The sequence below is a fragment of the Rhodococcus sp. NPDC056960 genome (assembly GCF_042674125.1).
Lineage (GTDB): Bacteria > Actinomycetota > Actinomycetes > Mycobacteriales > Mycobacteriaceae > Rhodococcus_F.
In genome coordinates this window covers 515,772-572,175 of sequence record NZ_JBHURF010000001.1, presented here as the reverse complement: position 1 = coordinate 572,175, position 56,404 = coordinate 515,772, and the positions used below count along the sequence as shown (strand labels likewise).

58 protein-coding genes and 2 pseudogenes (2 of these 60 only partly in view) are annotated in these 56,404 nt (G+C 67.7%); 28 read left to right on the top strand and 32 right to left on the bottom strand.

Annotation, left to right across the window (positions count from 1 at the left end; all coding sequences use genetic code 11):
- The 7 genes from ACFTWF_RS02750 to ACFTWF_RS02720 form a co-directional block, all read right to left on the bottom strand.
- A protein-coding gene (locus ACFTWF_RS02750) for an MFS transporter (RefSeq protein WP_378459726.1) crosses the window boundary here: on the bottom strand, positions 1-1,009 show its 5' portion. It extends 317 nt beyond the left edge of the window; only the first 1,009 of its 1,326 coding nucleotides appear in the window; its start codon is at positions 1,007-1,009; the stop codon falls past the left edge of the window.
- A 53-nt stretch (positions 1,010-1,062) separates the two neighbouring features.
- Positions 1,063-2,523 (bottom strand): benzaldehyde dehydrogenase, encoded by a 1,461-nt coding sequence (locus ACFTWF_RS02745; RefSeq protein ID WP_378459725.1) that lies wholly within the window; start codon positions 2,521-2,523, stop codon positions 1,063-1,065.
- 238 nt (positions 2,524-2,761) lie between these two features.
- Complete coding sequence (locus ACFTWF_RS02740; RefSeq protein WP_378459724.1) at positions 2,762-3,949, bottom strand: CaiB/BaiF CoA transferase family protein; 1,188 nt, start codon at positions 3,947-3,949, stop codon at positions 2,762-2,764.
- A gap of 85 nt (positions 3,950-4,034) precedes the next feature.
- The gene (locus tag ACFTWF_RS02735; protein ID WP_378459723.1) at positions 4,035-5,216 is read right to left on the bottom strand and encodes a mandelate racemase/muconate lactonizing enzyme family protein; all 1,182 of its coding nucleotides are present in this window, start codon (positions 5,214-5,216) and stop codon (positions 4,035-4,037) included.
- Entirely contained in the window at positions 5,213-6,469 is a 1,257-nt protein-coding gene (locus ACFTWF_RS02730; protein WP_378459722.1) for a CaiB/BaiF CoA transferase family protein, read from the bottom strand. Before ACFTWF_RS02730 ends, ACFTWF_RS02735 begins: the two co-directional genes overlap by 4 nt.
- Complete coding sequence (locus ACFTWF_RS02725) at positions 6,466-7,653, bottom strand: acyl-CoA dehydrogenase family protein (RefSeq protein WP_378459721.1); 1,188 nt, start codon at positions 7,651-7,653, stop codon at positions 6,466-6,468. Before ACFTWF_RS02725 ends, ACFTWF_RS02730 begins: the two co-directional genes overlap by 4 nt.
- A 210-nt stretch (positions 7,654-7,863) precedes the next feature.
- Positions 7,864-8,787: a LysR substrate-binding domain-containing protein gene (locus ACFTWF_RS02720; protein ID WP_378459720.1), complete on the bottom strand. Its 924-nt coding sequence runs from the start codon at positions 8,785-8,787 to the stop codon at positions 7,864-7,866.
- Positions 8,788-9,003: 216 nt separating this feature from the next.
- On the opposite strand from ACFTWF_RS02720, the gene ACFTWF_RS02715 reads away from it, so the two are divergent.
- Complete coding sequence (locus ACFTWF_RS02715; RefSeq protein WP_378459719.1) at positions 9,004-9,840, top strand: patatin-like phospholipase family protein; 837 nt, start codon at positions 9,004-9,006, stop codon at positions 9,838-9,840.
- Positions 9,841-9,930: 90 nt separating this feature from the next.
- The gene (locus tag ACFTWF_RS02710; protein ID WP_378459718.1) at positions 9,931-10,173 is read left to right on the top strand and encodes a helix-turn-helix domain-containing protein; all 243 of its coding nucleotides are present in this window, start codon (positions 9,931-9,933) and stop codon (positions 10,171-10,173) included.
- Between the two features lie 583 nt (positions 10,174-10,756).
- Here ACFTWF_RS02710 and tatA read toward each other — a convergent pair.
- The 8 genes and pseudogenes from tatA to ACFTWF_RS02670 form a co-directional block, all read right to left on the bottom strand.
- Entirely contained in the window at positions 10,757-11,023 is a 267-nt protein-coding gene (gene tatA, locus ACFTWF_RS02705; protein WP_378459717.1) for a Sec-independent protein translocase subunit TatA, read from the bottom strand.
- A gap of 657 nt (positions 11,024-11,680) precedes the next feature.
- Positions 11,681-12,046, bottom strand: a pseudogene (locus tag ACFTWF_RS02700) (hypothetical protein); the annotation flags it as partial.
- A gap of 101 nt (positions 12,047-12,147) precedes the next feature.
- On the bottom strand, positions 12,148-13,065 hold the full coding sequence (locus ACFTWF_RS02695) for a metallophosphoesterase family protein (protein ID WP_378459790.1): 918 nt from the start codon (positions 13,063-13,065) through the stop codon (positions 12,148-12,150).
- Positions 13,066-13,109: 44 nt separating this feature from the next.
- Positions 13,110-13,607 (bottom strand): cupredoxin family copper-binding protein, encoded by a 498-nt coding sequence (locus ACFTWF_RS02690; RefSeq protein ID WP_378459716.1) that lies wholly within the window; start codon positions 13,605-13,607, stop codon positions 13,110-13,112.
- 203 nt (positions 13,608-13,810) lie between these two features.
- Positions 13,811-14,017 carry a hypothetical protein gene (locus ACFTWF_RS02685; RefSeq protein ID WP_378459715.1) on the bottom strand — a complete coding sequence of 69 codons (207 nt, stop codon included), beginning with the start codon at positions 14,015-14,017 and terminating at the stop codon, positions 13,811-13,813.
- Between the two features lie 86 nt (positions 14,018-14,103).
- A complete protein-coding gene (locus tag ACFTWF_RS02680; protein ID WP_378459714.1) occupies positions 14,104-14,805 on the bottom strand; it encodes a Rieske (2Fe-2S) protein in 702 nt (233 codons plus the stop codon).
- Positions 14,802-15,380 (bottom strand): RNA polymerase sigma factor, encoded by a 579-nt coding sequence (locus ACFTWF_RS02675; RefSeq protein ID WP_378459713.1) that lies wholly within the window; start codon positions 15,378-15,380, stop codon positions 14,802-14,804. The genes ACFTWF_RS02680 and ACFTWF_RS02675 overlap by 4 nt, the downstream gene beginning before the upstream one ends.
- A gap of 114 nt (positions 15,381-15,494) precedes the next feature.
- Positions 15,495-15,731 (bottom strand): annotated as a pseudogene (locus ACFTWF_RS02670) (Tn3 family transposase); the annotation flags it as partial.
- Positions 15,732-16,138: 407 nt separating this feature from the next.
- On the opposite strand from ACFTWF_RS02670, the gene ACFTWF_RS02665 reads away from it, so the two are divergent.
- Positions 16,139-16,693, top strand: a complete 555-nt coding sequence (locus ACFTWF_RS02665; RefSeq protein WP_378459712.1) for a recombinase family protein — start codon at positions 16,139-16,141, stop codon at positions 16,691-16,693.
- Positions 16,690-16,851, top strand: coding sequence for a hypothetical protein (locus ACFTWF_RS02660; protein ID WP_378459711.1), 162 nt, complete (start codon positions 16,690-16,692; stop codon positions 16,849-16,851). The genes ACFTWF_RS02665 and ACFTWF_RS02660 overlap by 4 nt, the downstream gene beginning before the upstream one ends.
- A 205-nt stretch (positions 16,852-17,056) precedes the next feature.
- Here ACFTWF_RS02660 and ACFTWF_RS02655 read toward each other — a convergent pair whose 3' ends face one another.
- Genes ACFTWF_RS02655 through ACFTWF_RS02645 form a run of 3 tightly spaced genes read right to left on the bottom strand, consistent with a single transcriptional unit; the run spans position 17,057 to position 20,024 of the window.
- The gene (locus tag ACFTWF_RS02655) at positions 17,057-17,854 is read right to left on the bottom strand and encodes a hypothetical protein (RefSeq protein ID WP_378459710.1); all 798 of its coding nucleotides are present in this window, start codon (positions 17,852-17,854) and stop codon (positions 17,057-17,059) included.
- The gene (locus tag ACFTWF_RS02650; RefSeq protein WP_378459709.1) at positions 17,854-19,716 is read right to left on the bottom strand and encodes a hypothetical protein; all 1,863 of its coding nucleotides are present in this window, start codon (positions 19,714-19,716) and stop codon (positions 17,854-17,856) included. Before ACFTWF_RS02650 ends, ACFTWF_RS02655 begins: the two co-directional genes overlap by 1 nt.
- Positions 19,713-20,024: a hypothetical protein gene (locus tag ACFTWF_RS02645; protein WP_378459708.1), complete on the bottom strand. Its 312-nt coding sequence runs from the start codon at positions 20,022-20,024 to the stop codon at positions 19,713-19,715. Before ACFTWF_RS02645 ends, ACFTWF_RS02650 begins: the two co-directional genes overlap by 4 nt.
- 714 nt (positions 20,025-20,738) lie before the next feature.
- Between ACFTWF_RS02645 and ACFTWF_RS02640 the strand changes: the two genes are divergently transcribed.
- The 3 genes from ACFTWF_RS02640 to ACFTWF_RS02630 all read left to right on the top strand — a co-directional run bounded on the left by ACFTWF_RS02640 (position 20,739) and on the right by ACFTWF_RS02630 (position 22,815).
- On the top strand, positions 20,739-20,900 hold the full coding sequence (locus ACFTWF_RS02640) for a hypothetical protein (RefSeq protein ID WP_378459707.1): 162 nt from the start codon (positions 20,739-20,741) through the stop codon (positions 20,898-20,900).
- 451 nt (positions 20,901-21,351) lie between these two features.
- A complete protein-coding gene (locus tag ACFTWF_RS02635; RefSeq protein WP_378459706.1) occupies positions 21,352-21,570 on the top strand; it encodes a hypothetical protein in 219 nt (72 codons plus the stop codon).
- A 300-nt stretch (positions 21,571-21,870) separates the two neighbouring features.
- Positions 21,871-22,815, top strand: coding sequence for a phospholipase D family protein (locus ACFTWF_RS02630; protein ID WP_378459705.1), 945 nt, complete (start codon positions 21,871-21,873; stop codon positions 22,813-22,815).
- Positions 22,816-23,240: 425 nt separating this feature from the next.
- Here ACFTWF_RS02630 and ACFTWF_RS02625 read toward each other — a convergent pair whose 3' ends face one another.
- The 3 genes from ACFTWF_RS02625 to ACFTWF_RS02615 form a co-directional block, all read right to left on the bottom strand.
- Positions 23,241-23,690, bottom strand: a complete 450-nt coding sequence (locus tag ACFTWF_RS02625) for a hypothetical protein (RefSeq protein ID WP_378459704.1) — start codon at positions 23,688-23,690, stop codon at positions 23,241-23,243.
- A gap of 1,545 nt (positions 23,691-25,235) precedes the next feature.
- Positions 25,236-25,553 (bottom strand): hypothetical protein, encoded by a 318-nt coding sequence (locus ACFTWF_RS02620; protein WP_378459703.1) that lies wholly within the window; start codon positions 25,551-25,553, stop codon positions 25,236-25,238.
- A 184-nt stretch (positions 25,554-25,737) separates the two neighbouring features.
- Positions 25,738-26,628 (bottom strand): SGNH/GDSL hydrolase family protein, encoded by an 891-nt coding sequence (locus ACFTWF_RS02615; RefSeq protein ID WP_378459702.1) that lies wholly within the window; start codon positions 26,626-26,628, stop codon positions 25,738-25,740.
- A 228-nt stretch (positions 26,629-26,856) separates the two neighbouring features.
- On the opposite strand from ACFTWF_RS02615, the gene ACFTWF_RS02610 reads away from it, so the two are divergent.
- The 5 genes from ACFTWF_RS02610 (at position 26,857) to ACFTWF_RS02590 (ending at position 31,857) form a co-directional block, all read left to right on the top strand.
- Positions 26,857-27,093, top strand: coding sequence for a hypothetical protein (locus tag ACFTWF_RS02610; protein ID WP_378459701.1), 237 nt, complete (start codon positions 26,857-26,859; stop codon positions 27,091-27,093).
- Positions 27,094-27,315: 222 nt separating this feature from the next.
- Complete coding sequence (locus ACFTWF_RS02605) at positions 27,316-28,119, top strand: Fic family protein (RefSeq protein WP_378459700.1); 804 nt, start codon at positions 27,316-27,318, stop codon at positions 28,117-28,119.
- Between the two features lie 183 nt (positions 28,120-28,302).
- Complete coding sequence (speB, locus tag ACFTWF_RS02600; RefSeq protein WP_378459699.1) at positions 28,303-29,259, top strand: agmatinase; 957 nt, start codon at positions 28,303-28,305, stop codon at positions 29,257-29,259.
- Between the two features lie 129 nt (positions 29,260-29,388).
- Positions 29,389-30,906, top strand: coding sequence for a purine-cytosine permease family protein (locus tag ACFTWF_RS02595; protein WP_378459789.1), 1,518 nt, complete (start codon positions 29,389-29,391; stop codon positions 30,904-30,906).
- Between the two features lie 45 nt (positions 30,907-30,951).
- On the top strand, positions 30,952-31,857 hold the full coding sequence (locus ACFTWF_RS02590) for an amidohydrolase family protein (protein ID WP_378459788.1): 906 nt from the start codon (positions 30,952-30,954) through the stop codon (positions 31,855-31,857).
- 15 nt (positions 31,858-31,872) lie between these two features.
- On the opposite strand, the gene ACFTWF_RS02585 is transcribed toward ACFTWF_RS02590, so the two are convergent.
- From ACFTWF_RS02585 to ACFTWF_RS02565, 5 genes are all read right to left on the bottom strand, one after another.
- Positions 31,873-32,928 carry a MerR family transcriptional regulator gene (locus ACFTWF_RS02585; RefSeq protein ID WP_378459698.1) on the bottom strand — a complete coding sequence of 352 codons (1,056 nt, stop codon included), beginning with the start codon at positions 32,926-32,928 and terminating at the stop codon, positions 31,873-31,875.
- Between the two features lie 14 nt (positions 32,929-32,942).
- A complete protein-coding gene (locus ACFTWF_RS02580; protein WP_378459697.1) occupies positions 32,943-33,608 on the bottom strand; it encodes a HEAT repeat domain-containing protein in 666 nt (221 codons plus the stop codon).
- A 41-nt stretch (positions 33,609-33,649) separates the two neighbouring features.
- Complete coding sequence (locus tag ACFTWF_RS02575) at positions 33,650-34,399, bottom strand: DUF899 family protein (RefSeq protein WP_378459696.1); 750 nt, start codon at positions 34,397-34,399, stop codon at positions 33,650-33,652.
- A gap of 94 nt (positions 34,400-34,493) precedes the next feature.
- Entirely contained in the window at positions 34,494-35,708 is a 1,215-nt protein-coding gene (locus tag ACFTWF_RS02570) for an RNA polymerase sigma factor (RefSeq protein WP_378459695.1), read from the bottom strand.
- On the bottom strand, positions 35,705-36,040 hold the full coding sequence (locus ACFTWF_RS02565; RefSeq protein WP_037239025.1) for a YciI family protein: 336 nt from the start codon (positions 36,038-36,040) through the stop codon (positions 35,705-35,707). Before ACFTWF_RS02565 ends, ACFTWF_RS02570 begins: the two co-directional genes overlap by 4 nt.
- A gap of 52 nt (positions 36,041-36,092) precedes the next feature.
- Between ACFTWF_RS02565 and ACFTWF_RS02560 the strand changes: the two genes are divergently transcribed.
- From ACFTWF_RS02560 to ACFTWF_RS02535, 6 genes are all read left to right on the top strand, one after another.
- Entirely contained in the window at positions 36,093-36,911 is an 819-nt protein-coding gene (locus tag ACFTWF_RS02560) for a DUF899 family protein (protein WP_378459694.1), read from the top strand.
- Positions 36,912-37,021: 110 nt separating this feature from the next.
- Positions 37,022-38,191 carry a serine hydrolase domain-containing protein gene (locus tag ACFTWF_RS02555; RefSeq protein ID WP_378459693.1) on the top strand — a complete coding sequence of 390 codons (1,170 nt, stop codon included), beginning with the start codon at positions 37,022-37,024 and terminating at the stop codon, positions 38,189-38,191.
- 73 nt (positions 38,192-38,264) lie between these two features.
- Positions 38,265-38,951: a DNA alkylation repair protein gene (locus ACFTWF_RS02550; protein WP_378459692.1), complete on the top strand. Its 687-nt coding sequence runs from the start codon at positions 38,265-38,267 to the stop codon at positions 38,949-38,951.
- A 312-nt stretch (positions 38,952-39,263) separates the two neighbouring features.
- Entirely contained in the window at positions 39,264-39,833 is a 570-nt protein-coding gene (locus ACFTWF_RS02545; protein WP_378459691.1) for a helix-turn-helix domain-containing protein, read from the top strand.
- 9 nt (positions 39,834-39,842) lie between these two features.
- Positions 39,843-40,904, top strand: a complete 1,062-nt coding sequence (locus ACFTWF_RS02540; RefSeq protein WP_378459690.1) for a threonine aldolase family protein — start codon at positions 39,843-39,845, stop codon at positions 40,902-40,904.
- 213 nt (positions 40,905-41,117) lie between these two features.
- The gene (locus tag ACFTWF_RS02535; RefSeq protein ID WP_378459689.1) at positions 41,118-41,480 is read left to right on the top strand and encodes a hypothetical protein; all 363 of its coding nucleotides are present in this window, start codon (positions 41,118-41,120) and stop codon (positions 41,478-41,480) included.
- A 12-nt stretch (positions 41,481-41,492) separates the two neighbouring features.
- On the opposite strand, the gene ACFTWF_RS02530 is transcribed toward ACFTWF_RS02535, so the two are convergent.
- The 3 genes from ACFTWF_RS02530 to ACFTWF_RS02520 all read right to left on the bottom strand — a co-directional run bounded on the left by ACFTWF_RS02530 (position 41,493) and on the right by ACFTWF_RS02520 (position 43,749).
- Complete coding sequence (locus ACFTWF_RS02530; protein ID WP_378459688.1) at positions 41,493-42,704, bottom strand: RNA polymerase sigma factor; 1,212 nt, start codon at positions 42,702-42,704, stop codon at positions 41,493-41,495.
- Position 42,705: 1 nt separating this feature from the next.
- The gene (locus tag ACFTWF_RS02525; protein ID WP_378459687.1) at positions 42,706-43,065 is read right to left on the bottom strand and encodes a YciI family protein; all 360 of its coding nucleotides are present in this window, start codon (positions 43,063-43,065) and stop codon (positions 42,706-42,708) included.
- A 129-nt stretch (positions 43,066-43,194) separates the two neighbouring features.
- A complete protein-coding gene (locus ACFTWF_RS02520) occupies positions 43,195-43,749 on the bottom strand; it encodes a helix-turn-helix domain-containing protein (protein WP_378459686.1) in 555 nt (184 codons plus the stop codon).
- Positions 43,750-43,834: 85 nt separating this feature from the next.
- Between ACFTWF_RS02520 and ACFTWF_RS02515 the strand changes: the two genes are divergently transcribed.
- From ACFTWF_RS02515 to ACFTWF_RS02495, 5 genes are all read left to right on the top strand, one after another.
- Positions 43,835-44,509 (top strand): AzlC family ABC transporter permease, encoded by a 675-nt coding sequence (locus ACFTWF_RS02515; RefSeq protein ID WP_378459685.1) that lies wholly within the window; start codon positions 43,835-43,837, stop codon positions 44,507-44,509.
- A complete protein-coding gene (locus ACFTWF_RS02510; protein ID WP_378459684.1) occupies positions 44,506-44,829 on the top strand; it encodes an AzlD domain-containing protein in 324 nt (107 codons plus the stop codon). Before ACFTWF_RS02515 ends, ACFTWF_RS02510 begins: the two co-directional genes overlap by 4 nt.
- Before the next feature lie 17 nt (positions 44,830-44,846).
- Positions 44,847-45,671, top strand: a complete 825-nt coding sequence (locus ACFTWF_RS02505) for an MBL fold metallo-hydrolase (protein WP_378459683.1) — start codon at positions 44,847-44,849, stop codon at positions 45,669-45,671.
- Positions 45,672-45,771: 100 nt separating this feature from the next.
- Positions 45,772-45,945 (top strand): adenylate cyclase, encoded by a 174-nt coding sequence (locus tag ACFTWF_RS02500; RefSeq protein ID WP_378459682.1) that lies wholly within the window; start codon positions 45,772-45,774, stop codon positions 45,943-45,945.
- A gap of 184 nt (positions 45,946-46,129) precedes the next feature.
- A complete protein-coding gene (locus ACFTWF_RS02495; RefSeq protein WP_378459681.1) occupies positions 46,130-47,524 on the top strand; it encodes an NAD(P)/FAD-dependent oxidoreductase in 1,395 nt (464 codons plus the stop codon).
- Between the two features lie 71 nt (positions 47,525-47,595).
- On the opposite strand, the gene ACFTWF_RS02490 is transcribed toward ACFTWF_RS02495, so the two are convergent.
- Both ACFTWF_RS02490 and ACFTWF_RS02485 read right to left on the bottom strand, forming a co-directional pair.
- On the bottom strand, positions 47,596-48,057 hold the full coding sequence (locus ACFTWF_RS02490) for a PaaI family thioesterase (RefSeq protein WP_378459680.1): 462 nt from the start codon (positions 48,055-48,057) through the stop codon (positions 47,596-47,598).
- Between the two features lie 245 nt (positions 48,058-48,302).
- Positions 48,303-49,076 (bottom strand): hypothetical protein, encoded by a 774-nt coding sequence (locus tag ACFTWF_RS02485; RefSeq protein ID WP_378459679.1) that lies wholly within the window; start codon positions 49,074-49,076, stop codon positions 48,303-48,305.
- A gap of 184 nt (positions 49,077-49,260) precedes the next feature.
- Between ACFTWF_RS02485 and ACFTWF_RS02480 the strand changes: the two genes are divergently transcribed.
- Genes ACFTWF_RS02480 through ACFTWF_RS02470 form a run of 3 tightly spaced genes read left to right on the top strand, consistent with a single transcriptional unit; the run spans position 49,261 to position 52,660 of the window.
- Positions 49,261-50,730 (top strand): FecCD family ABC transporter permease, encoded by a 1,470-nt coding sequence (locus tag ACFTWF_RS02480; protein WP_378459678.1) that lies wholly within the window; start codon positions 49,261-49,263, stop codon positions 50,728-50,730.
- Entirely contained in the window at positions 50,727-51,833 is a 1,107-nt protein-coding gene (locus tag ACFTWF_RS02475) for a FecCD family ABC transporter permease (RefSeq protein WP_378459677.1), read from the top strand. The genes ACFTWF_RS02480 and ACFTWF_RS02475 overlap by 4 nt, the downstream gene beginning before the upstream one ends.
- The gene (locus ACFTWF_RS02470) at positions 51,830-52,660 is read left to right on the top strand and encodes an ABC transporter ATP-binding protein (RefSeq protein ID WP_378459676.1); all 831 of its coding nucleotides are present in this window, start codon (positions 51,830-51,832) and stop codon (positions 52,658-52,660) included. Before ACFTWF_RS02475 ends, ACFTWF_RS02470 begins: the two co-directional genes overlap by 4 nt.
- A gap of 7 nt (positions 52,661-52,667) precedes the next feature.
- On the opposite strand, the gene ACFTWF_RS02465 is transcribed toward ACFTWF_RS02470, so the two are convergent.
- Positions 52,668-55,244 (bottom strand): bifunctional lysylphosphatidylglycerol flippase/synthetase MprF, encoded by a 2,577-nt coding sequence (locus ACFTWF_RS02465; RefSeq protein WP_378459675.1) that lies wholly within the window; start codon positions 55,242-55,244, stop codon positions 52,668-52,670.
- A gap of 175 nt (positions 55,245-55,419) precedes the next feature.
- Between ACFTWF_RS02465 and ACFTWF_RS02460 the strand changes: the two genes are divergently transcribed.
- Together ACFTWF_RS02460 and ACFTWF_RS02455 are read left to right on the top strand one after the other, a co-directional pair.
- A complete protein-coding gene (locus ACFTWF_RS02460; RefSeq protein ID WP_073366722.1) occupies positions 55,420-55,833 on the top strand; it encodes a BlaI/MecI/CopY family transcriptional regulator in 414 nt (137 codons plus the stop codon).
- Between the two features lie 26 nt (positions 55,834-55,859).
- Positions 55,860-56,404: the 5' portion of a M56 family metallopeptidase gene (locus ACFTWF_RS02455; protein ID WP_378459674.1), read on the top strand. It continues 409 nt past the right edge of the window; only the first 545 of its 954 coding nucleotides appear in the window; its start codon is at positions 55,860-55,862; its stop codon lies beyond the right edge, outside the window.

Here is a 56,404-nt window from a genome sequence, read left to right as displayed (position 1 = left end):
ACGCGAGCTGAAACAGTGGCCATGCCAGCACGACCATGCCGACGAAGCCGGTCAGCATGATCGGCTTGCGACCGAATTGGTCTGAGAGTTTGGCCGCGCCGAGGATGCCGAAGATGGCGAAGAATTGGCAGATCGCGAACGCGGTGAGACCCTGCGACCGAGTGACACCGTTCTCCGCGGCGTAGGTGATCACGAATGTCGAGAACAGGGCCTGGATGACGAACGGAGCGGTGCATACCAGACCGGCCAGGATCAGGGTGCGCGGTGCACGCAAGATCGTGACCAGCGGAATGGATTCCTTCGTCTGTGATGTCCTCTCCTTGGCCGCGTGCAGGGCCTCTTCGAAGACCGGGCTCTCGGCAATGCGAGCCCTCACGAACAGACCGACAGCGAGGAGGATCGCCGAGAACAGGAACGGGATGCGCCAACCCCAGCCGAGGAAGTCGTCCTCGGGCATGAGCGCGACCAGGGAGAGCGCAATGGTGCCGAGCACGGCGCCGGTCGGGCCGCCGGCGTTGGTGAATGCGGCGGCGAATCCGCGGTTGCGGCCCTTGACGTGTTCGAGCGACATCAGGGCGGCGCCACCCCACTCTCCGCCGATCGCGATGCCCTGGACCGCGCGCAGGACGATCAGCATTACCGCACCCCAGGTGGGGATGGCGGGGACGAGTCCGATCAGGAAGGACGCGATACCCATGATCGACATAGACCACATGAGCATCTTCTTGCGGCCGACTCGGTCGCCGAAGTGTCCGAACACGATCCCCCCGAGCGGGCGGGAGATGTAGCCGATTGCAAACGTTGCGTAGGAGGCGATGAGCGCCACGCCGGGGTTGAGATCGGCGAAGAATACGGGGCCGAAGACCAATGAGGAGGCGGTGGCGTAGAGGATGAAGTCGTAGAACTCGACGGTGCTTCCGAGGTAGCTCGAGAGAACGACACGACGAATGTCCCTCTGCCGCTGCGCGGGCGCGGCGTCGAGGTCGCGTCCTGGGTCTGCCAGGGTCATGGTGGGTCCTTACTGTGCAAGAAGACGATGTTAGGCCGGTTGCCGACGGGGGCTCAGAAGGGGTAGGCGGGTACGTCGCGGCTGACGGTGATCCAGCGGGACTCGGTGAAGGCTTCGATGCTGTTGGCGGGGCCGCCGAAGCGGGCACCGTTGCCGGAGGAACCGAGGCCGCCGAAGGGGATGTTCGCCTCGTCGCCGACGGTCTGATCGTTGATGTGGGCGATGCCGGTCGGGATGCGGTCGGCGAGGTCGAGGCCCTTGCCGATGTCGCGGGTGAAGATTCCCAGCGACAGGCCGTACTCGGTGTCCGTGGCCAGCGCCACGGCCTCGTCGAGCGTGGAGAACTTCACGACGGGGGCGACGGGGCCGAACACCTCCTGGGTGTACGCGGGGGCGTGGGTGGGGACGTCGGCGAGAACGGTGGGCCGGTAGAACAGTTGCTCGAAGGTGCCGCCCGTTACGAGGCGCGCGCCGGCGTCGACGGAGGTGGTGACGAGCGCGTGGATCTTCGCGAGCTGGGCCTGGTCGATGATCGGGCCGAGTGCGACCTGTTCGGTGACCGGATCACCGACGGGGAGGGTTTCGGCCTTCGCGGCCAGCTTGGCGACGTACATGTCGTAGACGGATTCGTGCACGATGTGCCGGCCGGTGGTCATGCACACCTGACCTTGGTGCAGGAAGGACCCGGCGGCCCCGGCCGACACGGTGGCGTCGAGGTCGGCGTCGTCGAGGACGATGATCGCGGAGTTGCCGCCGAGCTCGAGATGCACCTTCTTGAGGTTGCGGGAGGCGGCGGCACCGACGGCCCGGCCGGCCGGGGTGGAGCCGGTGAAGGAGATGACCGGCACCCGCGGGTCGTCGACCAGGGCGGCCCCGACGTCGGCGCCCGCAGGCAATACGGACAACACACCTGCGGGTAGGCCGGCCTGCTCGAAGATGCGGGCGAGCGCGACACCGCCACAGACGGCGGTGCGCGGATCCGGTTTGAGCACCACAGCATTGCCGAGGGCAAGGGCGGGTGCGACGGAGCGGATGGCGAGGATGAGCGGGAAGTTGAACGGGGCAATGACCCCGACGACGCCGACCGGCACTCGCCTGGACATACTCAGACGCGGTGCCTCGCTCGGCAGGACTTCGCCGATCGCGTGCCCGGGCAGGGCCGCCGCCTCGAAGCATTCCTGTGCCGCCACGTGGGTTTCGAGTTGCGCCTTCGGACGCAGTGATCCGGACTCGCGCATGATCCACCGCTCGATCTCGTCGGCGTGCTGCTGCCACAGATCTCCGGCGCGGCGCATGACGGCGGCACGTTCGGTGTGCGGACGCGCAGCCCAGTCGCGTTGTGCGGCGACAGCACGGTCGACGGCGGTACCCAGGTCACCGATATCGGCGAGGCCGACGCTGCCGAGAGTGGCGCCGGTGGCGGGTTCGACTACCTTGAGTTCTCCCGCCCCGCCGGGGAGCCAGTCGCCGGCGAAGATCTTTCCTTGCCAGATGGATTCGTCGAGAAGTGCCATCAGAACTCCTTGTGTGGGGCGTGGGATGAGGGGAAGCGAAGTGATGGTCGCGCGGGCGGGTCGCCGCCGTTGTCGGGCGAGGGAACCGGTGTGGGCGTCGGCCGGGCAGGAGTGGGCGATCATTCCGGGCGCAGAAGATCGCTCGAATGGGACCCACGAAGTATGGGGCACATCACAATGCCGTGAAAAGCGCTATTAGTCGGCGATATTCCACGGTTCTACTCAGGAATGGTAAGGGTCACCGCAGGGGAGACTGATTCGGCGGCTTTAGGACCGTGACGCCGGTTGCCGGGGAGGATGTGGGCATCCCGCCGAGACCCCACGAGGCCAGGATCTCGGCTCGGTCGTCCTGTCCCGGAACGGGTGGTGGCGACGGGACTCCTGCGGGTGTGCGCGAGAACCTCGGTGCCGGAGCAGGTTCCGGCTCTCCGTTGCGGTCGAGGAACGTGCCACGCGCGACGAGGTGCTCGTCTGCAGGGGCCTCGGTCATCGACAGTATCGGCGCGACGCAGGCGTCTGTGTCACGGAAGACCGAGGTCCACTCGTCGCGGGTGCGGGTGGCGAACTCGGCCGCGAAACGCTCGCGCAGCTCCGGCCAGCGTCGGCGGTCCCACTGGTCCGGGAGGTCGCCGGATCGGTCCAGTCCCAGACCGGCCAAGAGGTGTGTGTAGAAGGGGGGCTCGAGCGCCGCGACGGCCACATGCTTGCCGTCCGAGGTCGAGTAGACGTCGACGAATGGGGCGCCGGTGTCGATGAGGTTGGTCCCCCGTTCATCGTTCCAGGCACCACCGGCGAGCATCGAATACGGGTTGGCCATGAGGTGCGCGACGCCGTCGACGATCGCGGCATCGACAACCTGGCCGCGGCCCGATCTGCTGGCCTCCCACAACGCGGCGAGGATCCCGGCTACCAGATACATCGCCCCGCCGCCGAAGTCACCGACCAGGCTCAGTGGCAGCTGCGGTGGTCCGCCGGCCCGGCCGATGGCGTGCAGTGATCCGACCAGTGCCTGGTAGGTGGGGTCGTGGCCGGCGCGCTGTGCGAGCGGCCCGGTCTGACCCCAACCGGTCATGCGGCCGTAGACGAGCGTGGGGTTGCGCTGCCAGCAGTCGTCCGGCCCGAGACCGAGTCGTTCCGTCACACCGGGCCGGTAGCCCTCGATGAGGACATCGGCTTTACCGATCAGGTCGAGCACCATGTCCAATCCGGCGGGGTCTTTGAGGTCGGCGCGGATCATTCGCTTGCCGCGCTGGAGAGTGTCCAGCGATGGGTCTATCGGCATGGTGAACCCGGCGCCGGTGCGTTCGACTCGCACGACGTCGGCGCCCTGGTCGGCGAGGAACATGGCGGCGAACGGCGCCGGGCCCAGCCCGGCCAGTTCCACGACCTTCAGTCCCACCAAGGGTCCTGTGCGGTGCTCGGTCATCGTCAGCTTCTCCTACAACATTCTCGGGGTGTGCCGCCGACACACGCGGGGCCCGCGGCACACCGAGCCGGGGCGGGCAGAGGGGTCACACGCGCGCGAGGTCGCCGATGGTGACTGTCTGCTTGCCGGCGGTGATGTGCGTGTCGATGAACTCCTGGTTCAATTCGATGCCGTAGCCCGGGCCCTCGTTCGGGTAGAGCTTGCCGTCCTTGAAGATCGGCACGTTGCGGGCAATGTCCTGGGTGATCGTTTGTTGATCGTTTTCCCACTGGTTGTTGATGATCAGCGGGCCGAGGTTCTCGTGGGTGAACTGCGACGCCCAGTTGTTGGCGATCATCAGGTGTGCCGACGGGCTGGCCTCGAGGCCCGAGCCGATCATGCAGCCGCTCATGACTGCCATATCGGCCAGGCGGGCCATGGTCAGCCAGCGTTGCGCCTTGAGCAGACCACCCGCCTTCTGCATCTTGATGAACAGGCCGTCGGCGGCGCGGCGTTCGATGATCTCCCGGATGTTGTGCAGTTCCTGCGCGGACTCGTCGGCGAAGATGGGGGTGTCGATCCGGGTGCGCAGGCGGGCCATTCCCTCGATGTCCCAATGCGGCACCGGCTGCTCGATGCACTCCATGCCGTACCGGTCGAGTCGGCGCATTGCCTTCAGTGCTTGGTCGTAGTTCCAGAAACCGTTCGCGTCCACCACGATCCGTGCGGAGTCGCCGAGTGCGGCGCGGACCTCACGGACGTTGTCGACATCGTGGTCGGCGTTTCCGTCGGACTTGAGCTTGATGAGGCAAAATCCCCGCTCGTGGGCCTGTACGGCCTCGGCGACGACCTGGTCGACGGGGCCGGCCGACGCGACCCAGCCCTGCACCGACGCGTCGGCATTCTTCCCGCCGAGCAACTGATAAACCGGCACCCCGAAGGCCTTGCCCTTGAGGTCGTGCAGCGCGAAGTCGACGAGGGCTTTGGCCTGGTTGTTGTCGCGGACGAAGGTGTCCATCTGGCCGACGATTTTCTCGATGTTGAGTGGATCCTGGCCGAGCAGGAACGCCGGTGCGATGTGATGCGCGATCATCGCCACCATGGATTCCTGTGTTTCGCCGCGATACCAGGTGGAGGTGTCGCCGGAATCGCCGTAGCCGACGATGCCGTCGTCGGTGTGCAACTTCAGGAGCACCGAGTGGATGTGGGTGATCCTGGTTCCCGGCATCAGGAACGGTTTGACCAGTGGCGTCGAGACGGGGATCAGTTCGATCTTGGTGATGATCATGCAACGGGCTCCTGAGAAGAAGGGATGACGATGGCACCGGCGTCGACCAGGACGGTGAGGTCGGCGGTGTCGAGACCGGACTCGCGGAGGATCTCGACGGTGTGCTCACCGATGAGGGGGGCGCGGCGGTCGATGGCGCCGGGAGTGTGGGAGAGCTTGGCCGCGATGCCGGGAACTGTGACGGTGCGGCCGCTGGTGGGATGGGTGACCGTTGGCAGCATGTCCCGGGCTCGGAAATGCGGGTCGGCGAAGATGTCGGCGGCGTCGAGGATCGGGCCCAGCGGTACCGTGCCTCCGAGCAGTTCGATCAGTTCGGCGACCGTGTGCCGCTCGGTCCAGGCATTGACCACCTCGTAGACGGCGTCACGGTTGATCCACCGGTCGTGGTCGGTCGCGAACCGGGGGTCGTCGACGAGTTCCGACTGTCCCATGACGGCGGCGAGCTTGGTCCATTGCGGGTTGTGCGGGGCGCCGAGCGCGACGACGCCGTCCTTGGCGCGGACGGTGTCGAACGGCGCGAAGCCCTGCAACTGGTTGCCGATCGGCCCGGGAACCTGACCGGTATGGCCGTAGGTGTTGACCACAACCTCGGAGATCGCCAGGACCGCGTCAGCCATCGCGACGTCGACATACTGCCCCTGGCCCGTACGTTCGGCGTCACGCAGCGCGGCGAGGATCCCGAACGCGGCGAACAGGCCTGGAACAGTGTCCCCGACACCGGAACCCACGCGTACAGGATGATCGGAATCGGCACCGGTGATGGACATCAACCCACCCATCGCCTGCGCGACGATGTCGAACGCCGGCCAGTCCCGATACGGGCTCACGCCGCCAGCCTTGTCACCGAAGCCACGGATCGACGCGTACACCAGGCGGGGGTTCCGGGCGATCAGGGTGTCGTAGTCGAGTCCGAAGCGTTCCATGACACCGGCACTGAAGTTCTCGACGAGGACGTCCGCGTCGTCGATCAGCCGCAGCAGCACGTCCCTGGCTTCGGGTTTCTTCAGGTCCAGCACGAGCGACCGCTTGTTGCGGTTGGCCGACTGGAATACTCCGCCGTAGTCGCGGGGCTCGTCGGCAGAGGCGAAGGGCCCCGCGTAGCGGAGGAAGTCACCGCGCGGCGGCTCCACCTTGACCACGTCTGCCCCCTGATCCGCAAGCAGCGACGTGCAGAACGGCCCGGCGAGCGCCTGGGTGAGGTCGACGACACGGACACCGTCGAGGGCGCGGCGACCCGGATTCACGGCGCTCACGAGGTGGCCTCCCGCCCGAGCAGGGCGCGGGCGATGACCACTTTCTGGATCTGCGGGGTGCCCTCGCCGATCTCGAGTCCGGAAACGTCGCGCAGCATCGCCTGTAGGGGAAGCTCTTCGGCGAATCCGCTGTGTCCGTGTGCGATTACGCAGTCGCGGAGGGTCTGCAGTGAGACGTCGGTGGCGTACAGTTTGGTCATCGCGGCCTCCTTGGTGAACGGTTTGCCGGCATCGGCAAGCGAGAGGGCGCGGTAGGTGAGCCAGCGGGCAGCCTCGAGCTTCGTCGCGTTCTCCGCGATCGGGAACGATACGCCCTGGAACGAGGCGACGGGCTTGCCGAACGCCTTGCGGCTCTTGACGTACTCGATCGTGAGGTCGAGGGCCTTGCGTGCCACGCCGGTGGACATCAGGCCGATGACCGAACGGGTGTAGTCGAATTCGCTCATCACCAGCCGGAAACCGTTGCCGACACCACCGATGACGTATTCGTCCGGGACGAAGACGTCGTCGAGGAACACCCCGGCGCGGCCGAGGGGTTTCCACCCGGCGTCCGGGAACTTTTGCATACTCACCCCGGGTGCATCGAGGGGGACGAGGAATGCCGTGACGCCGGACTCTTCGGGCGTGGCGCCGCGGGCTTTGACGAACGTGATCATCGCCTTGGCGTGCGGAGCGAACGTGATGGAGGTCTTCTCACCGTTGAGTTTCCAGCCGCCGTCTACCCTGTCGGCTTTGGCGCGCATGGCCATCGCGTCCGACCCGCTGCCCGGTTCGGTCAGGCCGAGTGCCACCACGTGGCGGCCCTCGACGATTCCGCGCACCCACTCCTCCGCGACCTCGGGGGCGAGGAACTTCTCCAGCAGTGGGCCGGTGAGATTGTTCGTGTAGGCGAGTTGGCTCGCGTAGAAGTTCGCGTAGGCGAGTTCCTCGTGGGCGATGCCGAGGTGGGTCTTGGTCAGTACCTCACCGATACGGCCCAGGCCACCGTTCTCTTCCGACACACCGAGACCGAGCAAACCCTGTGCCGCCATCTTCTCGGCGAGATCCCACGGAAACTCCTCGCTGTGCGCGCGGACGAGGTAACTCTCGGCGTGCGGTGCCGCGAACTCGCGGACCCACTGCGCGAACTCGTCGTGTTCCGGCCGGAACAGAACCGGCGGGTGGTTGGCATCCGGGGATGACATATGAAGGCTCCTCGACGTAGTTGCGGCTGAGACCGGGTGGGCTGAAAACCGGCGTGAAGCCGGACCGTCAGCGCCTCTTCAGCGCGTTGCAATCGAGTATGTCTGCAGTCACAACCTCAGAAAAGAACAGGAATGCGTGCTTTATCTTGAGAAGAACTCAAGAATAGGTCCGGTGCGACCATATGTCGTGGTCACACCCCCGGCCCGGCGCTACAGACGCGCGACGCGGTGCGTTGCAAAAGATATGAATTCCCGCACCACCCGGCTGAGCACCACATCGGACCGCCAAGCTATGACCAGGCGGACGGGATCCAGGTCCGGGTCATCGATCGGCAGAAGGACGATCTTCATTCCCCCATAGGTGCGATTGAGCTGCGGCTGGTGCAGCATGATCGTCCACCCCAGTCCCCGTCCGACATATGCCCGCACCGTCTCGTAATTCGCCGACCGGTACCCGATCCGCGGCGTAAACCCCGCACGGGCGCACACCTGCAACGCATGCGTCGATGCCGGTGGCGCATCGAGCAATACCATCGGCTCATCCTTCACCGCGGCGAGCTCCACCGGGCCTGGCAGTGCAGCGAGCCGATGCCCGGCTGGCACGACGAGCGCCGGTCGACGGGTCATCAACGTCGCCGTACGCAGCGTCGGCGGCAGTTCCAGGTCATAGGTGATCACCGCATCGAGCGCACCACCCTCGAGCCGCGCAGCCAGCTCGTCGGCCATAGCCTCCCGGAACGCAAGCGACACTCGCGGATGTAAGTCGGTGAACTCGGACAACAGCGGCGGCAGGATCGTCGGGCCGACTGTCGCATAACAGCCGATGGCGAGCCTGCCGGCAAGATCGCCACCTGCTCCCAGCATCTCGTTTTCGATCTCACTCGCCTGCTGCAGCAAGGCCCGCGCCCGGGCCAGCAACGACTCCCCCGCCGACGTGAGCTGCACCCCGTGGGCGCGGCGACGCACGCACAGCTGCGCCGAAAGCGCCTTCTCGAGTTCCGTAACCGCAAGCGACACCGCGGACTGCGATACCAGCAACCGTCCGGCCGCCGCACTGATCGTGCCGGTCTCCGCGACCGCGACGAAGGCGACGAGCTGCCGCATGGTGAAACCCGGCGCCCGGTCAATGCTCATGAACCGATCATATGGGCGGCTCGAAGCGCCTCCTCGACAGTCCTACCCCAACCCGACGCCGACCAACATCACCAGTTAGCGAAGCAGCATCCGAAGGCTCGTCCTGGCTGCACAGATGCTCGAGCACCACGAACGAGCCTTCGACGACTGTCCGGCGTTCATCTCGGAACACTCCATGGCCATAACCAAACGGCCGCCACCGCCGGCGGGAAGCCCGTGACCGGGGAGCAGCTGAAGAGGCTCACCCATCTGAACTATCGCGAGTTTCTCGATCCGGGCCTGCTCGAGCGCATCCCGATCGTCGGGCAGTCGTGGGCGCTGCTGCGCGGCACCGGACTCTACCGAGGCGATCGTGCCCACCAGTGGCTCCAGGACACCCTCGAAAGCCTCGGGGTCTCGACCTTCCACGACCTGCAGATCAGCGACGACACCCTGCCACCAAACCAGCGGTACCGACTGGTGGTCACCGTGACCGACGTGACGACCGGGCAGTTGGTGCGATTGCCCTGGGACTTCGAACGGGTCTACGGCCTCGATCCCAACACCCAGTCCGTCGCCGATGCGGTGCGGGCGTCCATGGCGATCCCGTTCTTCTTCCGTCCTGTCTCGTTGACCGGTGCCGCCGGCATGACCTCGACGCTGGTGGACGGCGGGCTGCTCTCGAACTTCCCGATCGATTCGCTGGACCGGACCGATGGACAGGTGCCGCGCCGGCCCACCTTCGGGGTCACCGTGCTGCCCAACCTGCCGGCCGGGAACGACGACGTCATCCCCTACCTCAAACTTCTGCGCCTGCTCCGGCCACCGCACCTGTTCGAGAGCGTGCTCAGCACCATGCTCGTCGGCCGGGATCAGACGTACCTCAACCAGCCGTGGGTGAGTGTCCGGGCGATCAGGGTGGACTCCACCGCAGTGGGGGTCCTCGACTTCGACCTGCAGCAGGAGGACATCGAGGCTCTCCACCGGAACGGATACGAAGCGGCGCAAGCATTCCTGTCCACCTGGGATTGGGCATCCTACGTGCGGAGGCTCCGGCCGGTGTCGCCCGGATAACTCCCCTGGGGGCGGACAAGGTGTACCAGTCGATGGCACCCGACCAGTATGCGCAAAACCCGGCCGGCGCCGGTGGCTGGTGCGGAGCCGGTGCTGAGCCACGATGAACTGCGCACAACCCTGCAGACCTACTTCGAGTGCGACCTCGACCGGCAACGCACCGCGCGCCGCCTGGGCGTGCACCCGAACACGGTGAACAACAGGCTGAACCGAGTCGCCGAGATCTCACCGCACAGCCCGTTCACCCTCGCCGTCATCACCGCGCTGTCCGCGGCACTGACCGTCGAACGGTTGCGAGCCACGGGTCCACCGGACCAGTCGTCGCACATCTAGGGAGGCCCCCGATTCGGCGGACACCACGACCGCACGTCGTGGCCGAGCGCACCGTGCTGGCAGCACAGTTGGATCGGTTGATCGCGCTGTGGCGGGCGGTGAACGGGTCGGACAGTGACCGGATCGCACCCCAGCCATTGCCGATGCCGCACAAGGCACGTCGGCGGCGATCAGTCTGGTTCGGACGCCCCGCTCGCAGATCCTTGACCGTCTACCGATTCGCCGGCTTTCCCGACACGATCAGATCGGCACAATCGCTTCGTCGAGAGCTCGAGCCGGGGGGGATCTCCAAGACAACGCGTGTCCGGTCGAGACCGATGGCGGGCCAGCTGCCCGGCGGTCAGCGGGCGGCTGCTGCTCAAGACGCTGGAGTCCGCCGGTGGGCTGGAGCAGCTGTCCGCGGCGCACGAGGCGGTGTCGGCGTATCACGGCAACAACTACCTGCCGCTGTTGGAGCGGTTTACCGCTAGCACCGCCCGGCGCTGTTCACGCTGGTCGACGCCCTGGACATGGTGCCGACCGCGGCGGACCGCAGCGTGCTGGACGTGGGTGGACCTCCATTCCGGGACGGCGCCGGATCGTGTTACGAACGACCGAAGTCGACGTCGGGGCCCGTGGGTTCGGTCGTCGGTACGGGCTGCGCAGGCGGACGTTGCGACGCTGATCCGGCTGTCGTCGGCGGGTTCGTCTTAGCGGCACGCGGATCGGCGTGCATCTCCTTCATCTCGCTGGTGAAGATGCGCAGCGACTGCCCCAGGCTGCGGGCCGCCGACGGCAGTCTCTTCGAACCGAACAGCACCACCAGAACCAGGATCACGATCGCCCAGTGCCACGGGCTCATTTCACCCATTTGTCTACCTCTCATAATTTCGGCCGCCGGTCGACGGTCACGCCCCTCGCAGGTGAATAGGTGCGCAGGTTACAAACGACTCAGGACGGTGCGCGGTCGACGGGGCCAACCGACCGGCGGGTCACGACGAAAGTCGCGTTCTCGGGGTTCCGCTCCGAGTCCAGGGCTTGTGAGGGCACCGGCGTCATGCCGGTGCCGCTTTCGGCAGGACATTGCCGGGCGCGGGTGCCAATGTTTTGCCTCGAGGGGGTCGCGGCCGCTGGCGATTCCCGTCTCGTCCTCGTCGCCGTGCGCGGTGAAAACGACGCGCGGTGCGATATCGGGTGGCCGCCCGGAGTGCGGGAACACCTGCCCGACATCGTCGAGGGCAGGCCGGAACTCGCCGAGCGCGGGTCGGAGATCCTCGTGCACCGCTTCGGTGGCACCGCTGGCGTAGTCACGCGCCGGCGCAGGATTTGCAGGCACTCGTGCAGCCGTTCCGGACCGAGTACGACCAGGGCAGCGACGAGCGCGACCAGCATCTTGTCGCAGCCGATAGTGCTGAACACAACATCAGCCTCCCCACGAATTCGGCCGGATCAGCACGAGCCGGATCGCCGCCGCCGTCATGCGCCGGCGGCGATCGGGACGACTCACTACACCACCCCCACTCACCGGTGGTCGCGGGCGCCGCGACCACCGCCGTAGTAGCAGCGAGGCCGCGCACAGCACGATCGTGGCGACTTCGGCGGCGACACTGACCGCGGCCTGCGGTGCGGGTTGCCAGCCGATCTCGATGAATCCGAAGACCCCGACGGTGCGTGACAACACGAACCCCACCAGTGCACCACCGGCGACGGCGGCCAGGCGCAACAGAAACGGCCCACCGAGCAGCAGCAGCACAGCGATCGCGAACGACGCGGCGGCCTGCAGCAGAAACGACGGCCCGACGACAGAGATGTGCCGGTCGCCGTGGCGGTACAGGTCGGCGTGAATGTAGCCACTGACCGCGAGGGATGCACTGATCCCGATGCGCAGCAACAGATCCGGCCACGACCTCGATATCGACCTGCGCGGCGCGGCGCCGCCCGATTCTGCTGCCCGGCTGGGCGAGGACGGAGCGTCAGGCCCGGATGTGTGCGTGGTCATGTCAGGGCCTGGTCCTTGACCGCAAGGGTCTGGTGGCCCTCGAGGTAGCTGACTTCCCGGATGCCGAGAGCGGCGTGCAGTTTCCCGGCGGGCAGTGTGAGCGGCTTCGGTTTGGCGTCCGGGCCGCCCTCTCCCGGTTTCGGCAGCGGGTACGCGGTGGTGGTGCCGCTGTAGAAGGTGATGTTGCCGTCGGTTTTGGTGAACAGTTGGTGGACATGTCCGTTGAGGCAGGTCACCGAGGAGAAGCGACGCAGGTAGCTCAACGCCTGGGTGGCGTCGTCGGTGCCCCACCCCCATTGCTCGTACATCGCGAACAACGGGATGTGGCTGAACACGACGATCGGGGTGTCGGCCGAGAGACTGGCGACGTCGTTTTTCACGAAGTCGAGTTGGTCCTCGCCGAGGTGGCCGAGTTGTTTCAGGTTCAGCGTGTTGACCAGCGCGATGACGTGCACGCCGGCGACGTCGAAGCTGTACCAGCCGTCGCCGCGGCTGCCCGTGCCGAACGCGTCCCGATACCGTTGACCGCCGTCGTCGGTGGAATCGTGTTCGCCGGGCACGGTGAAGATGTGCGGGGTGTTCAGACCGGTCATCATCTGCTTGACCTGATCGAACTGTTCCGGGGTCGCCAGGTGGGTGAGGTCCCCGGTGTGGACGACGAAGTCCGGCGTGTAGCCCAGCGAGTTGACCTGCCGGATCGCCTGATCGAACGTGTCGACGACATTGCTGTTCGCGGTGCCCTGGAATCCGATATGACTATCGCTGATCTGCGCGAACCGCAGCGTCGGGCGGGCCGGGGCGGCCGAGCCGACGGGGGTGCCGGCGACGTGGGAGATGACCTCACCGCCGACGACGGTCAACCCGACCGCGGCGCCGAACCAGGCAGTGTGCCGGATCAGTTGGCGGCGGGTCATCGCATGCGGGTCGCGCGGGTCGGTGTGTTCGGGCTGCCGGGTGCTCACGGTGTCACCACCACGGTGGCGTGCATGAACGGGTGGATCGAGCAGATGTAGTCGAAACTGCCCGCTTTGTTGAAGGTGAACGAATATGTTGCGTCGGTGCCCATCCCGGGGGAATGGAAGCTGCCGTCGCCGCTGGCGACGGTGTGCGGTTCCTCGTCCTTGTTGGTCCAGGTCACCGTGGCCCCGACCGGGACCGTGAGCGCGGCCGGCGCGAACGCGAAGTTGTCGATGTCCACCGCATTCGCCGCCGCCGGCGCGGCAGGCGCCTGCGCGGGAGCCGTCATGCCCGTCATGTCCGTCATGTTCGGGGCCGCGGCGGATGCCGTACCGCCGGGCATACCGGGAGTCTCGGCACCGGAAGCGAATACGAACGTCGGTGACGCAGTGTCGGTCGACGTGGCATCCGAGCCCGAGCTACTGCACGCGGCCGCCGTCAGCAGCGCTGCGGCCACGGCGGCTGCTATCGCATGCCGCCGTCCAACGAAGAGTCTCATCGATCCAGGTCCTTTGCTCCGGGTGGGTCCGCCCCACAGATACGGGTCGGTCACCAACAGATACGGACCGGGGTTACACGACGAATGTGTGTCTCGACGGTGCGAGGACCGGACGGCGACGAAAACGGCAATGCCTCGCCGTTTCCCCGATCCGGGCGCGGGCAGCATGCCCTGGCCTCGGGTGGGTCACACATCGACGGTGCTCACACGGCACCGACTTCGCCTGACCCGAGCAACGATCGGGCCTGCGCGTAGGCGACCGCGGCGTGCCTGGCGGTGCCGGGAGCGTCGTCGCCGAGGTGCTCGAGCAGCCGCCCCTTGGCCAGATACCATGCGGCGCGCACCTCGACAGTCGTGTCCGGGCCAGGGCGTCGCATCGCCAGCCGAGACATCTCGATGAGTGCGTTCATCACTGGCCGCCGTTTCCCTGTTGTGCCGGTCCGTGGGTGCGGATCGTCTCACTACGAGGTAACGGGAGGGGTTACACGGTCGGCGGTCAGGCCGGTTCGGTCGGTGCGAATACCTCGATGGTGCCACCGTTTTCGCGGATTTGCAGGTGCGGCAACGGTGCGGGGGTGACCGGCAGCTGGTGGCTGAGCACTTGTCCGGCGATCGAGAACGAGGTGGAGTGGCACGGGCAGCGTAACCGCTCGGCGGGTGCGTCCAACCACAATCGGCAGCCCTGATGCGTGCAGATCCCGGACACCGCCTGCGGTTGCCCATCAACCCGGTGCACGAACCCGGTGATGGTGCCGACATCGAACGCGACGGTCGCACCCTCGGGGACGTCGGCGCTCGCGGCGACTGCACGCCACGCACCGGTGGTCGGCTCCAGTGTCGCGTCTGCGGCCGTCTCGTTCCTCTCCGCCTGAACCCCGCCCACGAGGGCATGATCGACGACAGCGCCGACGGCAGCGGCGGCGGCCGCGGCCGAGGTGCCGATCAGTATCTGCCGCCGCCGCATCGAGGGCGCGCCGATACCGGGACGGTCAGGCGCGGATTCGTCGATCTCGGCGGCGAGGCGCTGCTGCAGATCGGTCAGGAACGACTCGCTGGGCGTGTCGGCGCCCAATCGTGCGGAACTCAGCGTGATGGCGGCACGCATCTGCTCGGCGTCTTCGTCGTCGGGCCGGAACGACCGCGGCCGACGACCGTTGAGTAGGTCGTCGACGTATCGGCGTACATCCCTGCCGGTCATCGTGCACCTCCTTCACTGAACTGTGCGGCCATCTGCAAGGCCCGGTGCTGTAATACTTTCGCATTCGCGACGCTGACACCGAGGTCGGTGGCCGAGTCCCGCACCGACAGTCCCTGCAGAAACCGTAGCTCCAGGATCCTCCGGTACCGGTCCGGGAGCCGGTCCAGCAGTGCACGCGCCCGGGTTACCGCGATCGCGTTCTCGGTGGGTTCGTCCGCAGGGTCCTCGGCGATATCGTCGACGATCGTTGTGATTTCCCGGCCCATCCGTGTACGCCAGTAGCCTGCCAGCACGGTGCGCGCGGTGGCGCGCAGGTATGCGCGCACCTCCGCGACGCTGGCCGACATCCGCAACGGTCGCAGCGCCGCCATGAACACCTCCGCGGTCAGATCCTCCGCGTCGGCCCGGTTGCCGACCTTCGAAAACATGAGGCCGTACACCCAGCCCACGTTGTCCCGATACACCGACTCCCAGCCGCTGTATCCGTCACCGGACACGAGCTGCAGCCCCCGCTGCGGCGTCGGATCCTGGACATCGGTGGTGCGCCGGCGCTCTGATTCCGGCCGTCCTTCCATGACCTGCTGCCTTCCGAGTCTGCCGCAGACGCATCGCCACGCCTACAAGTAGATACCGCCGGTGGTTACACCACCTCCCGATCCAGCAGATCCCGGATCCACCGCGGCCCGGACAGCCCCGCCCAACGGGGTGAGCGGCAACGTCTGGTGGTAGCCGATGATCGCCAGGTTCGCCGCGCGCAACCTCTCCTCCCGCACGTATCACTCGGCGGTCCAGGACAGCACGTCGTAGGAGATGCCGCAGGCGTCGGCCATCCTGGTCAGTTTCAGGTTGGTCGAGTGGGCGAGCAGCACCGCGATCAGGTTCCGCTTCAACTCCGATGAGCGGGCCTGCTTGCCGCCGGGCGGGGACGGGCAGTCCGCCAGCCTGGTAGGCGGGATGGTCCGCCCCCGGGGTGGAACCGCGAGTGCTGTTCGGATCACGCGCGTGAGCGCCCGACTTCGGGGACGCGACGGAGGCCCGGCGGCATCGAGCCGGACCCGCCGTGCGTCTCGCACAAATGACCGGATGTGATAGTTCTGCGAACGACCCGATCCGCGCCGCGTTCCCGCAGGTCGCGAATCGCACAACACCTCTCACAACCTCCGTGTTGTGAGAGGGAGTTCTGAGAGAATCGGGGATGGACCTGACCCCCGGAACATGCCGCCGCCGTCAAACGCCACCCCTGCCCCCCAGTGCGAGGCGCCGGCAGCAAGCCTTTGCCGGACACGGGCCGGGAAGACGGCCGCAAAGTACCACACGGCCCCGGTTCATCCTCGTGCCGTCGCTGCGCGACGAGCTCACCGTCGCTGTCCCAGGCGACCGGCGCCCCGGCAAGAAGTGGACACAGGGACAGCAGGTCGTCTCGGCGAAGCCGGAGACGAACGGAACGCGGATCCGAATCGGGTACGCCCGTTGCAGTACGGCCCAGCAGGAGCTGCAGAGCCAGCTCGACGCGCTCGCGGCCGCGCACTGCACGCGAGTGTTCTCCGACAAGATCAGCACCCGCATCAAGATCCGCCCCGAGCTGGAGAAGGCACTCCCCCTCGCCCACGAGATCAACACCGCCGCGCCGGACCAGCCGGTGATCCTGACCGTGCACGAGCCCAAACGCCTCGCCCGCAACGCCGCCGAACTGATGACCCTCTCCGCCCAGCTACAGAGCGGCGGAGTGCAACTGGAGCTGCTGACCGGGATCTACACCCGCACGGCATGGGCTCGATGCTCTTCGCCGTGCTCGCCGCCCAGCTCGACCGCGACTATATCCGCGAGAAGACCATCGAAGGCCAGCGAGCCGCCGCCCGCGGCAACCACGGCGGCCGCCCGAAGGTGATCGACGATGACGACGTGCTCCTCGCCCGCGCGCTACGCGAGAAGCGAACCCCGATGCCCGACATCGTGAAGAAGCTGACCATCAAGACCGGCAAGAACGCCGGCCGGCATCCCTCGGTCGCCTCGCTCTACCGGGCACTCGCGGACAACGACGCCTGACCAGGGCCTACAGCAACCCGCGGCCCCTTTCCGGCGTATTCGGTTCCCACCCCAACAACACTGAAACCGGGTGTCTCGGTCGCGATAGGCGATCCGCATCATTACGCCGAGACCACACCCGCACCGCACCGCACGTGACTCCCCCTCGAGAGATACTTGTCGTCGACATGCGATGTGGACGTGTCGATTCCGTTCGTCCGCGGGGTCAGATCCAGTCGATGTGGACGGAGTCGATGTGGTCGAAGTGGAACCCGAACTGGTCGCTGTAGGTGTCGAAGCCCTTGTTCTCCGGGTAGTCGAGGGTGGCGTGCCGCTCGAGCAGGGCGACAACCCGGGCGTGATCGTCGTTCGCCAGTGCGGCGGCGAGTTCGCGGGACTCGTCACTGCTGAACGGGGTGTCGGAGTTCGCGAAATCCAGGGTGCGGACCCGGTAGTCGTATCCCACGTCGGCGCCGTTGCGGACCATCACACCACCCTTGACACGGATCACCGCCCTCTTCGGTGTTCCGTCCGGCCGCAACACCCCGGCACGGGCCATGATGTCCTGCGCCTTGACGTTCTTGAGTTTCTTGCTGGCATCGGCCCGCAACTCATTCGTTTCCCCGGACCGGTACCGGGACACCGCGGAACGCGATCGACCGATCTTCTGGGCGACGGCATCGATACCGCCGAGACGTTCGATCGCCGCGCGGCGTTGCGCGCGTTCGAGCACGTCCGGGTGTGGGATGCGGCCCTGCTGCGCCCACCGCCGCAACGTCCGGTCCGATGGTGGGGTGCGGCCGGCGTCGATCGCGGCCTGCCGCAGACCGTCGTTGCCGAGCTCGGTGCGCAGCTGTGTGACCGTCACTTTGCTGGTCAGTCCGGCCAGTCCGCCGCTCTTGACCTGCTTGGACTTCTCCACCCCGCTGGTGGCCGCACCGGCGACCGTCACCTTGAGGCCGTCGAGGCCGACAGCCTGCTGCGGCGGCTTGGTGGTGCGCGGCTTCGGAAGGTGCAGGGCCATCAGTACGCGTCCTCGTCCTCGTCGTCGGCGGCGAACGCCGACCTGATGACCAGCTTCACCTCGTGCACATCCGGAGCCGACATCAGCTCGGCCAGCCAGGTGTCGGTGAGAATCACGTCCTTCTCCACCGACATCTTCCCCAGCGCCGCACTCTCGTCGGCGAGGTCCTCGCCGTCGGCGAGGAGGTACACCCAGGAGTCGGTCACGGTGCGGACCGGCCAACGGCCTGTCTCGCGGGCGATGCGCATCGCGACGCGGCGGCCGCGCCACCGGCAGTGCGCGATGATCGCCGCCCGCCACACCGGCTGGTGGTGGTGCTGCATCTGCTTCGCGGTCCACATGTCCGGGTTCATCATCCGGCCGATGTAGCCCTTGTAGCAGGAGCCGATGAACCGTTTCGTCGCGTCGTCGCCGGTGTCGACGGCAGTGCGGCGGGCCTCGCGCAGGATCTTGGCCCACTTGTCCAGCACCCGGCCCTGCTGCGGATACACCCAGGCCTCCGTGATGCCCAGATCGTCGAGGTCGGCGCCGATCCCGCCGTCGGCGACCGGTGCACACAATCCGTCGAGGCTGACCGAGGTGACCCAGGTCTGCACCGGCTGATCAGCAAGCATCCGCGGGTGCGGCAATGGCAACTTCTCGGGTAGCGACAGCGTCTGTCCCGGTGGGAGGGTGATCCGCCACAGCCCGAACGGGGCACCCTTGTCCCCCACCGCCGCCGCGGCCGCCCCGACGCCGGTCAGATGTGTGGGTTGCCCGTATCCGAATTCGAGCATCCCGGCCGAGGCGAGGTAGGCGGCGCGCTGGTCGATGGACACCAACCGGCGGGTGCCGTCCACATCGTCGGGTCGGGGCATGCGGGTCCAGCCGGCGGCGGGTTCGAGTTCCCCGCGCGGGGCCCCGTCCAGCGGAGGGACCGGGCCCGCGGTCGCGACCAGCAGACCCTTCCCCGTCCGGGTGCGTTCCCGCTTGATCTTGTCGACGACCGCAGCACCGGTCCGGGCCGGTGTCGGCCCCGGGAGCACCCCGAGATGCTTCGCGGACCAGGCGATCCGGCGCCCGAGTTCCCGCGCGGCGGCATCGTCGTCGTCGGGGAGGTATGTTCCGGCGGCTGGTGAGCCGAGGATACCCATCTCGCCGACCCGGTTGTTCCAGCCGAAGTCCTTGTTCCAATACGTCCACACATACGGTTCGATCAGCACATCGATCATCGTCGTGAACTTCCCGATCGACCGCGCCAGGCGCACCACATGTCCCGGGTCGCCGCGTAATTCCCACCCGGCGTTGAGCATCGGTGTCAGCGTGGCCTGCAGCACCGCGGTCAACTCCTCGGCTGCGCGGGTGCGCAGCGTCTCCATGTCCTCGAAGTCTTCCTCGGAGCCGGGATCGATGATCCACCCCAACGCCTCACACGCGTCCTGGCCCACGATCCACACCTGCGCAGGAGCACCCAGCGGGGCCAGGGCGGCCCAGCGAATCAGCTGGTCGAGCTTCTCGACCGAATCCACCGGACCGGTCAGCTCCCGCCCGGACGGCGTGAAGGTTCCCGCCGCGGTCACGATGAGCGCATGGCCGTCGGCCTCGTCGCCGGCCGGCAACGCCTCCCACACCGGCGGCGTGGCGGGCGCCGGGGCTGTGTCGCCGGCCGCGACGTCGGGAGACTGCGTCTCGGGTGACTGCGGGATCGGGGCGTCGTCGGCGACGTCTGACTTGTGGGGGGATTCGGGTTCTGCGGGCGCGACCATCTCCGGATCCGCCTGATCGGCGGTGTCGGCGACAGCGACATCGGCAGACTCTGGTGACGTTGTCGGAGTTTCCTCGGGCAGTCCGAACAGGGGAATCTGCTCCCACGCCCCGCTCATGACTCCGGCTCGGCGATCCGGCCGTCGGCATCTACCTGCGGGACGCTGTAGCGGTCGAAGAATTCCTGCAGGGCAACGTCGACGACGTTGGTCACCGTGGACTGGCGATCCTTCACCAGCCAGTTCAACCGGGCCTCCGTCGAGGCCAATACTCGGGTATTGAGCGGAACTTTCGCCGGCCTCTTCCGCGGTTCCAGCTTCGCCGTCAACCCCGGACTCGGCGTGACCGCCCGGGAAAGCCCTCGCGCACCGGGACCCGCCCCCGATCGAGCGGTGCCTCCGCGTCCAGACTTACCTACCTTCGCCATTCCCACCTACCTGCGTCCGGCGTGCTGTGAGGGTCGCACGCGTATCCCGCTCAGATCATCCTTGCCTACTGCGCGCTTTTTTGCACGCACATAAGCGCGCATGTTCGCACGCAAAATAGGGCCCGAGAGTTACTGCTGATGGCATGAAACCAATTCAGCCGCTTCGGAGTCGCCAGGGTAACGAAGAGGCGAACCTTCGCGTTCTGGCTGACAAAGCCGACGAATCCGCCGATGCCGTCGAAGATGCGCCTGACCCTTCTTCGAGACCGTCGGCGGCGGCCGCGTTGACGAGCGGGCAACGGACGCCGTCGAAGATTGCTTCGTCACTGATGATCCCGCTTCTCTCGCTCGTGTCGCAGATACGGCATGGTGAAGTCGAGCATCCCGTTTCAGGCTCGGCCTCGAGGGAACCTATGCCAGCAGTACCGGTAACGCCTGATCGACGCCGGGCCGATCCGCTCGGGCCCCAGAACGTCACCGCTGCCACGGTGAAACCCGCATCCACCGCAAGCAACTCACCGCACTGCTCGCCACGACAATGCAGGATCCCACGACCTGACCACCCCCAGACCGACCACGCTGTTCAACCGACGGGGACTCCTCGCCCACTATTGCGCTCAGTCGCCCCGGCTTTCCGGCCGGTCACGGACGACACCCATGCGTAATTCTCAACGTCGACCACCACGGGCCCGTTTTCGAGGAGACTGCTCGATCATGACCACCCCACTGATCGAAGAACTCACCGCCCGCATCGGAGCAGCCGTCGCCCGCGCCGCCATGAACGGTGACCCACTATTCGGCACTGTCGAACTCACCATAGAAGAACTCGCCGAATTGCTCGAACACATCCGCCAACTGTTGCCCCCATCAGAATAGGCGGTCCCCGCCTCGTGCACTCACATTGCGTCAGCCGTCATCATCTCGATGCAATCACGGCCGGTCCGTTCGCCGCAGCCACACCGGGTGTCGTTGTCGACTACTCCCTTTCACCGTAAACACACGAAGCGAGCAGGAGATCACACGACGATCGAACGCAGCATCGTCCGCGACCTCGACACCGAGAACGAAGGGCAATCCGCTCGCTGAGACGACGCCCGCCAAGATCGGAGAACCTTGTGAACTCATCACGCGAACAAGTGATGGCGCAGGACGACACAAGCACCGGCTCCCGTGAGAAGCTGCTCAGGTAAGTCACCGATTCGAGGGAGCTGACATCGTATGACTGGCAGCTCATCGCCGAGGAGGACGAAGAATATTGCAGTACGGAATTGAAGACCGCACTGAGAAACTCAGGCCGGCCACGAGGAACGGCAGGATCGCCGAGTCCATGTCAGTGCGTTACCGATTGAACGACGACAACGCACCACACGGTCTGACCGAGGCCCAGGCGCGAACCGAGTACGACAGACTCGCGCCGATCATGGCTATCGAGGGCCGCACGATGGACGAGCACAGCAGGGAACTGCTCATCGAACTTTTACAAGAGGAGATCACTCTCGACGATGCTCTCGACTCGATCCTGCGGCGGCGCGCAGGCACGGAATAGGCCGGAAGGGTTCGAGGTTCCACCACAATCAATTGACAGGCTCATTCACGTGAATGACAGAATGCCGTGTCAGTTTCCCTTCGGACTGGGTGCACGCAGGGCGGCCCCCATCCCGCCGGTCCGCACTGCTCCGGCGCCTTCCAAGCATCCCGGCAGTGCGGTGCGACCAAGACTTCCGTCGGGATGCAGGGGCTCGGGCTCCCGGAGATCGGCACCCGGCTTGGAGTGGGTGTTAGTCGATCCCGGGCCCTGCGCCGCGATCGGCACACCGACGCGCGTGGCCCGTTACCGTTTGTCGGTATGGCGACCACCTTCCACGGGCCGAACCCGTGGCCGCACATCACCCGCGCGATCCGCACACGCGGCCCCCGGTACGCCGCGATCGGCTACCTCGGCCCTGACGCACCCGACCTGCTTCCGTTGCGTGCCGGCGACGTCCTGGTCGTGAATGCCTCCAAGGCCGCAGTCCGGGCGCACGCCACCTCCCCCGCCGCCCTCGCCCACTACGTCAACAAGGGGGTGAGGGTGCTGTCCACGCCCACCCTGCACGCGAAGGTGATCGCAACCAACACCCGGGCCGTCATCGGGTCGGCGAACGCCTCCGAAAACTCCACCCTCGCCGACGACGCTGTGGTCATCACCGACGACCCCGAGATCATCGCCGACGTCCGGAAGTTCATCGACAGCCTCGACGAGATCACCGAGGTCGATCAGGTGTTCCTCGACGACGCGATACGAGAGTGGGAGATCGGCCGTGCCGTGCCACTGCCCGGGGTCACCGGCCGTGTCCGGACCGAGACGGACTTCCTCCCCACACCGGTAACTCGGATGTTCGTCAAACACGCCGTCGACTACGAACCCACCCGCACCGAGAGCCGCGTGCTCGACGAGCAGCGGGGCCGACACCGCAGCCGCGGCGGCCCGGCGGCGAAGTACCAGCTGGAATCGCTGCGCCTCGATAAGCCCAGCGGTGTGAAGCGTGGCGACGTAATCGTCTTCGTCTCCACCGACGACCAGTGGATTTACGCGCCAGCTGTCGTGGTCTCCGAACCCATGAAGGTCCCGCGGTCCGGTGGGGCGGTTCTGTACTTCCTCCGCCTCCGCACCGACCTGTCTCCGCTCCCCCTTCCACGCGCAGAGGAAGCGTTGACCGCTCTCGGGCATCCGGGCTCACGGCTGCGGACCGACCACTTCGTCCGCTCCCCCAGCCTGCGGACAGCCCTGTTGACATTATGGGACCTCTAGACTCCCCAATCACCGAGCGGCACAAGTCTTCTTGGGCAACAGGTCGACGCTTTCCGAGGAGGCGATCTGTACCCTGTGTGGGCGGAACCGGCAGCGGCGAGTGGTCGAGCAACGACCGATGACCTCCGACCACAGCAGGATCACACAGCTACAGTCAGCGGAAAAGGCGCCCTGAGGGCATGCGCTCTCTCATCGCTCGCCACGGGAGAGTATGTCGAGCCGGACTCGCTTGCGGTTGCTGATCTCGTACCGACCCGATTCACGGTCGCTCGGTAGGGCGCGACACTGCTCATCGGTATCTACATCCGCGTTCCGCCCCATCACGTTGACCGGATCTGAGCGGTGGGCGCGGCCGCCGCCCCGGGCGGAGCGGGCGAAGCAGCCGGACCAGGTGCAGTCCCCGTGAACCGAGTCAGACACCCGAATCACTCCGCCGTCAGCCGTCCCGTCGGCACCAGCAACGCCACAAGCGCGACGATCAGGCCACCGCCGGCGAGGTACAGCCCCCAGCGATCGGTGAGCACGGTGTCGTAATTGTCCCGGAGGTAGTCGCCGACACGGTCATCGAGCCGCCACCCGAACACCGCAATCGTGCCGATCCCCACGATCACGGCCACCCACTCGGCCGCACGCGAACCCACCAACGCGGCGACCAGCAGCAACGCCGCAGCCCCCAGCAGTAGTACCGTCATCGACTTGTAGAAGGTCACGGCCTGATCTCCGATCTGCTCGACGGTGATTCCGGTGGGGAAGCCGTCGCGGAGATCGATCACCGCGACGTCGCCCGGCGCAATGCCGCCGACGATGGGAAGGAAGGCACCGATCGCGACCGCAATGGCGCACGCGAACAGGACCAGATGGATGAAGCTGCGCATCGGCATTCTCCTCAGTGTCGGGCAGATGATATGGCGTCGGCTCGGCTACTCGTCCGGCACCGGAGGCGGGGAAGCGGCCCGAAGCTGATCGATCGACAACGACACCGCCGCAGCGCGGACCGCACCGAGTCGGGACTCGTGCCACCGCAAGCGCCTCGAAGGCGGTCGACATGCCCAGGCGCCCACGCCGACTCGACCGGTCAGCCCACACCGCCCACCAAGGTCCGACAGCCCGGCCGATGGCACCGTCGAGTGCAGCAATCCGAGCGGAATCCGCGTCAGGACCCGCGTCGGTGTCGGAGCCGGTGACGAACGCGACGTTCGGGATCAGGACCGCCCCGGTGATGACGGTCAGCGTCCCGTACTGCTCGGTGAGGTGATTGCCGTCGAACAACCCGGCCAGCATCTCGTGTGAGCCGACGACCACATCGTCGGCCTCGTCCGTGTCCACCGTCATGATCAGTTCAGCGAACCAGACCAGGCACACGCCGACATCGCTGACACCCACCTCAGCCGCACCCGCGGCAACACACAGCTCGACGGCGCCGGCCTTCCTCCCCGGCCAGGTCCGCCAACGCGGCCGACGACAGTGACACCGCAAAGTCCTCCTTCATGTAGCGGCCCGAGTCCGAACCTCAGCCACTATCGCCCATCACCGCCCTCCACGCGAACATCCCGGACCCACGGAGCGTCACATCGATCTCACCGTCCGCGCACCAGGCACGGACCGGGCGTGGAATCGATGATCGATCGACCACCACTCAGGCCCACCGGGCGAACGACCATTCACGAAACCCAGCCGCGTCAGCGCAGTCGTCTCCGTCGTCTACATCGAGGCCGCCGTCACCTCGCACACGAGTTCCCTCAACCGACCCGCCGACAGCCACACCGGACTCCCCAAAACGGCAGCTCACCGGTGACGCGGCCGCGCACCTGATACCCGATCCCTACGACGCCGGCAGCCCGACGGTCACCCCCCGACGCAGACGCATTAACGGCGCCCCCGCCGAACCCCGAGCACAACATCATCCCGCAGACGATCATTAACAACACAGCGACGATCACCGACCCCCTGGGCAATCCCATCGCATCAACACTGCGACGCATCGCGAAAAAACGGCCGCGAGCGGCAGCCCATGCTCGGCGGCAGCCAGGAAGCAGCGTCCACGAGCATCGACAACAGAACGTGAGTGCGTGTGACGAGACAGGCACGCCCGGGGATTGCTGCTTCCACCAACGCAACTGTCATAACGTCGATTACCGGCAAAAGAGTTACCTTATCGCCGCAGGGGGCACCCCGGACCCGTTGCGCCGGGCCCCGGGGGCCGCCCGATCGGCTCGGTACGCCGGTACCGTCGTGACGCGCCGCCTGTCGCCCGCGCCTCGACGCTCGACCGCATCGCACTCCAGTCGGTGTCACCGCACGGTGCGGATCACCGTCGCGGCCGCTCGACACCATGTCCGGCATTCACCAACCGGCCCCCGGATACGTTATCGAATGCACGTTCGAGTTCCGTCGTGTCGACGATCGGATCCGTCCTTACGTCAGTGAGCGTGCCCCGCGGGAAAGTAGATCGACCCGTCGTCACCGACGCAGCCGCCCTGGGCCGGGCCGTCTCCGAAGAAGGTGCCGTTGACCGGACCGCTGCCGTTTGCCGGTGCCGTCCCGATTCCCACACCCGTGACTCCGATGGCGCCGCAGGTGAAACTGTGCGGGCTGTTCGAATGGATGTTCAGCTGGGTGCCGGGGGTATCCGGGTCTCCGTGCAGTGTCGGTGCCGCCGCCGCGACGCCGGCACCGAGTGCAACAAGCGGTGCGACCGCGACGGTCGCAATGGTGGTGCGCAGTGCGAGTCTGTTCATCTGATATCACCTGGGATTCCTGTGTGGCCGGCGGCCCCGCCCCGGTCGATGACCGTCGGGCTCCCCCGCCATTTCCGTATTTTCATCTCGTCACGATCATCGTCCGAAATGCGCCCGCACGACATCCCCCGATCGGAGGGAAACCGTGTCCACCAGTCGGCGCCGAAGCGGGTGCGCTGGTCCCCTACCCGTACGCGGCGACGACGAGTGCCGCCATCGCCGTCAGCCCGGAATGGTTGGGGTGTAGTGGCATCGCTGACGACTGCGGTACGAGGCCTTCGAACCACCGTCGATCGGATCCCGCGCACGCATCGTGCCCCCGGGCGGCGCCGGCCACATCGACGAAGTATGCCCCGTTCGCGCGCGCCGCATCGGCGAGAACCGCGTTCATCCTCGTGAAAAACCGCACGACCCAGGCGGCGTCGGCGTCGCTCATGGGAGCGTACGGCCAACAACCGTGGTCACCGAAGATGCCGCCATGCCCCATCAGGAGCACCGTTGCCGCAGGAGCCTTCTCGGTGATCGCGGCCAGGGCGATGGACACTTTCGGGCCGAGCGCGGCGAGTGCGGTGTCCACTCGCCGCGCTGTGGTGGCGTCGGACCGGCATTGCGCGTCGAGTCCCGGCGCGAGCGTGTAGCACGGTTCGACCAGCGACGACCACGCGATGTCGTTTCCACCGATGCTGACCGTGACGAGTGTCGTGTCCGGCCGGAGCGCATCGATCTGCGGTGACTGCGGCCCGGTCAGGGTGGATTGCGGAGTGTCCGTGATATTTTCAGTCTTCGCTCCGGCACACGTGCGGTTGACGAACGTCGCCGCGTGCAGGGTGTCGGCGACGATCTGCGGGTAGCTGTCCGAGGTGCGGAAGCACCCGTCGCGGAGTGACAGCGGGTCACTGAGCGAACCGGTGGCGCGCGAATCCCCCAGGGCTACGTATCGGATGGCCGAACCGGGTGCGGCTTGCACCACCGTATGCGGGGTCCACAGAAGCGTCAGGGCCACAACGAGCCCGAACAGGACCGCTCGCGGAATCGTGTTCACGACAATGTCCGGTGCCGGGTCATTTTTCGTCATTGCTCATCATATTGCGGAGCTACTCCCCCTGCACCGGATCCGCGACTAAGCACCCTCCGGTTGTGCACGCCACCTCGACCGGTGCGGGGGCATTCCGATCGATCAGGAATCGAGAAGCGCCGGTCGCCGAGCCGTCGTTAGAGTGACAATCATGATCTTGAACTGGTGCGATGCGTTCCAGTTGCAAGCCGAGCCGCCGAACATCCCCATCGAGAGGACGTGACGAATATGAAGACTATGACGTGCAAGCAAATGGGTGGACCGTGCGATGCCCCGTTCCAGGGAGACAAGGCGGACGAGGTGATCAAGGCGCAGGACAGCCATCTGAAAGAGATGGTCGCACAGGGAGATGAGACGCATCGGAGCGCCATGGAGAGCATGCAGGGCAGGTGGAAGCGTCCCGTGTCGGGCATGGGCTGGTATCTGAAGACGAAGAAGGCGTTTGCCGCTCTTCCCGAGGACTGACCTGCCGTTTCGTCCGGCTGACCGCGTGCACGCAGGGTCACCCGTTTCGACGTCGAGATCGGTCACATCACCGCTCCCTTCGCCTCGATCCTGCTGCGCACCGAGAGCGCGTCGAGTTCGGAGATCGAGAACCTCACCAGCGGGGGGCGGCAGATCGCGCTGGCCGAACTCGGCGAGCACGCCTCCCGCAACGCCCGATTGATCGTCGGAAACGTCCGGGCAATGCAGACCGCGTTGGAGTTGTCCGACGCCATCGACGCCGAGGCGATCCTGAGGATGCACCGTGCGCTGCTCGAGCGTGACGATCCGAACATTGCCGGTGTGTGGCGGCAGCAGCAGGTCTGGATCGGCGGGGGAAATCTCGGGCCGCACACCGCGCAATTCGTGCCGCCACATCACGACCGGGTTCCGGCACTGATCGACGACATGATCGTTTTCGCGAATCGGGTCGACGTACCGGTGATCGCGCAGATCGCGTTGGCTCATGCGCAATTCGAGACCATTCACCCGTTCCCCGACGGCAACGGGCGCGTCGGACGTGCCTTGATTCAGGCGATGCTGCGCGGTGGTCAACTCACGCGCAGCGTTGCCGTTCCGGCGTCCGCGGGGCTGCTACACGACACTGCACAGTATTTCGAGGCGCTCGGCGAGTACCGGTCGGGGAACGTCGAGCCAATCGTGCGTTCCATCGCGGAAGCATCGTTCGGTGCGGTAGCCAACGGCCGCATCCTCGTTCAGGACCTCGAGTCGATTCGCGCCGACTGGCGCACCCGCATGACGGCGCGGCGCGGCGCGGCGGTGCACCGGCTCGTCGACTTCCTGCTCCGCCAACCGGTGGTGGACGGCCGACTCGTCGCGTCGGCCCTCGGGGTGACCGGCGCCAACGCGCAGATCGCGATCGACACGTTGGTGGACGCCCGGATCCTCACCCAGATCACCGACGGAGGACGGAACCGGATCTGGCAGGCCAAGGACGTCGTCCGTGTGCTGGACGAGTTCGCCGCCCGCGCCAAACGCCGCCGATAATGAACACCGTGTCACGCGCCGCCGATCTGGTACCTACGAACGCTCCGGAACTGGAACTGTCGCCGAACCGGCACAGTGCTTCATAGTGATTACCGTCACGTTCTCTGGAGGAGGAGCAGCAGCTCCCCCACGTAGGGCTGTAGGAATCGGATTCCTGCCCGTTCACTCGGCAGGAGTCTACCGATGACAAGTCCACGCATCGAACCCGTCGGCCCCATCTCGGGCCAAGACCTTCCCCGGTACGCCGGATATTCGACGTTCGCCCGCCTGCCTCGCGCCGATGAGGTTTCCCATGTCGGCGTCGGCATCCTGGGAGTCCCGTTCGACGCAGGCGTCACCTACCGGCCCGGCGCGCGATTCGGCCCGGGTCACATCCGGCAGGCGTCGCGCGTGCTCCGGCCGTACAACCCCGAATTGGGCGTCGACCCCTTCAGGTCCATGCAAGTGGCCGACTGTGGTGACGTCGGATGTAACCCCTTCGCCATCGGGGAGGCGCTGGGACAGATCGAGCGGGCCGCCGATTCGCATCTCAGCGCAGGCACGCGTCTGGTCGTTCTCGGCGGCGACCACACGGTCGCCCTGCCGGTCCTTCGTTCGATCGCCAAACAGTACGGGCCCGTCGCTGTCGTCCACTTCGACGCACACCTCGATACCTGGGACACCTACTTCGGCGAGGCCTACACCCACGGGACACCGTTCCGGCGCGCATCCGAAGAGGGCTTGATCGACAGGCAAGCCAGCGTCCATATCGGTACCCGTGGTCCGATCTACAGCGCCGTCGACCTGAGCGCTGACCGAGAACTCGGCTTCATCCCGATTCATGCGCGAGAGTTCACACGCACCCCACTCGATCGCATCATCGATCGAGTGCTGGAACGGGTCGGCTCTCGTCCCGTGTACGTGTCCGTCGACATCGACGTGCTGGATCCCGCGCACGCCCCGGGAACTGGAACACCGGAGCCCGGTGGTCTGACGAGTCGTGAACTGCTGGAAATGATCCGGAGTTTCTCGCAGGCCCGCCTGGTCTCGGCGGACATCGTCGAAGTGTCGCCGGCGTACGACCACGCCGAGATCACCGCGCTCGCCGCCTCCTCCGTGGCTTATGAGCTTCTCTCGGTCATGGCCTGCACACCGCGTTGAGGTAAGCCCCACCCCGGTCCCAGGCCCCGCCTCTGCATATTCACACTCCCGGCGTCACTGCACCAGGCGACAACGCTCGTGTGCAGTCGCTCTCTCAGTCGACCTCACAGTACGGAGACACCCGTGAAGATCACCCCTGCACCAGACCAACCGCCGTCAACCGAACGCCCTCCCACGAAGTTCGGCGTCGAGCACCGTTCCATCGGCTTCGTGCCGACGACCGAACGATACGGCCGCCCGCTGAATCAGTTCACGCTGTGGTTCGGATCGAACCTGCAGGTCACGGCGGTGGTCACCGGGGCCCTGGCCGTCGTGCTCGGCGGTGACGTCATGTGGTCGATCATCGGGCTCCTGGTCGGACAGGTTCTCGGGGGTGTTGTCATGGCGCTGCACTCGGTGCAGGGCCCACGGCTCGGACTCCCCCAGATGATCTCGAGTCGAGCGCAGTTCGGTGTCTACGGCGCGATGATCCCGCTCGTCCTGGTAGTCGTCATGTACACCGGTTTTGCTGCGGGGGGCTCGGTGCTCGCCGGTCAGGCCGTCGCGGGGATCATTCACTCGTCGCACTGGCTGGGTATCGTCATCTTCGGCGCGGCCACCGCAGTCATTGCGATCATCGGGTATCGCCTGATCCACGTGATGGGGCGCCTCAGCAGCATCATCGGATTTCTCGCGTTCGCCTATCTGACGTATCGACTTCTGGCCGGCGCCGACCTGGGCATCCTTTTCAGCCACTCCTCGTTCTCGTTGGCCGGTTTCCTCCTCGCGATGTCGCTGTCCGCATCCTGGCAAATTGCCTACGGGCCCTACGTCGCCGACTATTCCCGGTACCTGCCCGCCGAGACGGCGGCGTGGAAAACCTTCGGTGCCACCTTCTCCGGTTCGGTCATCGCGTCACAGTGGTCGATGACGTTCGGCGTCTTCGCTGCTGCGCTCGCGGGACCCGCGTTCGTGGACAACGAGGTCGGCTTCATCGTGCGCCTCGGCGGCGCAGGTGTAGTCGCCACCGTGCTGTACTGCGTGATCGCACTGGGAAAACTCACGGTCAACGTGCTGAATGCCTATGGCGGCTTCATGTCCCTGGTTACCACGGTGACCGGATTTCTCGGTCACCGCGAGATACCGCAGCGAGCGCGAGTTGCCTGCGTCGCCGTCATCATGCTGTGCGCAACGGTGATTGCGCTCCTTGCGAGTGACAACTTCCTCACGTCGTTCTCGACGTTCCTGTTGTTTCTCTTGGCCTTCTTCACTCCGTGGAGTGCCATCAACCTCGTCGACTTCTATTGCGTGACGAAAGAGAACTACGACGTACCGGCGCTGACCGACCCGGACGGGCGGTACGGTCGCTGGAACACCGTGGCCCTCACAACCTACGCGGTCGGCCTGATAGCGCAGCTGCCGTTCCTCTACACCTCCTTCTACTCGGGGCCGATGGTGGCCGTCCTCGGGCACACGGACATCTCGTGGATCGTCGGCCTGATCGTCCCCGGCGCAATCTATTACGTGTGGGCACGACGGGATCGATCGATGGCCCCCGATCGCCTGATCCTGCCCGGCGACGAGTGCGCGCCGAATGACCAGCACACCGTCGTGGAATCGGCAGACGTGGACGGGATCCTGACCCACGAACCGGCCCGACAAGCATGAAGCGGATCGACGACTTGCGGGCCGCCCGTCGGGAACTGAAATAGGCTGTGTGAGGTGGACGTCATCGATGCTCATCATCATTTCATCAACGTTCCCGACCTCACGTACCCGTGGATCGACAACCGCCCGCCCGCACTGACCGCCCTGCTGCCGAATTACTACGACGCTGCGCACCGGTACCTGCCGCGCGACTACCGGGCGGAGGTCGACGGCATCCCCGTCGCCGCGTCGGTCGCGTGCGAGTTCGGCGCAGCAGACGGTGTCGCGGAGGCCATGTGGGTGCAGCACTGCGCCGACCGTTGCGGAGTTCCGAACGCCTTCATCGCGTCCGCGCAACTCGATTCGGATGATCTGTCCGGTGTTCTCGCGCGTTATCGGGATCTTCCGACGGTTCGGGCGGTGCGCCAGCCCCTGTACTGGGCGGCCGACCCCACCAAACGCCTGGGTGCGCGCGGCGACTACCTATCGGACCCCGATTGGCTGCGCGGGTTCGAGCAGGTCGCCGCTGCGGGGCTCGTCTGGGATCTGCTCGTCTACGACGAGCAGCTCCCCGCCGCTCACGATCTCATTGCCTCGTTTCCCAACACCACATTCGTGTTGGAGGCCGCGGGTTGGCCGGTCGACCTTACCGCCGAGGGCTTCGCCCGCTGGGAAGAACGCCTCCGTGCGGTGAGTCGGTTTCCGAACGTCGTCCTCAAGTTGCAGGGAATCGCCCTCATCTTCGGAACCTCCCTCGACGCCGTCGGCGGGTGGCTACGCACTGCGGTCGGAATCTTCGGCGCCGACCGATGCATGTTCGCTTCCCATTACCCGATCGACCATCTGCTGTGGGACGGTCGAACCATGGTGTCCACCATCGAGGCGGCCCTCGGCGATCTGTCGTCGACTGACCGAGCACTGTTCTTCGGTGACACCGCCCGGCGGGTGTACCGCCTGCCCGCCGGAAAGTGATCGCGCGCCTACAATTCAGTCCCCCTGGAACGCATTTCGTCTACCGTCGCTCCCCTCTCGGCGCCGACTCCGTCCACGGTCCTGCAAGTTCACGATCGCCGCCGCGGTGGACGCGATCGTCCGGTCGCCGTCCTGGGTCAGCCGCTCGAGAGCCTGCCGCGCCGCCGTGCCGGGAATCTCGGCCAGGGCCTGCGTGATCCGCAACCGCGTGGACACGTCCTCGGTGTTGCCCAGCCGGTCCTGCAGGGCCGAGGCGACGTCGTCAGCGGAGGGCGCAACGGTCGTCAGCCGGCCCAGCACCTCCGCAGCCTCGACATCGCGCCGTCCCTCGACGACCATCTCGACGAGGGCGTGCATCGAATCGAGGTGTCCGCGCGAGCCGAGAGCGAGAGCGGCCAACCCGCGGATCGTGACGTCCGGATCAGCGAGTGCTCGACCCAGATGCGCCGTTGCCTCCGGGGTGTGGATTTCCGCGATCGCGGTCGTGGCGCGCCGCCGGACGGCGATCTCGTCGGCGTCGAGACCGACGGCCAGTTCCGCCAGTCCCCGGCCGGCGACGCGCGTCAACGACCACTGCAGCGCTCCGGCCACATTGGGGTCGTCCTCCGACAGGATGGCTTGTACCAGCGCTTCGACGGGCAGCGACGTCGTCCCGCTCTGAGCCAAGACGGCTTGTTGACGACGCGCCGCGGACTCCGACTCGAGCGCATGCAACAGGGTGACGATGCCCAGGACGTCGTCCCATTCGGCCGGCGAGGCGGCGTCGACGCGTTCGAGTCTGCCGAGCAGTTCCTCCTCGGCAGCGATCCGCCGGCGCGTGTGCCGGATGAGGTCTCCCACCAGATCTGCCGGTGTGAAATCGGGGTCGTCCAGTGCGCGCTTGGTCTCGGACAACGACAACCCCAGAGTCCGCAGGCTCTCGACGTGGAAGAGCCGCCGGATGTCGTCGGCGGAGTACTCGCGGTAACCGCCGGAGGTGCGGCCCGTGGGCTCGACCAGACCCAACGTGTCGTAGTGGCGCAACATCCGCGTGCTGACACCGCAACGCCGCGAGACCTCACCGATCAACATCCCATCTCCTCCTGCTATGTATCGGGTCCGGCGACCGCGACGCGTGTGGCCATCTCGAGCGAGACGGTGAAGCCGCTGTCCGGGTCGTGGTACAGCTGCGTCGTCGCCTCCGCGTGCGCACGAACACGAGGGTCGAGACTCGTGCCGGCGGCGTCGAGGACCGGTAGGACGACGTCGCCGAGTTCCACCAGCGCACGGCTCAGACTGAGCTGCACGTGCCGGTCGCCTCGTCCGAGTTGGGTCGCCAAATCGGACGCGAGCGCAGCCTCCTCGCCGGGCGGCACGAGCGCCACCGCCGCCCGCCACGCGCTGCGGGCGACGTCGTCGTGCTCGTCGTGGAACAGCGCTGACACCCCGGGCCACGCCTGCCGATCCCCGATCTTGGACAGGCTGTGCAGCGACTGACTGCGGGCCTGTGCCGTGTCGGACCCGAGTTCCCGGACCAGCCTCGGCACCGTGACCTCGGCCGGCAGGCGGCACAACGCCCACGTCAGCATGTCGCGGACGAAGAAGTCCGGTTCTACGGCACAGCGATCGACGAGCGCGTCCGTGAGATGGGGATCGGCGCGTGTGCCCGCTGAGAGCGCTGCCCTCAGCCGACTCGACGGGTCCGCCGCCGCCAGAACGTCGACGAGGTGAGCATTCGGCCCACCGTGGTTGGTTGTGTTCACGACAACCACCTCCTTCGTCGACCATTCGAATCCTTCTCACTGTGTCAGGGTCAAGCCTCGCTCGGCGGGTCGAGGTCGTCGGAGCGCCCGGCGGTCAGGCGGGACCACTGCGCGGTGGGCCGTCCGTCGGTGCGCATGATGTCCCGTGTGCGGCGCTCCCAATGGCGCGGCCAACCGCTCGGCGAGTCCTCCCACGTCTCCTGACGGCCGTACACGGTCATGTCGAGTAGCCCGTACGTCGGCGCCATCGGTTCCAGGCCACGGCCGCTGGTCCAGAACGTTTCGAAGACCCTGTCCTGCTGTCGCAGATAGCAGACGAGAGGTGCCGGGGATCGTGGGCGATCGCCGAGCAGGGCATCCGCGACGTTCTGCGCGGAGTACCAGGGCACGTCCCAGCCCATGAAGTCGCGGTAGCGCAGGCTCACGTCGTATGGGCCCTGGCACAGCGTGGCGTAAAAAACGTCGCGGGAGTGCAAGTACGCCAGCTCGCGCACCTGGCCGTTGAAGAACGTGCAGCCCTCACACTGTTCGGCCGCGGGGTGGTCGGCGTGCCACATGTGGAAGTACGCGATCAGCTGGTCGCGGCCCTCGAACACGTCCAGCAGCGGGACCGGCCCGTGCGGGCCGACGAGGGTGACGGCGGGGTCCACCTCGACCATCGGCAGCCGTCGGCGGGCCGCGGCGATCGCGTCGCCTTCGTGGGTGTGCGCCTTCTCCCGGACCCGCAGTGCATCCAGTTCGGCCTGGTAGGCGGCGCGGTCGACGACGGACGGTGCCGGTGGGGTCGTGTCGGTATTCACGAGACTTTCCTTTCATCCAGGTTGCCTGTCACCACACCGACGAAGGGCACCTCCCGGGATCGACAACGACCGCGAAAAAGAATTCTCGGATTCTTCAGAGCTCACGCAGGCGGCTGGTCAGGTAGCGCCGCTCGGCCTCGGTCGGCGCCAGCTGCAGGGCTTGCTCGTACGCGGCCTCGGCCTCGGCGGCTCGGCCGTCCCGGCGGAGCAGATCGGCCCGGGTCGCGGGCAGCAGGTAATAGCGGTCGAGCCGGCCGGATGCGGTGATCTCGTCGACCAGGGCCAGGCCGGCCGGAATGCCGTCGGCCATCGCGACCGCCACGGCGCGGTTGAGATCCACGACCGGTGACGGCGCCAGCCGCGCCAACGCGGTATACAGGGCCGCGATCTGCGGCCAGTCCGTGCTCGCCGCGTCGGCGGCGGTGGCATGACAGGCGGCGATCGCGGCCTGCACCTGGTAGCCGCCGGTGTGTCCCAGAGCCAGCGCCTGGTCGAGCGTCGCCACTCCCTCGGCGATGAGCGCCCGGTCCCACCGAGACCGGTCCTGGTCCTCCAGCGTGACCAGCACTCCGCCGTCTTTTCGTGTCGCCCGGCGGGATTCGTGCAGCTGCATCAGCGCCAGTAGACCGCGAGGTTCGGGTTCGGAGGGCATCAGCCGGATCAGGAGCCGGGCAAGCCGGATGGCCTCGAATGTCAGGGCCCGACTGTCCTCCTCGTCGTAGCCCTGGTTGAAGATCAGGTAGAGCACCGCCAGGACGGCGGCCAGTCGCGGGGAGAGCAGCTCGACGGGCGGAACCCGATACGGGATCCCGGCCTCCCGGATCTTGCGCTTGGCGCGGACCAGTCGCTGCGCCATCGTGGCCTCGGCGGTCAGGAATGCCCGAGCGATCTCGGCGGCGCTCAAACCGGCCAACGTCCGCAGCGTGAGCGCCACCCGGGCCGGAAACGGCAGCGCCGGATGGCAGCAGGTGAAGATCAGCCGCAACCGTTCGTCGGGGATTTCCTCCGGCGGCTCGTCCGGCTCGCGGGACAGCACGGCGAGCTGACGCATCTTGCCCGCGCCCGTGGCATCGCGGCGCAACCGATCGATCGCGCGGTTCCGCGCCGTCGTGGTGAGCCAGGCACCGGGCCGGCTCGGAACGCCGTCACGCGCCCAGCTCGTTACCGCGGCGGCGAATGCGTCCTGCGCACAGTCCTCGGCCAGATCCCAATCCCCGGTCGACCCGATCAGGGTCGCCACCACCTGGCCCCACTCGTCCCGGAACGCCGCCTCGACCGCCGCGCGCACACGGTCGCCGGACGCCGTCATTCCCAGACGGGACGGACCTCGACACCGCCCCACCGCGCGTACGGATGCCCGGCAGCGATCTCGATTGCCTCGTCCAGATTCGCGCACTCGACCATCACGAAACCGCCGACGAAGTCCTTGGTCTCGGCGAACGGCCCATCCGAGACCAGCGTCTCACCGTCGCGGACCCGGACCGTCGTGGCATCCACCACCGGCCGCAACCGCTGGCCGACGAGCAGACCGCCACGCCGTTGCACGTCCTCCCACCACGCCTGGTGCACCGGATCGGCTGCGAGCTCCTCGTTCGTCGGCGATACCGACTCGTCGTCGCAGATCAGCAGCACATACTTCATGGAGACGATCTTGCCCGAACCAGTGTCATCACGGCCCGGACAGGAGGACACGATGACGACCACGCCGCCGAACGACCCGACCACCGCATTGCCCGGTCGCCCGCCGATCGTCGACCTCGCCACCTGGCAGACCGCGCGGGACGCGCTGCTGGTCCGCGAAAAGGCCCACACCCGTGAGGGTGACGCACTCGCCGCGGCCCGCCGCCGGCTGCCGATGGTGGAGTTCGACGGGAGGGTCGAGGTGGTCGGGCCCGACAGTCCGGTCCCCTTCCTGGACCTTTTCCAGGGCCGCGAGGAGCTCGTCGTCTACAAACACCTGTGGTACGACGGCGCGCCGCACCAGGGACAGTGCGAGGGCTGCACCACCACGGCCTGGCACGTGAAGGACGCCGTCTACCTCAACGCCCGCGGCGTCTCGTTCGCCGTCCTGACCACGGGCCGTCCCGACGAGGTGGCCTCCTACGTCGAGTTCATGGGCTACACGGAGCCCTGGTACTCGGTGCGCGACGTGGACGCGCCGGTCGGCGACAGCATGGGTTCCATCACCTGCTTCCTGCGCGACGGCGACCGTGCATTCCTCACCTACTCCACGACGGGCCGGGGCAACGAGCCGGTCAACGGTTCCCTGGGACTGCTCGACATGACGCCCTACGGCCGCCGCGAGGGGTGGGAGGACAACCCGGAGGGCTGGCCGGAGGCACCTCGGGCGGGCGCGCCGGTCGGCGGGCACGGCGCCCCCATCTGCTGGTACTGGCGCACGGATGCGGACGGCAACGCCAACTGGGGCCCGACCAGCCGCCCCGTGCCGCAGTGGACTCGCCCCGACGCGATCCCGGTGGAGACCCTCGGCCGGCACGGCCACCACCACTGACGCGCCACGGGGGTGTGGCACCCTGCCATTCGCCTCCCACGCCGGGGCTTCGACGGTAGATTCTCGTATCGCTGCTCCCGCAAGATTCCCGCTCGAAGGGATCGTCCGTCATGAGGAAGCCGACTCACCCCTGGATGCACCGCGCCGCCTCTGCCGCGCTCGCCGTCGCCATCGGATTCGCCACCCTGTCCTGCGGATCGGAGGACAGCAGCGGCGGCGGAACCGCGTCGCCCACCCCGCAATCCCCCGACGCCGCGAAGATCGAAGAGATCGTCCGCGAGAAGATGACCGCGCTCGACCTCACCTCCGCCGTCTTCGGTGCGTGGCGCGGCGACGAGCAGATCGCCGTGGGCGCACTCGGCGGATCTCCGATCGGGGTGCCCGCAACGTCGGATATGCAGCTGCGGGTGGGCCAGCCGATGGAACCGATGCTGTCGACGGTGCTGCTGCAACTCGACAAGGACGGCGTCGTCCCCCTCGACAAGCCGATCGCCGAATGGGTCCCCGACTTCCCCCGCGCCGACAAGATCACCCCGAGGATGCTCGCGAACGGCACCACGGGCATCTCCGACTACGTGACCAACCCCGAATTCCTGAAAGAGTTCTACGCCAACCCGATGGCGGGTTTCACCGCGCAGCAGATCTTCGACCTGGCCAACTCGCGGCCGCCGCTGTTCGAGCCCGGCACCAGTTGGGCCTACGCCCACAGCGACCTGTGCCTGCTCGGCGTGGTCCTGGAGAAGGCCACCGGCAAGCCCCTCGGCGACCTCATCGAGCAGCGCATCCTCGATCCGCTCGGCATGAAGAGCAGCGACGTCGTGCTCACGCCCCAGATGACACAGCCGACACTGCACGGCTACACCAATGAACGCGGCGTCTTCGAGGACTCCACGTTCTGGAACCCCACCGCATTCCTCAACAGCGGCAACATGAACTCCACCCTCTCCGACGTCGCCGTGTGGGTGCGTGCCCTCGCCGCAGGCACACTGCTCTCGGCCGAGCAGTTCACCGAAATGATGGCGCCCAAGACCGCCGGTCTGGGACCACTGACGCCGCAGAAGTACTTCGCGTTCGGGGTCGTCCACATCGACGACTGGCTCTACATGAACCCGGCATTCGGTGGCTACAACGGCGTCGCGTTCTACGACACGAAAACCGACACGACCATCGTCGTCTACTGCACACTGGGCCCGAAAGCCAACGCCGACACCGACAACGCCGTCCCCATCGGCACCGACATCGGCGCACTTCTCGTCCCCGATCGTCCCCCGAAAGTCTGATCGGTCGTGGTAGGTCATCGTCATCCTCCGGAGCCGTCGTACGCTGAGTCGGACCGAGAGGCAGGAGGCCGACGTGGCGGAGACGACGCAGACCGGAACGACGGTCGCCGACGTGATGGCCGAGCTGGGCGAACTCGAAGACCCGAAGTCGCGCGCGGTGAACGAGAAGCACGGTGACGACCACGGGGTGAACCTCAGCAAGCTGCGCGCCCTCGCCAAGCGGTTGAAGACTCAGCAGGAACTCGCCCGCGCGCTGTGGGAGACCGACGACACCGCGGCGAAGCTTCTGGCGATCCTGATCTGCCGCCCGAAGGCGTTCGAGCGTGACGAGTTGGACACGATGCTGCGCCAGGCGCGCACCCCGAAGGTGCACGACTGGCTCGTCAACTACGTCGTGAAGAAGAACCCGCACGCCGAAGAGCTGCGCGTGGCATGGTCCGCCGACCCGGATCCCGTGGTGGCGAGTGCCGGTTGGGCGCTGACCACCGAGCGGGTGGCGAAGAAACCCGACGGTCTCGACCTCGCGGGGCTGCTCGACATCATCGAGGCAGAGATGAAGGACGCCCCGGATCGCCTGCAGTGGGCGATGAACCACTGCCTGGCCCAGATCGGAATCGAGCACGCCGAGCACCGCGCCCGCGCGATCGACATCGGTGAGCGGCTGGGGGTGCTCGAGGACTACCCGACACCCCCGAACTGCACGTCACCGTTCGCGCCCATCTGGATCACCGAGATGGTGCGCCGACAGCACGACAAATAGAACGGCAAACAAACAGGTCACGGTCCGCGTCACCCTGACGCAGAGCGCCGGCTGCGCTGGCTCTCAGGTCTGAACCAGCACAACCTGAGCGCTCTCGGTGCTCCGGAATCACTCGAGCGCCTCCCCCCGCGATACCCCAGCTGTCGGCGGCTAAACAGAACCCACGACTCGCTGCGCGGCGAGTGTCTTGCCGGCTCGGCCCCCTGCGGAGCGGCGGCGTGGCGAGACCGCTTGCCCGCACACCAACGGTTCCCTATGCTGAACGAATAGTTCAATCTATCGAACGATGTTACTCGGATCGAGGTGTGGAGTATGCCCGTAGCGGAGGGGCAGTCGGTGAACGACAGATGCGCCGCCATCGGCGAGCAGATCGTGATGCGCCGAACCCAGCGGGGAATGACCGCCGCGGAGCTCGCGCGCCGTGCGGGGATCAGCAAGGCGACCCTGTCGGGGCTCGAATCGGGCACCGGAAACCCGACGATCACCACACTGGATTCGCTGGCGGTGGCACTGAGAATTCCGCTCACCGACCTCATCACCGGCGAACGGGATCCGGGGCCGATCCACCTGCCGGGAACCGACGTCGAGTCGGGCGAGGTGAAGCGGGAACTGCTCCGCAGGATCAGCGGCGGGCATTCGGTCGAAATTTGGCGGATGCGCCTACCGGCGAACCATTCCAGCACGGGTCTGCCCCACGCGGACGGCACCGTCGAGCAGCTCTATGTGTCGTCCGGCCACCTCCGCGCGGGACCGGTCGACGACCCCACGACGCTGGGACCGGGCGACCTCCTGGCCTTTGCCGGCGACGCACCGCACGTGTACGTCACGTCGGACGAACCGGTCGACCTGACGGTGACGTTCATTGTCCCGGTTCCGAATTGAAAGGGCTTCATGACCACGACCGTCACCCCCTTGCGGGGCTACCTCAGCGACAACGCGGCGGGCGCGTCCCCTCAGATCCTGGCCGCGATGACGTCCGCGGCCGAGGGCCTGGCCGCGCCGTACGGCAACGACGACCTGTCGGCGTCGGTGCGGGCGAAGTTCGCCGACGTCTTCGACCATCACGTCGACGTCTTCCCCGTCGGCACCGGGTCGGCGGCGAACGGACTCGCGTTGGCCGCTCTGACGCCGCCGTGGGGTGCCGTCCTGTCGCACCCCGATTCGCACATCAACAACGACGAGGCCGGGGCGCCGGAATTCTTCACCAACGGTGCGAGATCGATCCTCGTGGACGGCCCGGATTCCAAGCTCGATCCTGACCTGCTCCGCGCAGCGGTGGGGCGGCGTCGGGGGGACGTCCACAGCGTGCAGCCCTCCGTCGTCAGCCTCACGCAGGCAACCGAGGCCGGTAGCGTCTACAGCCTGAACGAACTCGCGGAACTGTCGTCGATCGCCCACGAGGCGGGTCTCCGGGTGCACATGGACGGTGCTCGGTTCGCCAACGCCCTGACGGCGATCGGGGCGACACCGGCCGACATGAGCTGGAAGGCCGGAGTGGACGTTCTGTCGTTCGGCGCCACGAAGAACGGCGCCATGACCGCCGACGCCGTGATCTCGTTCGACAGCGGGCTCGCCACCGAATTGCGCTACCGCCACAAACGCGCGGGTCAGCTCACGTCCAAGATGCGCTTCCAGACAGCGCAGCTCGGCGCCTACCTCGACGACGACCTCTGGCTGGACAATGCGCGTCACGCGAACGCCATGGCGTCACGACTGCGCGACGGCCTCGCCGAACTGCCGGGCGTGACGATTCTGAGCAAGAGCGGTGCCAACATTCTGTTCTGCCACTTCCCCGAGTACCTCTCGGCCGATCTCAAGGCGCGGGGGTACGCCTTCTACGACGACCGCTGGGGCACAGGAGTCGTACGGTTCGTGACGTCCTTCGCACACGACGCATCGGACATCGACGCACTCCTGGCCTCGGTGACCGAGGTGACGCGACAACACAGCTGACCGTCCGCGCCGTTTATCCGCGCCCACGGCGGGTATCACCACTCCGAGTTCGGGGTGTTACCCGCAGAGCGGAGGTTCGGCGACGATGGCATGCATGCGACGGGTCGTGGGCGCTCTGATCGCCGCAGGCCCTCTCGTCCTCCTCCTCGCCGCGCCACATCGGCCGCGGACCCGGCCGATGTGGCGCTGACCGCGGCGGTGGCAGGGAGCACCGTGACGACGACGATCACCAACGCCACCGGCGAGGACATCGTGTGCGGATTGGGTGGGCTGCACGCGGCGGACGACATCGTCGACCCGGAGTCGGTCGCGGTGTTCCATGCCTCCAATGTGGTGATCGCCCCGGGACCGCGCGAGTTCGTGTTCGAGGCGGTGCCCGACGGCGACTACCTGATCCATTGGATCTGCGGCGAGAACGCCGGACCCGGCGACGAGGTGTGGGGTTCATCCCCGCTGCCCGAGACCGCCTACGCGAAAGCCGCTACCGCGCAACCACTTCCCGTGACGGTGCGCACCGAGACCTGTTTCGGGTCGGTGTGCCTGCCACCCGGTCTCGGTCTGGGTCTCGGTCTCTGATCGGCGGGCGGGTCACCCGAGCGCGGCGCGCTGCGCTCGCAGGAATTCGCGTTCGGCGGCGTTGTCGGTGTGCTCGATCGCCGCGTCGTACGCACGGGCCGCGTCGCCGCGGCGTCCGAGACGGCGCAGCAGATCGGCCCGGACCGCGTGGTAGGGGTGGTACCGGTCGAGGTCGAGCTGTTCGACGAGCGCCAGCCCGTCCGCGGGTCCCCGGACCTCGGCGACCGCGACCGCCCGGTGCAGCGCGACCACCGGAGTCGGCGCCATCGACAGCAACTGGTCGTAGAGCTGCAGGATCTGGCCCCAGTCGGTGCCGGCCGCGGTGGGCGCGTCGCTGTGGACGGCATTGATCGCCGCCTGAATCTGATACTGCCCGGGACGGTTCCGTCGCAGGCACTCCCGCACCAGCGACTGCCCCTCGGCGACCAGATCGCGGTCCCACCGGCCGCGGTCCTGATCGGTGAGGAGGACGAGCCGTCCGTCGCCGTCGGTGCGGGCGGCGCGTCGCGAGTCGACCAGCAACATCAACGCCAGCAGTCCGGTGGCCTCGGGCTCGTCGGGCATCAGCGCGGTCAGGAGCCGGCCGAGGCGGATGGCCTCCGCGCACAGGTCCGCCCGCGTCAGCCCATCCCCCGAGCTGGCCGCGTACCCCTCGTTGAAGATGAGGTAGACGACGGCCAGGACGGCACGGAGACGGTCCGGGAGTTCGGCCTCGCCCGGCACGCGGTACGGGATGCGGGCGTCCCGGATCTTCCCCTTGGCCCGGACGAGGCGCTGCGCCATCGTCGGCTCGGGGACGAGAAACGCCCGCGCGATCTCCGCGGTGCCGAGTCCGCCCAGTAGCCGGAGGGTCAGGGCGACCTGCGCGGCGGGCGCCAGCGACGGGTGGCAGCACGTGAAGATCAGGCGTAGCCGGTCGTCGGACACGACTCCCTCCTCCACGAGTTCCTCGTCGGCATGCAGCAGGGCGGCCTGCGCGTGGCGGTCGTGCCGGGACGCGTCGCGGCGGAGCCGATCGATCGCCCGCCGCCGGGCGGTGGTGATGATCCATCCGGCGGGGCTCGGTGGCAGTCCGGACGACGGCCAGCGCTGCACCGCCTCCGCGAACGCGTCCTGGACGGCCTCCTCGGCGATGTCGATGTCGCCGAAGACACCGACCAGGACGGACACCGCCCGGCCGTGTTCCTCCCGGAACACGTGTTCGACGTCGGCGGACGCGGTCACGTCAGCCGCCGACTCCGGCGTGATGATCGAACGGGCGAACCTCGATCGGCAGGGTCGTCGCCCGGGTGAGTTTGCGGCCCCACTCCAACGCCGCGTCCAGGTCGGGGGCGTCGACGATGGTGAATCCGCCGAGATGCTCCTTCCCCTCCGTGTAGGGGCCGTCGGTGACGAGCACGTCGCCGCCCCGCGCCCGCAGAACGGTCGCGGTGGTGGGGGCGCACAGTCCCCCGCTGAACACCCACGCCCCGGCGGACACCATTTCCTGGTTGAGGGCGGCGAGGTCGTCGCCGATCTTCGCGAGGACGTCGGGTTCAGGGGCGGGGCCGTCGGGCTGGTACACGCTCAACAGGTACTGGGTCATCTCGAGCTCCTCCTCGGATCGAGTTCGTCGGCTCTTCGGGAACGTGCTGTGGCCGACTCTCACCTCCTATACGATCGTCACCCTTCCGAATCGACACTCCGCACGCAGAAATTTCCCGAACATCACCGGTCAGTTGTGTTCGGACACCAGCACCGCTCGGGTTCCCGGCTCCAGCGCCTCGAACACGTGCGCCACGTCGCCGGGGTAGGCGATGTAGTCGCCGGGCCCGAGTTCGACGGGGTTGTCGGCCACGCCGACGAGCGCGCGCCCGGCGCTGAGGATCACGTGTTCGACGACACCGGGCATGTGGGGTTCGGATTCCCGGCCGGGGCCCGGTTCCACGGCGAGGCGATACAGGTCCCGGCGGGCGGACGGAGGGCAGGACGCGACGAGCGTGGCGCGGTAGTCGGCCCGGTCGGACACCAGTTCCGGTCCCTCGTCGGCCCGGATGACCTGGACGCGCGGGCGCGGCGGGTCCAGCAGTTGCGACATCGGCACGTCCAGCGCGACGCACAGCGCCCACAGGGTTTCGACGCTCGGGTTGCCGCCACCCGATTCCAGTTGGGACAGAGTGGATTTCGCGACCCCGGCGCGGCGGGCGACCTCGGTCAGGGACAGGCCCGACCGTTCGCGTTCGCGGCGCAGCGAGGGTCCGATGTATCCCAGGGGGGATGTCGCCGCCATGATTGCCCTTTCCGGAGCCGTGTTCATTATTTCGGTCATCACGTTCGTCTTGACGAACGAAGGTGTTGTGTTCAGTATAGAAGTCATGCGTTCGATACAGCGAACACTCGGAAGGCCGGTCCTCCGGAACATCGCGCTGGTATGCCTGGCCGACGGCCTCGTCGGCATGTCCTACGGCGCGATCGCGGTCGGCTCCGGGCTGGACCCGTGGCTTCCCGTGGCGCTGTCGGTGCTGGTGCTGGCCGGATCGGCCGAGTTCCTGTTCGTCGGCATCGTCGCTGCAGGGGGAAGCCCGATCGCGGCGGCGATCGCCGGACTGCTGGTGAACGCGCGCCACCTGCCGTTCGGTCTGGCGGTCGGCGACGTGCTGGGCCGGGGTCTGCGCCGGGTCGCCGGCAGCCACCTGATGAACGACGAATCGGTCGTGTTCGCGCTCGGTCAGCCGGACCCGGCCCGCCGCCGCGCCGCGTACTGGGCGTGCGGGGTGGGGATCGCGGTGTGCTGGCCACTCGGCGCCCTGGTCGGCGCGGCGGCGGGCAACGCGCTCGGCGACCCCGCAACGCTGGGCCTGGACGCGATGTTCCCGGCGGTGCTGCTGGCACTGGCACTGCCCGCGCTGCGCGATCGGGACGTGCGGGTACCGGCACTGATCGGCGGCGCCGTCGCACTGGCGGCCACTCCCCTCCTGCCCGCCGGGCTCCCGGTGCTCGCGGCATTGGTGGGGCTGCTCGCCGGTGCTCGCCGGAGGATACTCCGGTGAACGGGCAACTCGTCCTGCTCGGGTCGGTCGGGACGCTCGCCGCGGGCACGTTCGCCTTCCGGTTCGCCGGCCCGATGCTGCGGACCCGGCTCGCCGCGAGGCCCTGGGTGGAACGGACCATGGCAACCGCCGCGGTGGTCCTGCTCACCGCGCTCGTGGGCACGACGGCACTCACGGAGGGGCACGAACTCGCCGGAGTGGCGCGTCCCACCGGCGTCGTCGTCGCGGGCCTACTCGCTTGGCGGAAGGCGCCTTTCGTCGTCATCGTCCTGTCGGCGGCCGCCACGGCTTCCGGATTGCGGCTCCTGGGCGTGCCGTGAGCATGCATGATCGAGGGGTGCTATTTCATCTCTGTGCCACGTGCGGCGTCGAACAGGACCCGAACACTCCACTCCCCGACGAATGCGCGATCTGCGCGGACGAACGCCAGTACATTCCGCTGGGCGGTCAGGAGTGGACCACCGTGGAGACACTGGCCGGTGCGGGGCACCGGGCGGTCGAGCACGAGGTCGAGCCGGGCCTGTTCGGCCTGTACATCGAGCCGAAGACCGCGATCGGTCAGCAGTCGCTCGTCGTCCGCACCCCCGCCGGGTCGCTGTTGTGGGATCCGATCGGTTTCGTCGACGCCGCCGCCGTCGAGGCCGTCGCCGCGCACGGCCCGGTGATCGCCGTCGCCGGCAGCCACCCGCACATGTTCGGCGTCCAGACACAATGGTCGAGGGCGCTCGGCGACGTGCCCATCCTGGTGGCCGAGGCGGACCGCTCCTGGCTGGCGCGAGCCGACGGGCCGGTCGAGTTCTGGTCGGGCACCCACGAGGTGGCGCCGGGACTCACCCTCCACCAGATCGGCGGACACTTCCCCGGCAGCGCGGTCGCGCACTGGCGAGCCGGCGCCGACGGCCGCGGCGTCCTCCTGACCGGGGACGGCGTGTTCCCCAACCCGGACCGCCGCACCGTGTCCTTCCTGCGGTCCTACCCGAACCGGTTGCCGCTGTCCGCGGCGGTGGTGCGGCGCATCGCGGACCAGTTGTCCCACCTCGAGTTCGACCGCATCATCGGCAACTTCGACAACGTGATCGACAGCAACGGCCACGACGCGCTCGCCTACTCCGCCGGCCGGCACTGCGCGTGGGTGACCGGAGAGTTCGACCACCTCACCTGACGGCGCGGAGAAGGCCGGCGACGATCGTTCTTCCCCGCCGACGCGGTGACAGCGGCTACCCTCCGCAGTAGCGTGAGCAGCGACTGAGGAGGTAGGTCTGATGGACTTGACAGCAATCGGTGTCGGTTTCGGCTACGTGGTCGTAGTCCTCACCATTCTTGTCGTCGTGGTGGGGGTGTCGGCACTGTTCGTGTTCTCGATCAAATCGGATTTCATTCCGCCGGACACCACCGGTACGCCCCCGCGGCGGAAGCGGATCGGCGGGGCGAAATAGCCGCGTACGCACCGGAAGGCGGGTGGTTCCCACGGCGGAGCCACCCGCCTTCCGTCCGTCGCGGGCATCTCTCGGTTTCTGGATCGATTCTGCCGTGCGGACGTGCCGAAGCCGGGCTTACTGAGACGGTCGGGAACAAGGCGACTACCGTGACAGGAGTCGCCTATTTTTCGAGGAGCACGGAATGAGTATCCAGTCGGTTGAGTCACGCCGCCATCGCGTCGTGGTCATTGGATCCGGCTTCGGTGGGTTGTTCGGCACACAGGCGCTGAAGAACGCCGATGTCGACATCACCATGATCGCGCGCACCACTCACCATCTGTTCCAGCCGCTGCTGTACCAGGTGGCGACCGGCATCCTCTCCGTCGGCGACATCGCCCCCGCCACCCGCCTCGTGCTGCGGAAGCAGAAGAACACGCAGGTGCTGCTCGGCGATGTCGAGAAGATCGATCTCGAGGCGAAGACGATCACCTCCCGGTTCCTGGATCGCACCACGGTCACCCCCTACGACAGCCTCATCGTCGCCGCCGGCGCCGGCCAGTCATACTTCGGCAACGATCACTTCTCCGAGTTCGCGCCGGGCATGAAGACGATCGACGACGCACTCGAACTCCGCGGCCGGATCCTCGGCGCGTTCGAGCAGGCCGAGCTGTCCGCCGACCCCGCCGAGCGGGCCCGGCTCCTCACGTTCGTGGTCGTCGGCGCGGGACCGACCGGTGTGGAACTCGCCGGCCAGATCGCGGAACTGTCGCGCCGCACCCTGTCGGGGGCGTTCCGCAACATCGATCCGCGGGAGGCCCGGGTGATCCTGCTCGACGGCGCCGACCACGTCCTGCCCGTGTACGGCGGAAAACTGAGCCGCAAGGCGCGCGAGCAGCTGGAGAAGCTCGGCGTCGAGATCCAGCTCGGGGCGATGGTCACCGACGTCGACGTCGACGGTCTCGTCGTCAAGGACAAGGACGGCACCCACCGGCGGATCGAGTCGCAGTGCAAGGTGTGGTCGGCCGGTGTGCAGGCCAGCCCGCTGGGCAAGCAGATCGCCGACCAGTCCGACGCGGAGATCGACCGGGCCGGGCGGGTCATGGTCCGGCCGGACCTCTCCGTGCCCGGCCACCCCGACGTCTTCGTCATCGGCGACATGATGTCGCTCGACAAGCTGCCGGGCCTGGCGCAGGTCGCGATGCAGGGCGGCAAATACGCGGCCACGCAGATCAAGGCGGGCCTGCGCGGCGGGAAGCCGGAGGACCGGCCGCCGTTCAAGTATTTCGACAAGGGCAGCATGGCCACCATCTCGCGGTTCAGCGCGGTGGCCAAGGTCGGCAAGCTCGAGATCAGCGGATTCATCGGATGGGTGGCCTGGCTGGCGATCCACCTCATGTATCTGGTCGGCTTCCGCAGCCGCCTGTCCACCCTGCTGTCGTGGACGGTCACCTTCCTCGGCCGGGGACGGGCGCAGATGGCGTCCACCGAGCAGTGGGTGTTCGCCCGCAACGCGATGGAACAGCTGGAGCGGCACGAACGGGAGAAAGAGATCGCCGAGAAGCCGTCCGGCGGCGCGCAGCGGAAAGCCGCGGGGTGACGCTGCGACGCGCATGACGTGAGATGAGGAGGGGACGGACCGGTGGTCCGTCCCCTCCGTCGTCGTGGCGGTCAGTTCCCGAGGCGGCCGGTGTCGGTGATATTCGCCAGCCGGACCTGCCCCTTGGAGACGAGACGATCCTGTTCGTCGGTGATCCGGACCTCCCACAATTGCTGGGTGCGGCCGCGGTGGACGGGGCTGGCCTCGGCGGTGAGTGTTCCCTCCCGGGTGGCGCGGAGGAAATCGGTGTTGTTGTTGACCCCCACCACGTGGCCGCGCCCGCCGAGCCACACGGTCCCCGCCGTGCTGGCCACCGATTCGATGACGGAGCAGTACACGCCGCCGTGCTGGATTCCGGCGGGCTGCTGCAGGTCGGGGGTGACCGTCCAGTGCGCCCGTACGCGGTCGGGAGTCAGTTCGGTGTATTCCAGTCCGATGAGGGCGTCGAATCCCTTGCCCAGTTGTTCGGCCACTCCAGCGGTGTCGACCTGACCGTCACCGTTCGATGCCTGCTGTTCCCCGGAACCCACCATCACACTCTCCATCGGATCACTGTGCGCTCTCGCGGCGCACCCGATCTCCTGCCTACACGACCCGGCTGGCAGCGGGAACGGCAGGTGGGCAAAAAGATCGGCGGGCCTCACGCTGTGCAGCGTGAGGCCCGCCGTGGGATGGACCTCGGAGTCTCTGCAGCCCTCAGGACTCCGGTTCGGTCCGGTAGTTCGGTTCTCGGCGGGTCCTACTCGACCCGCCTGCCAGAAGTATAGGCAAGGCTGCCCTAATTTTGCAAGCGCTTCCGTACCTGCCCGAGACGACCGCAGTGCGAGCGCGTCACCCGGCCCTTCGACCGGACCGGCACCCCGGCGGCCACGAACGCGTCCAGGATCCCCTGACCGCGGCGTTGCGCGGCGGCCTCGCCGCCGCCGGCGAGGATCGGCACGTACGTCGCGGCCCCGAGCACGGCCTCCCCCACGAGCCCCCAGAAGCGGGTCGCGTCGATCGGCGTCAGCCGGGCGATCGCGTCGAACACCGCATGCAGGGACGTGAGACTGCGGTGCACCGTCCACAGCAGCAGGGCCCGCTCGCACGGCACCGTGACCGTCCGGGGCGCGCCGGCGTAGGGGTCGTCGGGCAGGACGCGCATGGTGTCGTCGGCGACGCCCGCCCAGTCGATTCCCTCGTCGCTGTCCATGTGGATCCACAGATTCTCGAGCCCGGGATCCCAGGCACGCCCCTCCAGCACGACGAGTGCGGTGACGCGCCCGACCACCGCGTGGATGAGCGCGGTCGCCACCTGCATCGCGGCGACGTCCGGGTCGGGGACGTCCTCGAGCGAACGCGCCCACATCCGGGACACCCGGTCGCCGTCGAGGTCGTCGGCGAGCGACCACCACCGGCGTTTACCCTCGTCCGCCATCGTCGCGACCGCGTACATGCGCGGATATTCGACGTTCAGTGCGCGAAGTCGTGTGCAGGACACGTCCAGTGCGGTCGCGGGGGCGGACAGGGTCGAGGTCACCGTGCACTCCAATCGGTCGGGATGGAACACCACCAAACATAGGTGAGCCTAACCAAATATCAAGCCTTGACGTCATGTGACGTGAGGCACCCCTGCCGACCGCGGCGGTGGGGATCCCCCGCCGGATGTGGCATCAGAGATAGGGTTCCGTAACCTAAGTAGTTGAATCAGTGCAGATCCGGTGCCCGTGCACACACGTCAGGAGCTTTCCCCGCCAGTGACGACGACGAGACAGTTCGGCAGCGACATCCCGCACCTGCCGACCGACGAGCCCTACGGAAAGCGCGACGTCCCGCGCGGTCCCGCCCCGCGATATCTGCGGGCACTCGCGGGACTGCTCGACCTCGGGATCGTGGCCATCCCACTCGTTCTCGGGTGGTACATCGTCGACTCCCTCCGCGACGAAAACGGCGGCGGGCAGGCCGACCGGGTCGTGTTCGGCGGCGCCGCCGTCGCGATCGCGGCGGGCCTCGCCCTGTGGAACCGCGGATTCCGCGAAGGCAACACCGGACAGAGTTCGGGCAAGGGCTGGGTGGGTCTGGTCACCCGCGACACCCACACCCACGACGCGATCGGACCGGCACGGTCGCTGCGGCGGGTGTTCCGGCGGTCCGGAACCGAGGTCGTGCGCGAGAACACCGCCAACGACGAGGGATTCGCCGTCCGCCAGAAGGACGTGAGCGTCGCGGCGATCCGCCGACGCCGCCTCGTCGGGCTGGGTGTCCTCGTGATCCTGCTCGCCCTGGTGCTGCTCGCCAGCGTCGCGGTCGGGGCCCGGCCGCTGTCGTTCGCGGAGATCTTCCACGCACTGTTCCAGCCGGACGGCTCGCAGACCGACATCATCGTCCGCACACTCCGCGGTCCGCGCACCGCGCTCGGCCTCGTCGTCGGGATGGCGCTCGGTGTCGCCGGCGCCCTCATCCAGGGACACACCCGCAACCCGCTCGCCGACGCCGGACTGCTCGGCCTCAACGCCGGCGCCGCGTTCCTCGTCGTGCTGTCGATGTACCTGTTCGGGTTCAGCGCACCCAGCGAGTACCTGTGGTTCGCGTTCGCCGGGTCGTTCGCCGCGAGCGTGATCGTGTTCGGGCTGTCCTCGATCGGGAACGGCGCCGCGAGTCCGCTCAGCCTGGCCCTGGCCGGCGCCGCCGTCGCCTTCTTCCTGCAGGCGATGACCAACGCCATCATCATCGTCGACCAGTCGAGCCTCGACTCCTACCGGTTCTGGGTGGTCGGCTCCGTCGCCGGACGCGGCTTCGACGTGCTGTGGCAGGTGCTGCCGTTCCTGATCGTCGGGCTGATCCTCGCCCTGGTCAGCACGCCGGGGCTGAACGTCCTGAGCCTCGGCGAGGACGTGGCGCGGTCCCTCGGCACCAACATCGCCGCGAGCCGCGCCCTCGGCATCGTCGCCATCACCCTGCTCACCGGCGCCGCCACCGCGGCCTGCGGTCCGATCGCCTTCATCGGCCTCGTGGTCCCGCACGTCGCGCGGGCGATCACCGGCCCCGACTACCGCTGGCTGGTCCCCTACGCCGGGCTCCTCGGCGGCGTCATGCTCGTGACCGCCGACGTGATCGGACGCGTCGTCGTCCGGCCCGGTGAACTGCAGGTGGGAATCGTGCTGGCCGTGTTCGGGGCACCGTTCTTCATCGCGTTGGTCCGGCGCAGAAAGTTGGCGAGCCTGTGAGCACTCGAGACGACGTGCGCCCCGACACCCGGACGACGCCGCCGGCCCGTGTGCCGTCGCGCCCCGCGTTCCGGCTCGGGCCGATCTCCCTGGTCCTGCGCCCACTCGGCATCGCCGTCAACGTAGCGCTGCTGGCGGCACTGTTCCTCGTGCTGTGCCTCAACATCGGGCGCGGCGACTACCCGCTGTCCATCCCCGAGGTCACGCGGGTGCTCTTCGGCGGTGGCACGAAGGCGCAGAACTTCATCGTCCTGGATCTGCGGCTGCCCCGGTCGCTGACCGGGGTGTTCATCGGCATGGCCCTCGGACTGGCCGGCGCCATCACCCAGTCGATCGCCCGCAACGCGCTGGCCAGCCCCGACATCCTCGGCATCACCTCGGGTGCCAGCGCCGCCGCGGTCGCGCTGATCGTCCTCGGCGGTGGCGGAAGCTTCGTCGGGATCCTCGCCACCCTGGGCATCCCCCTGGCCGCCCTGTTCGGCGGGCTCCTCACCGCACTGGTGATCTACCTCCTCGCGTGGCGCGGCGGGGTGGAGGGGTACCGGCTGATCCTCATCGGCATCGGCGTCAACGCCATGCTGATCGCGGTCACCGGCTGGCTGCTCATCTCCGCCGACATCAACGACGCCTCCCGCGCGCAGGTGTGGCTCAACGGCTCGCTCAACGGCGCCGCCTGGAGCCAGGTGTGGCCCGTGACGATCGCCGTCGTCCTCGTCGGCGGCTACGCGGTGATCTCCTCGTTCACGATGGGCGCCCTGCGGCTCGGCGACGACAACGCGGTGTCGCTGGGTGTGCGGCTGCAGTGGTCGCAGGCACGGCTGCTGCTCATGGCCGTCGCCCTCGCCGGCATCGCGACCGCGGCCGCCGGACCGGTCGGCTTCGTGGCGCTCGCCGCGCCGCAGGTGGCGCTGCGGCTGGTCCGCTCCGCCGGCCCCCCGCTCATCGCGTCCGCGCTGACCGGCGCCGTGCTGGTAGTGGGCAGCGACGTGGTCGCCCGCACGATCCTGCCCGTCGAACTGCCCGTCGGCATCGTCACCTCGGCGCTCGGCGGCCCATTCCTGCTGTATCTGCTGGTGCGCAACAATCGGAAGGTCTCGGCATGACCGTGCAGACTGACGCTCGACTGATCGCCGACAACCTGAGCCTCGGGTACGGCGACCGGGTCATCGTCGACAACCTCGACCTCGAGGTGAAGACCGGCGTGATCACCACCGTGATCGGCCCGAACGGCTGCGGCAAGTCCACCCTGCTGCGCGCACTGGGGCGTCTGCTGAAACCGCGGCACGGCTCGGTGCTGCTGGACGGCAAGGCGATCGGCTCGATGCGCACCAAGGACGTGGCCCGCACGCTGGGCATGCTGCCACAGGCGCCCGTGGCCCCCGAGGGCCTCACGGTGGCCGACCTGGTCGCCCGCGGACGGCACCCGCACCAGTCGTGGATCCGGCAGTGGTCGTCCGACGACGAAGGCGAGGTCGCCGAGGCACTCGCCCTCACCGGCGTGTCCGACCTCGCCGACCGCCCCGTCGACCAGCTGTCGGGCGGTCAGCGCCAGCGCGCCTGGATCTCGATGGCCCTCGCGCAGGGCACCGACATCCTGCTGCTCGACGAACCCACCACCTACCTGGACCTGGCGCACTCGATCGAGGTCCTCGACCTGGTCGACCGGATGCACGAGGAGCTGGGCCGCACTGTGGTGATGGTGCTGCACGACCTGAACCTCGCGATTCGCTACAGCGATCAGCTGATCGTGATGCGGGACGGCACCATCGTCGCGGCCGGGGCGCCGAAGGAAATCATCTCCGCCGAACTCTTGCTCGAGGTGTTCGGGCTCGAGGCCGCGGTCATCGCCGACCCGGTGTCCGATCGCCCGCTGGTGGTGCCGATCGGCACCCGCCACGTGTACGGCGCGGTCGGCGGGCCCGCGACGTAGTAGCCGGTCAGCGGCGGCCGCCGATCATGGTCCGCACCAGCCGGAAGCTCTGCCCCAGCGACACCGTCGGCAGATACGCCCGGCCCACGGCGTTGCCGATGCTCGGCAGGGCGGCCGGGTCGGCGAACGTCATGTGCATCGCCACGTACCGGGGCTGGAACTTCGACTTGAACGCCAGCAGCGACCGGAACCCGTACACCGGCTCCAGGGTCCGGCCCAGCAGATCGAGCACACTGTCCATCACCGCCGACAGGCTCGACGACTCCGACCGCTCCCGCTCGTCGGCATCGCCGTCCGGCTGCTCGACCTTGGCGAGGGGGGCACCGGACAGGCTCAAGAACTGCGCCCCTTCCTCCTCCAGCTTCAGCGCCGCCGACGCGATGAGGAACTCCATCGCCGGACGGAACCCCTCGGCCCGGCGGCGCATGAAGTCCAGGGTCCAGCCCACCACCCGTCCGTCCTGGTACACCGGCAGCCAGGACGTCACCCCGTGCACGGTGCGGTCCTCGTCGACGGCGATCAGGCAGCGCACCTCCGGATCGTCTACCTCGTCGAGCCCACCGAGCGTGAACCCCATCTCGGGCATGCCCTTGTCCGCCACCCACTCCTCCGAGATCGCGGTGATCTGGTCGGTGATCGCCCGCGGGGCGCTCGGGAAGCTGACCCATTCCGCGGCGATCCCCGACTTCTTCGCCTTGTTCAGGGCGGTGCGGACGTCCTGGAACCGCTTGCCGGTGAACGCGATCCCGCCCAGGTCCAGCACCGTCTCCTCGGCAACCTGGATGCCGCTCCAGCCGAGGGCGTCCGTGACGTCGCGGACCTCACCGGTCACCGAGTAGAAGCACGGGATCCACCCGTTGGCGGACGCGAATTCGGCGAAGTGCTCGACGTTGTCGCGCAACCGGTCCGGCGGGCCCACCGGGTCGCCGGTGGTGAGGGCCACACCGGCGAGGACGCGGTACGCGACGTATCCGGTGCCGTCGGCCGAGAACCAGTAGTTGTTGCCGCGCCACGTCGTCATCCACGACAGCGGACTGCCGCTCCCCGACTTCAGCAGGGCCCGTGCGCGTTCGGCGGCCGCCGAGTCCGATCCGATGGCCGGGCTGAGGAACGTCGCAGCGACCAGTGCGCACAGCGCCACCCAGAACACCACCCCGGTCCACTCGTACAGCAGCGTCGCGGGAATGCTCACCGGCAGCAGCCGGGGGTCGAGCCACTGCAGGTAGACGGGGGGGATCAGCCGCTCCGGGAAGTCGGCGAGCAGCGTCGTGAACCCGGGCCTCGGGTCGAACCCGTTCCGCGCCCACAATCCGCCGAGGACATAGAAGACGGCGAGACCGGCGAGCAGCGACACCAGCACGACCGCCAGCCGCCGGTACGTGCCGGTCGGCGCCGCGACGTCGAAGAACCGCCGGGTGGCGAGCAGCACGATCAGGATCGCCAGCGGTGTCAGGAACGGAACCAGCGTCCGGTACAGGTTCGGGTCCGCCAGACCGTAGAACAGGGAGTCCTCGTTCAGGGAGTCGACGAACCGGACCGCGAAGTTGAGCAACGACAGCACCAGCAGAATGACCTGGGCGATCACGGACGCGACCCACGCGAAGCGACGGCCCCGTCGGAGGCCGTCGCTGAGGGTGAGCAGGAACAGGGACGGCATCAGACTGAGCAGGGTCGGGCCGACCCCGGACAGGCGGAGTTCGAGCAGTCCCCGCCGGCATTCGGGGTCCGTCGCCGACACCTCGCACAGATCGCGCACCTCGCCGGCGGTGTACGGGACGCCGCGGAACAGGTCGCGCAGCACGGCGAGGGGACCGACGGCCTCCGCGGACAGCGCGGCGATCATCGGCCCGATCGCACTGGCCGCCACGACGATCGCGACCAGCACCCGGCCCTCCCGCTGGGTGCCCGCGATCCGCTCACCGCGCGCCGACCGGCCGACGATCCACCGGCCGATCACCAGACCCACGACGGCCGCGGCGAGCCGGACCACGTCCTGCAGCGATCCACTGAACAGGGCCAGGGTGATCGTGAACGCGAAGACACCGACGCGGATCCGCCGCCGCCAGAGGGTGCCCATGTTCGAGCTGGCCACCATCGCGGCGCCGACGATCCACGTGCTGGGGCCCACCGCCATGCCCACGTGCAGCCGGAAGCCCCAGTTCGCGTCGACGACCTTCGCGGCCGCGGCAACCGACAGCGCCAGCAACCCGCCCAGCACCTGGGTGGCGACCGCGGCCAGCGCGAACCGCGCCGACCCCATGCGGCGTTCCAGCGGTGCCGCGGCCACGAGGACGAGGACGGTGGTCGACAGGTACGCGAGGACGTCGTCGCCCCACAGGCCGGCGCTCAGCAGCGTCCACACCGAGCCGTTCTGGAACGCCCGGATACCGATCGCGACGTGCTGGGACAGCGCATGGGAGGGGCCGCCGATCACGCTGGACGTGGCGATCGCGAGGATCCAGATCACGAGGAGCAGCGAGAAGCTGACCGGCGCCCCCCGCACCCATTCCAGTGCCCGCCCGCTCTGTCCCCTGACCCTGGCCGCCGTACCGTGCCCCGTTGCCGCACTGTCGTCGGTCTTCATCCCCCAGGTACCCACTCTCCGCGATGTCGAGAACGAAAGCTTGCCCGTCGGGTCGGCCGCTGCCCACCCGACCGTAATCCACCCGTTCGAACTATGGCCAATACCACACGCCGTGGCACAGTTTTACTACTACCAGTAGTACGTATCCGCGTCGTCGTATCCGTAGAATCGATTTATGGCTGGACTCGGCGAACTCGAACGCGCAGTGATGGATCACCTGTGGTCCACATCGGAACCGCAGACGGTACGGCAGGTACACGAGGCACTGGCGGCGCGCCGTGAACTCGCGTACACGACCGTCATGACGGTGCTCCAGCGGCTGGCGAAGAAGCACCTCGTCATCCAGCAACGCGACGACCGCGCCCACCGGTACCTGCCGGTGCACCAGCGCGAAGAACTGGTCGCGAGCCTCATGGTGGACGCCCTGCAGCAGGCGGACAAGTCCGGCAGTCGCGCTGCCGCACTGGTGCACTTCGTCGGCCAGGTCGGCGCCGACGAGGCCGACGCGCTGCGCGAGGCGCTCGCCGCACTCGAGGCCAAGGAACGATCCGCCGGAGACAATCAGTCGGGAACCGTTCGCGCGGGCTGACGTTCGTCATGCATGATGAGTAGGACATGGACGCCACCACCGCGCTGGTATTCGGAGTACTCGCACTTCTTCTCGCAGGGCCGGTCCCTGCGCTGTTGAGCCGTGCCCGATGGCCGCATCGCGCCCCCCGAGCCGCACTCGTGCTGTGGCAGGCCATCGCCCTGGCCGCGGTCCTCTCCGCGTTCAGTTCCGGTCTCGCGATCGCCAGCCAGCTCCTCGTTCCCGGCCCGGACGGACGCCCCACCACCGCACCGGTGGCCGAGATCGACGCCCTGGGCCTGCCCCTGTGGCTGCTCTACGTGGTCGTTTTCGCGCTCACCCTGCTGGTCGGCGCCAAACTGATGTTCGCGATCGTGCAGGTCGGGGTCCGCACCCGCCGCCGGCGCGCCCGGCACCGCATGCTGGTCGACCTCCTCGACCGCTGCGACTCGACGTCCCCCCTCGCCCGCACCCCGGACCTGAGGGTCCTCGACGTCACCGAGCCCATCGCCTACTGCCTGCCCGGTCTGCGCCAGCGGGTGGTGCTGAGCCAGGGCACCTTCACCAACCTCGACGACGCGGAGATCACCGC

Coding starts and splice junctions, on each gene's coding strand:
- ACFTWF_RS02745 (WP_378459725.1), bottom strand. CDS start 2,523: ATGGCACTTCTCGACGAATCCATCTGGCAAGGAAAGATCTTCGCCGGC.
- ACFTWF_RS02740 (WP_378459724.1), bottom strand. CDS start 3,949: ATGACCGAGCACCGCACAGGACCCTTGGTGGGACTGAAGGTCGTGGAA.
- ACFTWF_RS02735 (WP_378459723.1), bottom strand. CDS start 5,216: ATGATCATCACCAAGATCGAACTGATCCCCGTCTCGACGCCACTGGTC.
- ACFTWF_RS02725 (WP_378459721.1), bottom strand. CDS start 7,653: ATGTCATCCCCGGATGCCAACCACCCGCCGGTTCTGTTCCGGCCGGAA.
- ACFTWF_RS02720 (WP_378459720.1), bottom strand. CDS start 8,787: ATGAGCATTGACCGGGCGCCGGGTTTCACCATGCGGCAGCTCGTCGCC.
- tatA (WP_378459717.1), bottom strand. CDS start 11,023: ATGGGTGAAATGAGCCCGTGGCACTGGGCGATCGTGATCCTGGTTCTG.
- ACFTWF_RS02695 (WP_378459790.1), bottom strand. CDS start 13,065: ATGACCCGCCGCCAACTGATCCGGCACACTGCCTGGTTCGGCGCCGCG.
- ACFTWF_RS02690 (WP_378459716.1), bottom strand. CDS start 13,607: ATGAGACTCTTCGTTGGACGGCGGCATGCGATAGCAGCCGCCGTGGCC.
- ACFTWF_RS02685 (WP_378459715.1), bottom strand. CDS start 14,017: ATGAACGCACTCATCGAGATGTCTCGGCTGGCGATGCGACGCCCTGGC.
- ACFTWF_RS02680 (WP_378459714.1), bottom strand. CDS start 14,805: ATGACCGGCAGGGATGTACGCCGATACGTCGACGACCTACTCAACGGT.
- ACFTWF_RS02675 (WP_378459713.1), bottom strand. CDS start 15,380: ATGGAAGGACGGCCGGAATCAGAGCGCCGGCGCACCACCGATGTCCAG.
- ACFTWF_RS02655 (WP_378459710.1), bottom strand. CDS start 17,854: ATGGCCCTGCACCTTCCGAAGCCGCGCACCACCAAGCCGCCGCAGCAG.
- ACFTWF_RS02650 (WP_378459709.1), bottom strand. CDS start 19,716: ATGAGCGGGGCGTGGGAGCAGATTCCCCTGTTCGGACTGCCCGAGGAA.
- ACFTWF_RS02645 (WP_378459708.1), bottom strand. CDS start 20,024: ATGGCGAAGGTAGGTAAGTCTGGACGCGGAGGCACCGCTCGATCGGGG.
- ACFTWF_RS02640 (WP_378459707.1), top strand. CDS start 20,739: ATGACCACCCCACTGATCGAAGAACTCACCGCCCGCATCGGAGCAGCC.
- ACFTWF_RS02635 (WP_378459706.1), top strand. CDS start 21,352: ATGTCAGTGCGTTACCGATTGAACGACGACAACGCACCACACGGTCTG.
- ACFTWF_RS02630 (WP_378459705.1), top strand. CDS start 21,871: ATGGCGACCACCTTCCACGGGCCGAACCCGTGGCCGCACATCACCCGC.
- ACFTWF_RS02625 (WP_378459704.1), bottom strand. CDS start 23,690: ATGCGCAGCTTCATCCATCTGGTCCTGTTCGCGTGCGCCATTGCGGTC.
- ACFTWF_RS02620 (WP_378459703.1), bottom strand. CDS start 25,553: ATGAACAGACTCGCACTGCGCACCACCATTGCGACCGTCGCGGTCGCA.
- ACFTWF_RS02615 (WP_378459702.1), bottom strand. CDS start 26,628: ATGACGAAAAATGACCCGGCACCGGACATTGTCGTGAACACGATTCCG.
- ACFTWF_RS02610 (WP_378459701.1), top strand. CDS start 26,857: ATGAAGACTATGACGTGCAAGCAAATGGGTGGACCGTGCGATGCCCCG.
- ACFTWF_RS02605 (WP_378459700.1), top strand. CDS start 27,316: ATGCAGACCGCGTTGGAGTTGTCCGACGCCATCGACGCCGAGGCGATC.
- speB (WP_378459699.1), top strand. CDS start 28,303: ATGACAAGTCCACGCATCGAACCCGTCGGCCCCATCTCGGGCCAAGAC.
- ACFTWF_RS02585 (WP_378459698.1), bottom strand. CDS start 32,928: ATGTTGATCGGTGAGGTCTCGCGGCGTTGCGGTGTCAGCACGCGGATG.
- ACFTWF_RS02570 (WP_378459695.1), bottom strand. CDS start 35,708: ATGACGGCGTCCGGCGACCGTGTGCGCGCGGCGGTCGAGGCGGCGTTC.
- ACFTWF_RS02565 (WP_037239025.1), bottom strand. CDS start 36,040: ATGAAGTATGTGCTGCTGATCTGCGACGACGAGTCGGTATCGCCGACG.
- ACFTWF_RS02560 (WP_378459694.1), top strand. CDS start 36,093: ATGACGACCACGCCGCCGAACGACCCGACCACCGCATTGCCCGGTCGC.
- ACFTWF_RS02555 (WP_378459693.1), top strand. CDS start 37,022: ATGAGGAAGCCGACTCACCCCTGGATGCACCGCGCCGCCTCTGCCGCG.
- ACFTWF_RS02545 (WP_378459691.1), top strand. CDS start 39,264: ATGCCCGTAGCGGAGGGGCAGTCGGTGAACGACAGATGCGCCGCCATC.
- ACFTWF_RS02540 (WP_378459690.1), top strand. CDS start 39,843: ATGACCACGACCGTCACCCCCTTGCGGGGCTACCTCAGCGACAACGCG.
- ACFTWF_RS02525 (WP_378459687.1), bottom strand. CDS start 43,065: ATGACCCAGTACCTGTTGAGCGTGTACCAGCCCGACGGCCCCGCCCCT.
- ACFTWF_RS02520 (WP_378459686.1), bottom strand. CDS start 43,749: ATGGCGGCGACATCCCCCCTGGGATACATCGGACCCTCGCTGCGCCGC.
- ACFTWF_RS02515 (WP_378459685.1), top strand. CDS start 43,835: ATGCGTTCGATACAGCGAACACTCGGAAGGCCGGTCCTCCGGAACATC.
- ACFTWF_RS02500 (WP_378459682.1), top strand. CDS start 45,772: ATGGACTTGACAGCAATCGGTGTCGGTTTCGGCTACGTGGTCGTAGTC.
- ACFTWF_RS02495 (WP_378459681.1), top strand. CDS start 46,130: ATGAGTATCCAGTCGGTTGAGTCACGCCGCCATCGCGTCGTGGTCATT.
- ACFTWF_RS02490 (WP_378459680.1), bottom strand. CDS start 48,057: ATGGTGGGTTCCGGGGAACAGCAGGCATCGAACGGTGACGGTCAGGTC.
- ACFTWF_RS02470 (WP_378459676.1), top strand. CDS start 51,830: ATGACCGTGCAGACTGACGCTCGACTGATCGCCGACAACCTGAGCCTC.
- ACFTWF_RS02465 (WP_378459675.1), bottom strand. CDS start 55,244: ATGAAGACCGACGACAGTGCGGCAACGGGGCACGGTACGGCGGCCAGG.
- ACFTWF_RS02460 (WP_073366722.1), top strand. CDS start 55,420: ATGGCTGGACTCGGCGAACTCGAACGCGCAGTGATGGATCACCTGTGG.